Source organism: Allostella sp. (genome assembly GCF_041913585.1).
GTDB lineage: Bacteria > Pseudomonadota > Alphaproteobacteria > ATCC43930 > Allostellaceae > Allostella.
Map to the genome: position 1 here is coordinate 9,882 of NZ_JAYSFE010000011.1, position 46,377 is coordinate 56,258.

Genomic DNA, 46,377 nt, shown 5'->3' on the forward strand with positions numbered 1-46,377 from the left:
CTGGGGATCGGCGACGTCGGCCGGCGCCGCCACGACGTCGAGCCCGTCCGCCTGCAGCCGCGCCACCGCGTCGGACCCGCGCGGGTCCGACGGCAGGTGGTTGACGGCGACCCTGGCACCCATGCGGGCGAAGAGGGTGACGGCGGCCAGCCCGATGCCCGAGGCACCGCCGGTGACCAGCGCCGTCCGCCCCTTCAGGTCGGCCTGGATCATGCGTGGTTCCTCAGCTTCAGCATCTGGCGCGCCTCCTGGGGCGTCGCGATCTCGTGCCCGAGGAGCTGGATGATCCGGATCGCCTTCTCGACGAGCTGCGCGTTCGAGCCGAAGACCCCCTTGTCGAGATAGAGATTGTCCTCGAGCCCGACCCGGACATGGCCGCCCAGCAGCACCGCCTGGGCCACCATCGGGAACTGCATGCGGGAGATGCCGAAGCCCGCCCACTCCGCCCCCGCCGGCAGCAGGTCGCGCATGTAGGCCATGGCGGCCGGGGTCGCCGGCTGGCCCCAGGAGATGCCGAGGCAGAGCTGGTAGAGCGGCGTGCCCTCGATGATCCCGCTCTCGACGAAATGGTTGGCGAGGCGGACATGGCCGCTGTCGAACACCTCGAGTTCCGGCTTCACGCCGGCCGCCTGGACCGCCTTCGCCATCGCCGCCAGGTGGGCGGGGGTGTTCATGAAGACGTGCGGGCCGAAATTCATCGTGCCCATGTCGAGGCTGCAGATCTCCGGCCGCAGTTCCTCGACATGCTGGACGCGCTCGGCCGGGGTGGCGAGGTTGGTGCCCTTGCCCGCCTCGGCCGGCTTGACGTCGCCCGGCACGAAGCGCCCGCCCGCTCCCGTCGTCAGGTTGATGACGAGGTCGGTGCCGCTGTCGCGGATGCGCGCCACGACCTCCCGGTAGAGCGCCGGGTCCATGCTCGGCTTGCCGGTCTCGGGGTTGCGGACATGGATGTGGCAGACGGTGGCGCCGGCCTTGGCGGCCTCGACGCAGGCGGTGGCGATCTCCGCCGGCGTGACCGGGACGGCGGGATGCTTGCCGACCGTGTCGCCCCCGCCGGTGACGGCGCAGGTGACGATGACCTTTCTGTCCATGGGGCTTCCTCGGGCGATCTTGGCAGGTTGGAGCGTCGCTCCGGAGGGAGCCTACGGGCGGACAGGGTCGACGGGAAGCCCCGGCGTGCCGCGGTGCGGGGACGGGACGGCGGGACCGATGGCCGCAGCCTCAGGCGGGCGCCGCCAGCACCCTCTCCGCCGCCACCCGGCCGCTGACGAGCGCGCCGTGGGCGGTCGAGAAATGATCGGGCGAGGTCGCCTCGCCGGCGAAGACGATCCGCCCGTCGCCCGCATCGGCCAGCCGGGCCCGGGCGTCGGCGAAGCCGGGCAGCGCCGCGGAATAGGAGCCCATGGCCCAGGGATCGAGCGCCCAGGCGGTCGAGACCAGGGGCCGCAGCCGGGCCCGGACGTCGTTGCCGAAGATGCCGGCCAGTTCGTCGGCGGCATGGGCGAAGAAGGCCGCGGTGCCGCCGCGCTCCAGCTCGCGGGCGACGATGCCGCCGAAATAACCCTCGACGATCGGCCGTCCGAGCGGGCGCAGGTGATAGGCGCCGATCGCCGTGCGGTCGGTGCCGCCGTAGACCTGCCCCTCGACGGGGAAGATCTCGGGCCGGTCGAGGGCGATGTAGAGCTTGTCGGCGAGGCCGAGCGGCAGGCCGGCGGCGGCCGCCAGCCGGTCCGGCAGCGCCGGGTGGAAGACCACGCCGCCCGCCAGCAGGACCGGCGGCGGCACGGTGACGACGACGCGGCGGGCGCGGAGCGTGCCGCGGGCGGTCTCGAGCCGGATCATCGGGCCGGAATGGTCGATCCGGGCGACCGGACAGTCGAGGGTGACCGGCAGCCCGACGGCGTGGGCGGCGACCAGCGCCCCGTAGCCGGCCGGCAGGCGCCAGTTGAGCGGCGTCTCGTCGTACCGCCAGTGGTCGAGGGTCGAGACGCGGTCGGGCTCGACCCCGTTGGCCCAGGTGCTGCCGGCCGCGATCAGCGGATTCCAGGGCGAGTGCGGGTCGGCGGAGTCGGACGCCGGCCGGTCCTGGCCCGCCTCGGCCGCGGCGTGGACGCGCTCCCAGAAGGCGTCCCGCTCGGCCCGGAATGCGGCCTGCTCGCCGGCTGCCCGGAAGGCGGCGTTGCCGGTCGTCCGGCCCCAGGGCGCCGGCGTGCGGTCGATGGCGAACCCCAGTTCGCCCGCCACCGCGACGAACGGATTGCGGTCGGCCGAATGCAGCCAGTGGCAGCCGAGGTCGAGCGGGACCGGCCCGAGCCCGCCCACCGTCCAGGCGCGGCCGCCGGGCCGGTCGCGCGCCTCCAGGATGCGGAAAGACACGCCCGCCGCGGCGAGGCGCCGGCCCGCCCCGATGCCGGCCGCGCCCGCCCCGACGACCGCCACCTCGACCTCGTCTCGCAACTCCACCCGGCACCGTCCCGCTTCGCTGTCCGCCGGCACTGGATGGCCGCGGCCGGGCCGGGCGGTCAAGGGGTGGCGGGGCGGTGCCGGCCGGGAAGGCGGATCAGGAGGATCGCGGGCACGAGGCAGGCCGCGGCGACGAGGAGCAGGGTGCCGTGTCCGACCCCGGTCAGCGGCCCGCCCGGCAGCGCCAGGGCGAAGCCGCCCGCCCCGAGCAGCAGCCGCGCCGCCGCCCCGCCCGGCCCGCGCATCGTGCCGACGCCCGCCAGGTATCCTTGCAGCGCAGAGGCGATGAGCGCGATCCCGGCCGCCGCGGTGACGACGACCAGCGCGATCTCGCCGGGCGAGCCCTTGAGGATCAGCGCCGGGTTGAGCACGAAGAAGAAGGGCAGGAAGTAGATGACGCTGCCGAGCCGCATCGCCTCGAACCCGACCGCGAAGGAACTGGTGCGGGCGATCGAGGCGGCGGCGAAGGCGCCGAGCGCCACCGGCGGCGTGATGAACGACACCATGCCCCAGTACATGATGAAGAGATGCACGGCGAGCGGGTCGAGGCCGGCCCGCACCAGGGCCGGCGCCAGGGTGATGGCGAGGAAGATGTAGCAGGCGGTGACCGTCATCCCCATGCCGAAGACGAAGCTGGTGAGCGCCCCCATCAGCAGCAGCATCGCGACCGAGCCGCCGGCCAGGAAGACGAGGTCGTTGACCAGCGTCCCGGCGAGCCCGGTGACGGCGAAGGCGCCGACGATGAGCCCGACCCCGAGCAGCACCGCCACCAGTTCCGCCAGCGCGCGGCCCGTCGCGGCCGCGAACGCCAGCCAGCGGCCGCGGTCGAGACGGTGCCGCGGATGGAGCTGGTTCAGCACCAGCAGCACGCCCGTCGCGATGAAGGGGCCGAGCGCCTCCTGGTTGTCGCGCACCATGACGACGACGAGGACGACGAAGACCAGGATGTAGATCCAGCCCTCGCGCAGCACCGCGCCGATGCGCGGCAGCTCGTGGCGGGGCAGCCCCTTCAGGCCGTTGCGCACGGCGTAGGCATCGACCTGCACCATCAGCCCGAAATAGTAGAGCAGCGCCGGAATCGCCGCGGCGACGGCGATGTCGACATAGGGAAGGTTGAGGAAGGAGGCCATGACGAAGGCGGTCGAGCCCATGACCGGCGGCATCAGGACGCCGCCCGTCGAGGCCACCGCCTCGACGCCGCCGGCATAGCGGGCCGAGAAGCCGGTGCGGCGCATCGCCGGGATGGTGACCACGCCGGACGAGATCACGTTGGAGATGACGCTGCCCGAGATCGAGCCCTGCAGGGCGCTGGAGATCACCCCGACCTGGGCCGCGCCGCCGCGCCAGCCGCCGACCAGCGCGAAGGCGAGATCGTTGAAGAAGCGGCCGCCGCCGGTGTGGTTGAGGGCGACGCCGAAGACGATGAAGCCGACCACGAGTTCGCCGAAGGCCCGCATCGGGATGCCGAACGAGCTCTCGCCGGACAGGACGTGGTAGGCGAGCGTGTCCGGCAGGCTCTGCGGCAGGCCGGCGATCGGCCCCGGCATGACGTCGGCAACCACCGGATAGAGCGAGAACAGACCGACGATGACGGCGATCACGAGGCCGCCCGTCCGCCGCGTCGCCTCGACGATCACCAGCCACAGGAGGGCGCTCGCCCAGACCGCCCAGGCCGGCGCCGCGAACTCCCAGCCCTCGCCGATGATGCGCTCGGCGTTCCACGCCATCACCCCGCCGAGCGCCAGCGCGATCGCGGCCAGCATCCAGTCCCACCAGTCGACCTCCGCCCGGTTGGCGCGGGCGCGCCAGGGATAGGCGAGGAAGACAAGGGCCAGGAACAGTCCTCCCAGCAGGTAGAGGTAGCGGTTGTCGAGGAGGACGAAGCCGGCGAAGAAGCCGAAATTGAAGACCTGGTTGATCGCCAGCAGCACACCCGCGAACGAGAGGACGGCATAGACCAGCAGCACCGGCCCCCGCAGGGGCCGGTACGCCAGTTCCTCGACCATCATGTCGCCGGGCCTGGCCGTCGCGGTCTCGCCCGGCCTCACCATCCGCCGGCTCCGCCGCCGGCCGCGTCCGCCCGGCTCACTGCCAGTACGGGTCGAATCCACCCTTGGTCAGCGCCGCCGCACGCGCCGCGCGCCACTCGGCCTTGAACGCGTCGTCGGCCAGCCCCTTCTTCGGCTCCATCGCCTTCCAGGCCGCGACCAGCACGCCCTGGCGGGCGACGAGCCGGTCGTTGTGCGCCTGGTGCTCCGGCTTCCACACGCCCTTCTCCTGGAAGACGCGGATCGTCGCCGCGTGGTAGGGCACCACCCAGTCGAGGATCTGCCGCTCCAGCGCCCAGCCGTCGGCACCGGGCGCGCCGTCCTTGTAGTCCGGGTAGAGGTCGACCATGGCCTTCGTCATCCCGTAGACGAGCCCGGCATCCTGGCCGACATAGGTGGTGAGGATCGGATAGGGGTAGGTGGCGCCCTCGTGCGGGTTGTCCTTCGACACGCCCGCGCCCAGCGTGGCGACGTGCGGCGCGAAGAAGGGGCCGATCTTCTTCAGGCGCGCCCAGCCCTCCTTGTCGCCATGCGGGACCGGCGGCCAGAAGATGCCGCGGTTGGACGATTCGAGCTGGTAGGCCGGCCCCGACGTCGTCTGCGACCAGGCCGCGTCCGCCTGACCGTTGACCAGCCCCTGCCAGGACTGGCCGAAGCCGGGGAACTCGACCTTCACGACGTCGTTCCAGGTCAGCCCGGCGAAGGCCAGCATCGCCGTCAGGTTCTCGTTGAGGGCGGGCGCCCCCAGGACCCAGGCCAGCCGCTTGCCCTTGAGGTCCTTCAGCGTGCGGATGCCGGCATCCTTGGCGGTGCCGAGCGCGAGATTCGAGTCGGCGTTGGCGGTGAGCAGAATGCGCGTCTCCTGCGGGCCCCACTCCTTGGCGCCGAATTCGTAGACCCCCTCCATCGCGAAGAAGGCGGCGAGCCCGGTGGCCGAGAACTGCACCTTGGATTCGCGCAGGGGCACCATCCGCGAGATGTCGTTCTTGCCGGGCACGACGCGCAGGTTGACGCCGAGCTTGCCCTTCAGGGCGTTGCCGATGGCGACGGCGTTGTTGTAGCCGGACGAGCCGACGTCGTAGGCGGTCCAGGACAGGGTCGACGGCAGCTTGTCGGCGCGGGCCGGCACGGCGGCCAGCAGCAGCGACCCGACGGTCGCGGCCAGAATGCGTTTCACGGATGCTCCTCCCCGATCTTGTGGCCGCCCCCGCAGGTGCGGCCGATTGACGCCAAGTCTAGGAGCGCCTAGCCGCCGCTGTAAACCGCGGGCCGGACTCTCCTGGAATTGTGGCAAAACCTGGTACGGTCGCTGCTTGAGGACGGTCCAGGATTTCGCTACTGTGGCGTTCTTCCGTGATCTTGGCTCCAAGGCCGCGCGGAAGGTTCTGGGGAGCAGCAAATGACAGCTTGGCGGGCGTCACTGGGCGCTTGCGGCGTGGCGCTGGCCATGGCCGCCGCGCCGGCCGCAGCATCACCGATCGCCGAACTGGAGGCCCTGCTGCGTGCCCGGGCTGCCGGCAGCGACGGCTCGCCCGCGCGCGCCGCGGCCGAGCCGGCGGCGACGGCGCTGCGCGATGGACTCCCCTGGCACTATGCCGTGCTCGAGCGGGACCGGAACATCCGTCCCGCCGCCATCGACCCCCAGGCGCCGGCTGCGGCTGCCCCCGCACCCGATGGCGGGTCGGACCTCAGCAACAGCGTCGGCTGCATCGTCGGCGGTACGCTGGGCGCCACGGTGGCGTCGCTCTCCGGCGGCATGAACACGATCAACCTGATCGGCGGCGGGGTGGTGACGGCCATCAACCCGATGACCTTCTATGTCAGCCTGATCGGGGTGGTCTTCGTCTCGTTCTGCCAGCTCGGCCAGGCGCTGACGCCGCTCTACACCTATCTCACGACCCCGACCCCGCCGCCCGAGCCGGTGATCGGCCCGCCGCGCGCGGTGCCGCCGCTCGACAATCTGCCGGACTTCCGGCGCACGCCGCCGGCCGAGTCGCGCCCGGGCGTGCCCATGGTCCGCGCCGCCGAGCAGCCGGGCGCCTGGGCCCCGGCGGTTCCTGCCGTCGACCGGCGCGACTGCGTCCCGGAACGGCGGTCGATCCGCCTCGCCATGTCGGCGATCACCCACGGCGCGGCGATCCCGCCGCGCTGCAGCGGCTCCCTGATCTGACGGCGAGCGGCCCCGCCCGGGGCCGCCCCCCGTCTCCTTCCGCTCAGGCCGGCGTCGCCGCCGGCAGGCCGAGCAGCGCGCGCCGCCGCAGCCACTGGCTCGGCCGGTAGCGATCGTCGCCGGTCGCGTCCTGGAGCTGGCGCAGGATGGCGTGGACCGCCGCCACGCCCATGGCGTCGGCCATGGCCAGCGGCCCTTGCGGATAGTTGAGGCCGAGCTGCATCGCGGTGTCGATGTCGGCGGGCTGGGCGATGCCGATCTGCGCCATCTCGCAGCCGAGGTTGGCGATCATCGCGCGCAGCCGCTGCTGGATGAAGCCGGGCGAATCCTTGATCGCGGTCACCGCCCGGCCGTTGCCGGCGATGCGGGCGGCGACCGCGCCGAGGATCGCCGGGTCGGCGCCCGGCGCCGTCATCAGCGTGACGCGCCTGGACGTGTCGCAGGCGAGGTCGACCGCGACCAGCCGGCGATGATCGACGCCGAGACGGACCGCGACCGCCGTGCAGTCCTCGCCGACCGGGGCGACCAGCAGCGGGCTCAGGCCGTCGTCGTGGGCGATGATTTCGGCGCCCGCCACGAGGTCGGCCAGCGCCGCCGAGACGTCGAGGAGGACGACGCGGCCCGCGGGGTCGGCGGCCGGCAGCGGCGGCACCGCGCCCGGCGTGCGCACGCCCTTGGCGTCGTAGGCGAAATGCCCCTGGCCGGTCTTCCGCCCGAGCCGCCCGGCCTCGCGCAGCGAGCGGTGATAGGGGGTCGTGCGCAGGCGCGGGTCGCAATAGTAGCCCTGCCAGACGATCTCGGAGACCGGGTGGTTCACGTCGATGCCGGTCAGGTCCATGAGCTCGAACGGCCCCATGCGGAAGTGGCAGCAGTCGCGCATCACCTGGTCGACCTGCTCGGGCGTCGCCACCCCTTCCTGGACGATCGCCAGCCCTTCGGTGGTGAAGGAGCGGCCGCCGAGATTGACGAGGAAGCCCGGCGCGTCCTTGACCTTGACCGGCACCCGTCCGAAGCGCTCCCCCAGCACCGACAGGCGGTCGGCGACCGCGGCCGCGGTGTCGGGGCCGCTGATGATCTCGACCAGCCGCATCACCGGCACCGGGTTGAAGAAATGCATGCCGGCGACCCGGTCGCGCCGCTGGAGCGCCTGGGCGATGCGGGCGATCGGGATCGAGGAGGTGTTGCTGGCGAGGATGGCGTCCGGCGCGCAATGCTGCTCCAGCGTCGTGAACACCTGGTGCTTGACGGCGAGATCCTCGACCACCGCCTCGACCACCAGCCCGCAGGGCGCCATGTCGGCGAGGCCGTCGACCACCGTGATCCGCGCCTTGGCCGCCGCCGCCGCCTCGGGGGACAGCGTGCCCTTCTCGGCCAGCCGGTCGATGCGGCCGGCGATGGCCGCCGCCGACTTGGCGGCGAAGCCAGGGGCGGCGTCGTAGAGCCGGACCGGATGGCCGCCCGTCGCCGCCACCTGGGCGATCCCCGCCCCCATCGTGCCGGCGCCGACCACGCCCACCGTCTCGACTTCCGCCATGCCGCTCGTTCCTTCCTTGCTGGGCCGGGCAATCTGGCACGGGCCGGCCGGCGGCGAAAGCCGGAGGGGCGACGCATGGTGGCACGGCGATTGCTGCCGCTTGCGTCCGTACCCCGCCGTCTCGCGGCCCCGTCGCCCGCCACCTTGCTTGCGGCCCTGTCGATCGAACGATAGGGTTTTCAGGCCACTCCCTCGAAGAGGAGCCGGACCGCCATGAACGTGCCTGCCACCGCCCGCTACCGGCTCGGCTTCGACATCGGCGGCACCTTCACCGACTTCGTGCTGCTGGACCAGGCGACAGGCGCCATCCGCCTGCACAAGTGCCTGACGACGCCGGACGACCCGGCCGAGGGTGCGCTCGCCGGCATCCGCGCGATCGCCGCCGAGGCGGGCCTCGGCACCGCCGAGCTGGGCGAGTTGCTGCACGGCACGACGCTCGTCACCAACGCCCTCATCGAGCGGCGCGGCGCCATGCTGGGCCTCCTCACCACGCGCGGCTTCCGGGACACGCTCGAGTTCGGCGTCGAGCAGCGCTACGACATCTACGACCTCTTCCTGCGCTTCCCCGATCCGCTGGTGCCGCGCCGCCGCCGGCTCGAGATCGCCGAGCGCATCGCCCATGACGGCCGCGTGGTCGAGCCGCTCGACGCCGCGGCGGTGCGCGCCGAGGGCGCCCGCCTCGTCGCCGAGGGCTGCACGGCGATCGCCGTCTGCTTCCTCCACTCCTACGCCAACCCGGCGCACGAGCAGGCGGCCGGCCGCATCCTGCGCGAGGCCTTCCCCGGCGTCGCCGTCAGCCTGTCCTGCGAGGTGGCGCCGGAGATCCGCGAGTACGACCGCTGCTCGACGACCTGCGCCAACGCCTTCGTGCAGCCGTTGATGGACCGCTACATCGGCCGCCTGCTGCGCGAGCTGGAGGCGGAGGGGTTCCGCGGCACCCTGCGCCTGATGCAGTCGGACGGGGCACTCTGCACGCCCGAGGTGGCGCGCGCCTTCCCGATCCGCCTGCTCGAATCCGGCCCCGCCGGCGGGGCACTGGCGACCGTGCTCTTCGCCCGCGAGGCCGGCCTGCCCGACGCCATCGCCTTCGACATGGGCGGCACCACCGCCAAGTCCTGCCTCATCGAGGGCGGGCGGGCCGAGATCGCGCCGATGATGGAGACGGCCCGCGTCCATCGCTTCAAGCGCGGCTCCGGCCTGCCGATCAAGGCGCCGGTCGTCGACATGATCGAGATCGGCGCCGGCGGCGGCTCGCTGGCGGGCATCGACGAGACCGGCCTCATCAAGGTCGGCCCGCGCTCGGCCGGCGCCGAGCCGGGCCCCGCCTGCTACGGGCGCGGCGGCACCGAGGCCACGGTGACCGACGCCAACCTGCTGCTCGGCTACTACGACCCGGGCTTCTTCCTCGGCGGCACGATGACCCTCGACCGCGCCGCATCGGAGGCGGCGCTGGCCCGCCTCGGCGAGGCGCTCGGCCTGTCGGCGATCGAGGCCGCCTGGGGCGTCCATGCGGTCGTCTGCGAGGCGATGGCGTCCGCCGCCCGCGTCCACCTGATCGAGAAGGGCCGCGATCCCCGGCGCTATGCGATGGTCGGGTTCGGCGGCGCCGGGCCGGCGCATGCCGCCCGCGTCGCCCGCATCCTCGGCATCGCCGAGGTGCTGATCCCGCCGGCCTCCGGCGCGGCCTCGGCGCTCGGCTTCCTCACCGCGCCGCTCGCCTTCGAGCTGTCGCGCTCGGCCCTCACCCCGCTCGGCCCGACCGCCGACTGGGCCGCCGTCGGCCGCATCCTGGCCGAGCTCGAGGAGGCGGCGCGCGGGCGGCTGCGCGCCGCCGGCATCGCCGACGCCGACATGGCGGTCGAGCGTTCGGCCGAGATGCGGATGGCGGGCCAGCTTCACCAGATCCTGGTCCGCCTGCCGGACGGCGAGGTCGACGGCCGCCGCCTCGACGACATCCGGTCCCGCTTCGGCGAGACCTACCGGCGCCTCTACGCCCGCAACGTCGAGGGGCCGGAGATCGAGATCCTGTCCTACCGGGTGCGGGTGTCGGCGCCCGAGCCCGCGGTCGCGCTGTCGGGCGCGATCGCCGGCGGCAACGCGACGGGCGAGGCGCGCAAGGGCAGCCGGACGGCCTGGTTCGACGGCACCGCCCACGAGACGCCGGTCTACGACCGCTACCGGCTGCGCCCCGGCGACACGGTCGAGGGCCCGGCCATCGTCGAGGAGCGCGAGGCGACGACGGTGATCGGCCCCGGCGACCGGCTCGCCATCGACGCCGCCTGGAACCTGCGCATCGCCGTCGGCGCCGTGGTCCGGCCGGCGGCACTCGTCACCGCCGGCATGGCGCCGGAGGACGCCCGGGCGCGCATCGAGGCCGACCCGATCGGGCTCGAGATCATGTGGTCGCGCCTCATCTCGATCGTCGAGGAGATGTGGCAGACGGTCCGCCGCACGGCCTACTCGCTCATCATCTCGGAGAGCCAGGACTTCGCCAACGAGATCCTGGACGCGAAGGGCAACCCGCTGGCGCATTCGCCGCGCTCGATGCCGCTCTTCAATCTGACGCTGACCCGCTGCGTACAGGCGCTGCTGGAGCATTTCCCGCCCGAGACGCTGCACGAGGGCGACGTGCTGGTCACCAACGACCCGTGGCTCTGCGCCGGCCACCTGTTCGACATCGCGCTGGTGACCCCGGTCTTCCGCGCGGGCCGGCTGGTCGCGCTGATGGCGACGGTCGGCCATGTCAGCGACATCGGCGGGGTCAAGGACCCCTTGGCCGCCCGGGAGATCTACGACGAGGGCGTGCTGGTCCCGCCGATGAAGCTCTACGATGCCGGCCGGCCCGACCGCTCGCTGCTCGCCATGCTGGCGTCGAACATCCGCAACTCGGACCAGGTGCTGGGCGACATCCAGTCGCTCATCACCGCCAACGCGCTCGGCGCCCAGCGCCTGCTGGCCTTCATGGACGAGTACGGGCTGGGCGACGTGGCGCCGCTCGCCGCCGTCGTCCAGGGGCGCAGCGAGGCGGCGACCAGGGCCGCCATCCGCGCCGTGCCGGACGGCGTCTACGAAAGCACGATCGAGAACCGCCCCCTGGGCGAGGTGCTGCGCTACCGGGTGCGCGTCCACAAGACCGGCGACCGCATCCATGTCGAGCATGTCGACGCGCCGCGGCAGCTGCCGCGCGGCGGCCTCAACTGCACCATGAACGTCACCATGGGCCATTCCAGCTACCCGCTGAAATGCATGCTGACGCCGAACGTCCGCGGCAATGCCGGCTGCTACCTGCCGATCACCATTACGGCGTCCGCCGGGACCGCCCTCAATTGCGACCGTCCGGCCGCCGTCGCCCACCGCACCCGCGTCTCCTGGTACCTCGGACCCAACCTCTACAAGGCGCTGGCGCCGGCCATGCCGGACCGGGTGCAGGCCTTCACCGGCCTGCCCAAGGCCTTCGGCTTCTATGGCCGCAACGCCCAGGGCCGGGTCGCGTCCGACCATTTCTTCATGGGCGGCGGCCAGGGCGCCTCGCTGCGCCAGGACGGCAAGTCGGGCCTGCTCTACCCGACCTCGGCCGCCAACACCCCGGTCGAGCTTCTGGAAAGCCGGATGCCGGTGCTGGTGCTGGAAAAGACCCTGGTCGCCGATTCCGGCGGTCCGGGCCGGCAGCGCGGCGGCCTCGGCCAGCGCATGCGCGCCCGCCGGCTCGACGGCGGCACCGAGCCGATCTCGGTCGGGCTCTTCGTCGAGGGCTGGGGCGTCACCCAGGAGGGGCTGTTCGGCGGCCAGCCCGCCGCCCCCGCCCATGCCGGCGTCCGCGGCCCCGAGGGCTGGCGCGACACCGGTGCGGGCGAGACCGTCAGCCTCTTCGACGACACGACCGAGATCGAGGCGCAGATCGCCGGCGGCGCCGGCTACGGGCTCGCCGCCGAGCGGCCGCTGGAAGCGGTCGCCGCCGATATCGAGGACGGCTACGTCACCGCCGAGGGCGCCCGCCGCGACTATGGCTGCGTGCTCGACGCCGATGGCCGCATCGACCCGGCCGCCACCGCGCGCCGGCGCGCCGGCCTGGTGGCCGGCACGGACAGGGACGCAACGATGACAACGGGGAACGAACGATGACGAACCGGGTCAACCGCCGCCACTTCCTCCAGGGCGCGGCCGCGCTCAGCGCCCTCGCCCCCTTCTCCTCGGTCGCCTTCGAGCGCGACGGCGCCCGCAAGATCCTGGTCTTCACCGGCAACCAGGCGGTGCCGGTGCTCGACCCGCACTGGCGCTACGATTGGTCGACCCGGATGATCCAGCAGTCGGTCTATGACGGGCTGCTCAAGTATGTCGGCACGCCGCCGAAGATCGTCCCGTGGCTGGCCGAGAAGTACGAGATGTCGGCCGACGGCAAGACCTACACCTTCTCGCTCGTCGGCAACGCCAAGTTCCACAACGGCGACCCGGTCGACGCCGAGGCGGTGCGCTATTCCTTCGAGCGCGCGCTGAAGATGAACGCCGGCGTCGCCTGGATGCTGAAGGACTTCCTGAAGCCCGAGAACATCGTCGCGGTCGACGCCCGGACGGTGAAGTTCACCCTCGACCGGCCCTACGCGCCGTTCATCACCTACGTGCCCTGGTGGTACATCGTGAACCCCAAGCAGGTGAAGGCGAACGAGGTCGACGGCGACCTCGGCCGGAAGTGGATGACGGAGAACGAGGCCGGTTCCGGCCCGTTCAAGCTCCGCCGCTTCGACGCGACCTCGCTCATCCACATGGACACGGTCGCCGACTACTGGAAGGGCTGGCCGATGGGCGAGAAGAACCGCCTGTCGGGCTTCATCTACCGCATCATCCGCGAGAGCGCGCCGCGCAAGGCGGCGCTGCAGCGCCGCGAGGTCGACATCATGGCCGGCGTGACGCCGGACGATTTCGGCCAGATGGAGAAGATGCCGGGCGTGAAGATGGTGAACTTCCCGGGCTTCACCAGCTTCGGCATCAAGTTCAACTGCCAGGTCGGGCCGACGGCCGACGTCAACGTCCGCAAGGCGATCGCCCACGCCTTCGACTACGACGCCGTGCTCGCCATCCACAACGGCATGGCCGAGCTGATGACGAGCCCCTTCCCGACCCCGATCACCGGCCACGTCGCGGTGCCCGAGATGCCGCGCCGGGACATGGCGAAGGCGATGGAGTACCTGAAGAAGAGCAAGCACCCGGACGGCGGCTTCGAGCTCGAGTATGTCCACGTCCAGGGCCTGGAGGATCCGCGGCGCATCGGCCTGTCGCTGCTCGACGCGCTGCGTCCGCTCAACATCAAGGTCAACATCGTCGCCCAGCCCTGGCCGACGATGACGGCGCGCGCCGGCAAGGCCGAGACGGCGCCGGCGATGATGTCGGTCTACGTCACCCCCGTCGGGACGGACCCGGACACGGTCGCCTACCAGTACCACCGCAATTCCTGGGGCCTCTACTACGGCGTCAGCCACTACGAGAACCCGGCGGTCTGGAAGATGATCGGCGACGCCCGCGGCGAGACCGACACCGCCAAGCGCATGGCCATGTATGCCGAGATCCAGAAGGCGCTCGTCGCCGACCAGCCGGAGATCTTCTGCATGATGGCCAACCGCATCTGGGGCATGCGCGACTACGTCCGCGACTTCGAGTACTGCCCGGTGCGCTCGACCAGCGAGATCGACCCCTATCCGCTGTGGATCGAGGCATAGGCGAGGCGGAAGCCCGGTGCTGACCTACATCCTCCGGCGCATCGGCCTCGCCGGGCTGATGCTGTTCGGGCTGGTCTGTCTCACCTTCGTCATCGCCAACATCGCCCCCTCCGACCCCGCGGCGCTCGCCGCGGGGCCGGACGCGGGGCGCTCGCAGATCGAGCAGCTCCGCCGCGAGTACGGCCTCGACCGGCCGCTCCACGAGCAGTTCGTGCGCTATGTCTCGGACCTCGCGCGGTTCGAGTTCGGGCGCTCGATCGCCACCGGCCGGCCGGTCGGGACCGACCTCGCGCGCTACTTCCCGGCGACGCTGGAGCTCTGCCTCGTCGCGATGGCGGTCGGGCTGCTGCTGGGCGTGCCGCTCGGCGTCGTGTCGGCGCTCCACAAGGACGGGCCGATCGACCACGTCACCCGCATCTTCGCGGTCTCGGGCGTGGCGCTGCCGCCGTTCTGGTTCGGCCTGCTGCTCCAGCTCGCCTTCGCCGCCTGGCTCGGCTGGCTGCCGACGAGCGGCCGCCTCTCCGTCTTCACCGAGCCGATGGAGCCGATCACCGGCCTGCTGCTGGTCGATTCGCTGCTCGCCGGCAACGGCCGCATGTTCGCCGAGGCCGCCTCCTACATCGTGCTGCCGGCGCTCGTCCTCTCCTTCCCGTGCCTCGCCCAGATCCTGCGCGTCAACCGCAGCGAGATGGTCGAGGCGCTGCGGGCCGACTACATCGTGTCGGCCCGCGCCCACGGCGTCCGCCCGCGCCGGATCGTCGTCGTCCACGCGCTGAAGAACGCCATGCTGCCGACGCTCGCCATCATCGGCCTGCGCTGGGGCTGGATGATGAGCTCGACGGTGCTGGTCGAGACCGTCTTCGACTGGCCGGGCACCGGCCTCTACGCCGTCTCCTCGGCGATCGCCGGCGACTTCAAGCCGGTCATGGGGGTGACCCTGATCGTCGGCCTCAACTTCATGATCGCCAACCTCGTGGTCGACCTGCTCTACGGCGTGCTCGACCCGCGCCTCCGGACCGCCTGATGACGGACATCCCGGCCTCCGCCGGCGCGGGACCGGCCGCCGCCGAGGCGCCCGTCCGCCGCGGCGGACGGGCGCGGCGCTGGCGCCTCGCGGCCTGGCTGATCGGGCGGTCCTTCGCCTCGGTGCTGGGGCTCGTGCTGGTCGCCGGCATCGTCGGGCTGGCGCTGCTCGGCCCCTGGATCGTCCCCTATCCCGAGCATGTCGTCGGCCAGGTCAACCTCGCCGACAAGCTGAAGCCGCCGTCCGCCGCCAACTGGTTCGGCACCGACGAGGTCGGCAACGACATCCTGACCCGGATCATCGTCGGCGCCCGCCTGTCGCTCTTGGTCGGCGTCGGCATCACCTTCGCCGCAGCTGCGATCGGCGTGCCGCTCGGCATCCTCGCCGGCACCGCCGGCGGACGCCTGCGCGAGACCATCATGCGCTTCACCGACCTCTTCCTGTCGGTGCCGGGGCTGGTCCTGGCGATCGCGCTGGTGGCGGCCCTCGGTCCCGGCATCGGCAACGCGATGATCGCCCTCGTCCTCGTCTGGTGGCCGGGCTACGTCCGGCTGGCGGAGTCGAAGGCGCTGGCGATCCGCGAGGAGCCCTATATCGAGGCCGCCCGGGTCTGCGGCGCGAGCCGGTTCCGCATCCTCTGGCGCCACGTCCTGCCCAACGCCATCTCGCCGTTGATCGTCAAGATGAGCATGGATATCGGCCAGGCGATCCTGGCCGTCGCCTCGCTCGGCTTCATCGGCCTCGGCGCCAAGCCGCCGACGCCGGAATGGGGGGCGATGATCTCGATCGCCCGCGGCTACCTGCCGGACTACTGGTGGTACGCCGTGTTCCCGGGCCTCTTCATCTATCTGTCGGTGCTGGGCTTCAACCTGCTCGGCGACGGGCTGCGCGACATCCTCGACCCGCGGAGCCACCGGACGTGACGGAGCCGCTGCTGGAGATCCGCGACTACCGGCTGGCCTTCGACACGTTCGACGGGACGCTCCACGTCCTCGACGGCATCGACATGGCGGTCGCGGCCGGCGAGACGCTGGGCATCGTCGGCGAGACCGGCTGCGGCAAGTCGGTGCTGGCGCGCTCGATCCTGCGCCTCAACCCGGCGCCGCCGGCGCGCGTCGTCTCGGGCGAAATCCGCTTCCGCGGCGAGGACGTGCTGGCGCTGCCGGAGGCCGGCGTGCGGCGCCTGCGCGGGTCGGCCGTCGCCATGGTCTTCCAGGACCCCGCCACCTACCTCAATCCGCTGCTCACGGTCGCGACCCAGATGGAGGACGCGATCCGCGGCCAGGACGAGGCCAATGGCGCGCGCGTCCGCCGCCGCTCCGCGGCCCGCGTGGCTGCGGCCGAACTGCTCGCCGCCGTCGGCCTGCCCGAGCCGAAGCGGCTGCTCGCCAGCTACCCGCACCACCTGTCGGGCGGGATGCGCCAGCGCGTGCTGATCGCCATGGCGCTCCTCGGCAACCCGTCGCTGCTGGTCGCGGACGAGCCGACGACGGCGCTCGACGTCACCGTGCAGGCGCAGGTGCTGGCCCTCATCGCCGGGCTGGTGCGCGAGCGCGGACTGGCGCTGATGCTCATCAGCCACGATCTCGGCGTCGTCTCGGCGAGCTGCGCCCGGGTCGCCGTCATGTATGCCGGCACCGTCGTCGAGGAGGCCCCGACCGCCCCGCTGCTCGAACGGCCGCTCCACCCCTATTCCCAGGGGCTCGTCGCCGCGGTGCCGGACCTCGACCACCCGGAGGTGCGTCCGAAGGGCATCCCGGGCACCATTCCGAGCCTGCTCGACCCGCCCCCCGGCTGCCGCTTCCACCCGCGCTGCGAGCGCGCGACCGAGCGCTGCCGTAGCGAAAAGCCGATGCTGCGCGAACTCCTGCCCGGCCGGCGGGTCGCCTGCCACCACGCCGCGCTGCCATGACCGCCCCGCTGCTCGAGGCCTCCGGCCTCGCCAAGACCTACGATGTCGGCGGCACCGCCTTCCGCCGTGCCCACAAGGTCGCCGCCGTCGCCGGCGTCGATATCCAGCTCGCCCGCGGCGCGGCGCTCGGCATCGTCGGCGAGAGCGGCTGCGGCAAGTCGACGCTCGCCCGCCTGGTGCTGCGCCTGATCCCGGCCAGCGCCGGGCGCCTCGCCTTCGACGGCCAGGACATCACCGCCCTGCCCGAGCGCACCCTGCGCCCGGTCCGGCGGCGGATGCAGCTCATCCACCAGAACCCGTCCGCCGCCCTCGATCCGCGCCTGTCGGTCGAGGCCACCGTCGCCGAGCCGCTGAAGATCCACGGCGTCGCGCGGGGCCGGGAACTGCGTGACCGGGTCGCCCAGCTGCTCGCCGACGTCGGCCTGCCGGGCGATTTCCTGACCCGCCACCCGCACGAACTGTCGGGCGGGCAGAAGCAGCGCGTCTGCATCGCCCGGGCGCTGGCGCTCGGTCCGGAACTGCTGGTGCTGGACGAGCCGACCTCGGCGCTCGACGTCTCGGTGCAGGCGCAGATCCTCGACTTCCTGGCCGAACTGCGCGCCAGGCACCGCTTCTCCTACCTCTTCATCAGCCACAACCTCGCGGTCGTGCGGCAGGTCTGCGAGCGCGTCGCCGTCATGTATCTCGGCCGCATCGTCGAGGAGGGGCCGACCGCAGCGGTCTTCGGCGACCCCCGCCATCCCTACACCCGGGCCCTGCTCGGCTCGGTGCCGCGCCTCGGCCGTGCCGGCGTCGAGGTCGCGGCGGCGGGCGAGCCGCCGAACCCGGCCGCGCCGCCGGCGGGCTGCCCGTTCCATCCGCGCTGCGCGCTGGTCGAGGAGCGCTGCCGCAGCGGCACCCCGCCCGCGCCGACGGTGCTCGGCCCCGACCAGCACATGGCCGCCTGCTTCGTCGCCGCCCGCGAGCGCGAGGCGGCGTAGCCGGAGGAACCGGGGGAGGCAGGGCCGCCCGGATCGGCCGGCGCCCGGACACCCGGGCCGGCGCCGCGCCCGTCGACTGCCCGCTCCTCTGCCTGCCTACGCCGCGCCGAGGACCGCCAGGAACGGCGCCAGGCCGGCGCCGCGCAGCGGTCGGAAGGGCTTGCCCATCTGGCGGCAATGGCGCTTCACCGCCTCGACGGAGGCGTGGCTGACGCAGTCGACCGGGAACAGCACGAGGTCGGCCCTGGCGACGAGGCCGGCGAGCAGCCCGCCGCGGTCCTCGACGCCGCCGTCATGGTGCAGCAGTTCCGCCCCGGCCCGGCCGGCCAGCGCCCTGAGGCGCGGCACCTGCTCGGGCCGGCCGCCGACATAGAGGAAGATGCGGGCGTCGGCGACCGCCGATGCCGGATCGGCCGGATCGGTCGCGGGCGCCAGCCGCGCCTCGACCGCGTCGAGTTCGGCCTGCATCGCGCGCTCGCGCGTCGCGGCGGCGCGCAGCGCGCCGGCCGCGACGGCCTGGGCCCGGCGCGCCTCCGCGGACGCGGCCTCCGCCTGCTCGCGCCGTGCCGCCTCCAGCCCGAGACGCCGCCCGAGATCGCCCACCAGCCGGCGCAGGGTCGCCAGCTCCGAAGCCGGGTCGATCGCCGGCGCGGCGTCGGCCACGGCGCGCGCCGCCAGCGCCTGAAGCTCCCGGATGCGGGCGTCGCGGCCGACCGTTGCCTCGCGCAACCGGTCCTGCTGGCGCACCAGCTTGTCCCTGGCCTGCGCCAGTTCCGCCTCGAGCTCGGCCAGCCGCCGGACATCGGCGCGATTGGCCGCCCCCACGAGATGGGACAGCATGTGGACCTCGCCGAAGATCTGGCGGATGAGACCGTCGCCGGTGTCGGGATGGGTCAGCGCCGCCCAGTAGGCACCCGGAATCTCGCCGCGCTGCACGAACTCGGACCACAGCCGCCGCACCTCGGCCTCGCCCGAGACGCGGCCGAACTGCTGGACGGCGAGATGATGGCGCCGGTCGAGCGCCTTGTTGATGAGCCTGGCGACGCCGTCGTGGCGGCCGGCCGCCCCCACCCCTTCGCGATGCAGGTCGTGCTCGCCGAGCCCGCCGGTGGCGTGGCCGGCCTTGCCGAGCAGCTGCCGCAGCTCCGCCGTCGACAGGCAGGTGCCGATGATCGAGCAATGCAGCATCGCCGAGAGCTGCCAGATGCGGCGGCGTCCGGCCGGTTGCGCCTCCGCCCTGCCGACGACCAGCGGCGGCGCCGCCGCCCGCAGGCGCAGGGCGCCGCCCAGTCCGGCGAGCCCGCCCGGGGCCGGGCTGCGCAGGGTCGGGAAGTCGATCACGGATTGCGGCTTCATCGCGTCACTCGACGTATCTTCATGGATATATCGCTTGGCGGGCGCCACACCCGGGTGCGCGCCGCCCCTAGGCCGGGTCGCCGACCTGGAAGTCGCCGGGCTGGGGCGGGGCGAGCGGCGTGAAGCCGGTCCGCTCCGGCTTGATGTCGAGAAGCGGCGTGCCGTCGAGGCAGTCGAGGCCGCGGACGAGCAGCGTCGCACCTTCGACCGCGAGCAGCCGGACGATCTGAGTGCCGATCGGGTTGGGGCGGACGGGCGTCCGCAGCGCGAAGACGCCGCGCGTCTCGCCGTCGCTGCGCGGACTCTGCCGCACGAGGTCACGGCGCGACTCGTGCAGCCAGTAGAGCACCTCCAGCCGCTCGTAGGCGGCGATGCCGTCCAGCCCCGCCACCCAGGGCTCGAAGATCTCGATGCGGCAGGTCGGTCCGTCCTCGCGGCCCTGGCGCGGGCATTCGAGACGAGACGCCCAGGGCGTGCGGATGCGGCCGATGAAGGTGAGGCCGGCGTCGTCGGCCGCCGGCGCCGCGACCGCGACCTCGCCCGGACGAACCTCGTTCAGGCGAACCATGATCCGTCCCCCACCGCGGTTCCGCGGACCCAGGCCACGTCGATCATCCTGCTCCCCCCGCTCCGGATCAGGCGGTCTTGATCCACACCGCCTTGACGTTGAGGTACTCGTCGAGGTGCTGCTTGCCCGACTCCCGTCCGTATCCGCTCATCTTGTAGCCGCCGAACGGCACCGCCGGGTCCATCGCCTGGTAGCAGTTGACCCAGACCGAACCGGCGCGGATGGCGCGCGCCAGACGATGCGCCTTCGAGACGTCCCTGGTCCACACCCCGCTGCCGAGCCCGAAGCTCGTGGCGTTGCCGCGGCGCACCACCTCCTCGATGTCGTCGAACGGGATCGCCGAGATGACCGGCCCGAAGATCTCCTCCCGGGCGATCCGCATCTCGTCCTTGACGTCGGCGAAGACGGTCGGCGGCACGAAATAGCCCTGGTCGAGCCCCTCCCCGGTCAGCCGGCTGCCGCCGGCGAGCGCGCGTGCCCCCTCCTTCTGGCCGATGTCGAGATATCCCGTCACCCGGTCGAGCTGCTCGCGCGAGACGAGCGGGCCGACCTGGGTCGCCGGGTCGAGGCCGTTGCCGACCTTGAGGCTGCGGCCGAACTCCGCGACCCCGCCGACGAATTCGTCATAGACGCGGCGCTCGACGAAGAGCCGCGTGCCGGCGCTGCAGATCTGACCGGAATTGGCGAAGACGGCCATCGCCGCCCCCGGCACCGCCGCCGCGAGGTCGGCATCGGCGAAGACGATGTCGGGCGACTTGCCGCCCAGTTCCAGCGACACCCGCTTCAGGTTGCCGGCCGACGCCTGGATGATCTTCTGCCCGGTCAGGTGCGAGCCGGTGAAGGCGACCTTGTCGACGTCCCAGTGGCCGGCGAGCGCCGCGCCGGCGGTCTCGCCATAGCCCGGCACGATGTTGACGACGCCGTCCGGCACCCCCGCCTCGAGCAGCAGTTCGCCGAGGCGCAGCGCGGTCAGGGGCGCCTCCTCCGCCGGTTTCAGGACGACGGTGCAGCCGGTCGCGATCGCCGGTCCGATCTTCCAGATCGTCGCCGTCAGCGGCCCGTTCCACGGGATGATCGCGCCGACGACGCCGACCGGCTCCTTCAGCGTGTAGGAGAAGATCTCGCCCGGCAGCGAGTTGTCGATCGTCTCCCCGTGCAGCGCCGTCGCCATGCCAGCGTAGTAGCGCAGCATGCCGAGCGCCCGCTGGCGGTTGTTGGTGGTGCGGCTGAGCGGCGCGCCCATGTCGAGCGTGTCGAGGGTCGCCAGTTCTTCGAAATGCCTCTCGACGAGGTCGGCGATGCGCAGCAGCAGCCGCTGCCGCTCGGCCGGCTTCACCCTGCTCCACGGCCCCTCGAAGGCGCGCCGGGCGGCGGCGACGGCGCGGTCGATGTCCTCCTTATCGCCCTCGGCCACCGTCGCCAGACGCTCGCCGGTGGCCGGGTTGAAGGTGTCGAAGGTGCGGCCCGACGCGGCCTCGACCCATTGGCCGTCGATCAGCAGGCGCTTGGGACGGCCGTCCAGGAACGGGATGTGCGGCAACTTCAGCTTCTCGATCACGGTCATGGTCGGCGTCCTCTTCGGTCCGGGCCGTGGCGACCCGTTATATCTCATGGAATACAACGATAGGCCGACCAAGGCCGCGCCGTCAAACCCCCGCGGAAGCAGCCGGAGGGCTGCCCCCGCGACCCGAATTCAGGCGACGTCCCCCACGACGCGGGCGCGCACCCGCAGCGAGTTGCCGGGCAGGTAGGCGAGCGGGATGTCCTCCATCTCGACCAGCTTCAGCGAGCCCGCCGCGGCGCCGGCGCGGACGGCGCGCGCCTCGGCCAGCTCGCGGGCGCGCGCCATCGCCTGCTCGCGCGGCAGGTCGCGGAAGATCTGGTCGACCTCGCCGCTGACCTGGGCGATGGCGGCGCCCAGCGCGTTGGCGACACCCTGGTGCGGCACCCGGACGACCTCCGAGATGCCGGGCAGCGTGTCCGGCACGAGGAAGGCGCCGCCGCCGACCGCCACCAGCGGCACCGGCTCGGCATCGCTCTTCATGCGGTCGACGGCATCGGCGATCATCGCGTGCATCCGCGCGACCGCGGCCCGGACATAGGCGGGGTCGAGGCCGGCGACCCGGCCGCGGTCGCCGAGCTCGACCAGCCCCGCCGCCACCGCGACGTCGGTCGCCGTCAGGTCCGGGCCGCCGAAGACGCGCGCCCGCTCGGTCAGGCGGAAGCCGACGCTGACCGGGCCGATGCGATTCGGGTCGTCCGGATCGCACAGCGTGCCGCCGCCGAGCCCGATCGACAGCAGGTCCGGCATCCGGAAGAGGGTGCGCACGCCACCGACCTCGACGACGTTGTTGGCCTCGCGCGGGAAGCCGGCGACGAGGCTGCCGACATCGGAGGTGGTGCCGCCGACATCGACGACCAGCGCCCGGTCGAGGCCGGAAAGGAAGGCCGCCCCGCGCAGGCTGTTGGTCGGGCCGGAGGCGAAGGAGCGGACGGGATAGGCCGCCGCCTCGTCGGCCGTCACCACCGTCCCGTCGTTCTGGGTGATGAAGAGTGGCGCGGCGACCCCGGCACCGGCGAGCGCGTCGCGGAAGGCGGCGACCGTGTGCGCCGCCATCGGCCCGAGTGCCGCGTTGAGCAGCGAGACGTTCTCGCGGGCGAGCAGCCCGATGCGGCCGAGCTCGTGCGAGCGCGTCACCTGCGCCTCGGGCCATTCCTCGGCCAGGATCGCGGCCGCCTTCTCCTCCTGGTCGGGGTTGAGCGGCGAGAAGGCGCCGGTGACGGCGACGGCGCGCGTGCCGTCGGCACGGATCGCCCGTGCCGCGGCGCGCACCGCCTCGGCGTCGAACGGCGCGATCGGCTGGCCGTCGACCTCGTAGCCGCCGCGGACGAGGAAGGTCGGCCCGGCGACGACCGCCCGCAAGTCGGCCGGCCAGTCGACGAAGGGCGGGAGCGTGCGCGCCGCCGGCAGCGCGATGCGGATGCCGGCCGTGCGCGCGAGCCCGCGACGCTGGACCACGGCGTTGGTGAAGTGGGTGGTGCCGATCATCACCGCGCCGACCGCACCGCCGCCGACCTGGCCCTCGGCCAGGAGACGGCCGAGGGCGGCGACGATGCCGCCCATGACGTCGGCGGTGGTCGCCGTCTTCACGGCATGGCGGACGGCGCCGGCCGCGATCAGGACGGCGTCGGTGTTGGTGCCGCCGACATCGATGCCGATGCGGATCATGCCGACCTCGCGGGAAAGACGGAGTGGAAGTCGAGGTCGAAGCCGAAGGCCCGCGGGCCGACATGCTGCAGGCCCTTGGGCGAGGTCAGGATCGCCGGCGCCGGCAGGGCGATCACCGTCACCCGCTGGCCGTAGCGCACCGTCTCGGTGCCGATCGCCTCGCCGGACGCAGTGTCGAGGAGGCAGATGAGGTCGGGCACGGTGGCCGCCGGCCGGTCGCCGCGCCAGGCGACCGAGAATTCGTTCTGGAAGTCGATCGCCATCGTCTCCCCCTGGTCGCCGTCGAGCCCCTCGATCGCGACCCGGCCGCGCAGCCAGCCGTCGGTCGCCCGCCGCATGACGTCGGTCACCTTGCCGCGGAACAGCACCAGCCCGCCCTCGGCCGCGACCACGGCGGCGATCGGGTCGGCGTGGGCGGCGCGCGCCGCCCGCACCGTGCGGCCGATCGAGAGCGCCCAGGAGAGCGTGTGCAGGCAGGTCGCGCGCTTCACCTCCGCCCCCGTCCGCGGCGCCTTGCAGGTCGCGGCCGAGGCGCCGAAGACCGTGCAGACGCGCCGCGTCATCTTCTCCATCCAGGTCCAGTTCTCGGCCTCGGCGAAGATCAGGCGGTTGCGGCGGATGTCGACCATCGTCCACGGATGGGCCGGCAGGTCGCAGATGGCGAAGGTCGTCATGTCGGCCTGCGGGAAGGCGCGGCCCATGGCGTCGCAATCGACGACCGGCAGCCCCAGGATCAGGCCGGACAGGATCGCCTGGAAGCCGTTGTTGCCGCCGACCTCCCACAGCATGACGGCATCGAACTTCCGGCCGAGATGCGCTTCCATCATCGGGATGGTGCTGGCGATGACCTCGCCGTCGCAGAGCTTCTCCTGCTTGGCGAGCGGCGCCCCCATCTGGCCGACGCAGGCGACGAACGCGTCGTCGGGCAGCGCCAGCGGGTCGACGACGGTGACGGTGCGGCCGGCCGCGAGGTGCAGCTTCGCCTCGAGCAGCGAGAAGTAGGGGTCGCCGCCGCCGCCGGTCCCGAGGATCCAGGCACCGGTCGCGAAATCCTCCAGATCCCGCTCGGTCAGTTGGAAGGCCGCACCGGGCATCGCTTATCCCTCGATCAATGGAGCGGCCCACTCTAGGGGTGCCGGCGGCGCCGAGGGAAGCCTGCCGGTCGTGCCGGCGCCCTGGCCCGCTTCTTGCTGACCTGCCGCTCCAAGTCCCGAAGCCAGAAGCGGACGACCGAAGCCCCCTTTGTTCCCAGATCGCGATGGAGGGCGCCACGGTTCACAGGGCAGTTTCCGCCGCTCCCGCCGGAGACGACGTCCCGCGCCTGCGGGTCGAGGGCCTGGCGGTGCATTTCCCGGTCCTGCGCGGCCAGTTCTTCCGGCGCGAGGTCGGCCGCGTGCGTGCGGTCGACGGCGTCAGCTTCGAGATCCGCCGCGGCGAGACCTTCGGGCTGGTCGGCGAATCGGGCTGCGGCAAGACCACCATCGCGCGAACGCTGCTGAAGCTCGTGGAGCCGACGGCCGGGACGATCCACGTCGACGGCGAGGACGTGACCCGGCTCGCCGGACGGCCCCTCCGGCGCTTCCGTCGCCGGGTCCAGGCGATCTTCCAGGACCCCTACTCGTCGCTCAATCCGCGCATGACGGTGGGCGACATCCTGGCCGAGCCGTTCATCGTCCACGACATCGCGATCGACCGCGCCGCCCGCGAACGCGAGATCCACCATCTGCTCGATGTCTGCGGCCTGCCGCGGCGGATCGCCCGGCGCTACCCGCACGAGATGTCGGGCGGTCAGCGCCAGCGCGTCGGCATCGCCCGCGCGCTCGCCCTCAAGCCGGACCTCATCGTCTGTGACGAGGCGGTGTCGGCGCTCGACGTCTCGGTCCAGGCGCAGATCGTCAACCTGCTGGAGGAGCTCCAGAAGGCGTTCGGGCTGACCTACCTCTTCATCGCCCACGATCTCGGCGTCGTCCGCCATCTCTGCCGGCGGGTCGGCGTCATGTACCTGGGCCGTCTCGTCGAGCAGGGCGACGCCGATGCGCTCTTCGATCGGCCGGCCCATCCCTACACGCGGGCGCTGCTCTCGGCGGTGCCGGTGCCGGACCCCGCGATCGAGTCCGGGCGTGCGCCGGAGCCGCTGAAAGGCGAGGTCCCGAGCCCCGTCGATCCGCCCGCCGGCTGTGTCTTCCACCCGCGCTGCCCGATCGCCGTCGCCGCCTGCAGCACGGCGCCGCCGCCGCCGCGCGCGCTCGCCCGCGACCACTTCGCCGCCTGCATCCGGGCCGGCGCCGACCATCCGAGCCATCCCGCCATCGAAGGAGCAGCGCCATGACGGACCACGCCGACCGTTCCGCCTCCCCCGAGGCCGCCATGCTGGCTGCCTGGGACGACGCCCACGACTTCGACCCGAAGGACCCGCTCGCCGGCCTCGCGCGCCACGAGCTGTCCGGGCCGCAGATGAGCCGGCGCACGGTCCTCCGGCTGATGGCGGCGGCCGGGACGCTGACCGCCGCCCACCTCCTGCCGCGCGGACCGGCCCTGGCCCAGGGCAAGGCCGGCGGGACGCTGAAATGCGGCTGGGCCGGGGTCGGCCAGATCACCACGCTCGACCCGGCGAAGATGAATCAGGTGCTGCAGTTCCAGATCACGTCGAACGTGCTCTCGGGACTGACCCACATCTCCGCCGAACTGATTGCGGAGGCCGATCTCGCCCGCGACTGGCAGGTCTCGGAGGACGGCACCGAATACACCTTCAACCTGCGCGAGGGCGTGACCTTCCACAACGGCGAGCCCTTCACCGCCGACGACGTGCTCTTCACCTACGCGCGATCCAAGAACCCGGCGGTCTCGATCCACTCCCGCGCGCTCGGCAACGTCGCCGGCGTCGAGAAGCTCGGCGCCCACAAGGTCAAGTTCAAGCTCAACGGCCCGCAGGCCTCGTTCCTGGTCAAGACCACCGAGCGCTCGAGCGGGCGCGTGCTCACCATCCTCAACAAGACGGCGATCGAGAAGATGGGCGAGGCGGCGCACGGGCTGGCGCCGGTCGGCACCGGTCCCTTCCGCATCGCCCAGCACACGTTGGCGCAGAGCCTGACGATGGAGAGGTTCGACCGCTACTACGATCCCGAGCGGCCGAAGCTCGACCGCGTCGTCATCCAGCCGATCCTCGACGCCGAGCCGCTGGCCGCCGCCATCGAGGCGGGCGACATCCAGCTCATCGGCGGCGGCCAGATCGCGCCCGAGCTGGTCGACCGGCTGGTCGCCAACAAGGATCTCGTCGTCAACATCCAGCCGTCGCCCGGCTTCGAGTCGATCTGGATGAATCCACACCGCGAGCCCTTCAGGGTCGCCAGCTTCGACAAGCCGGTCGAGGAGCTGATGAAGGAGAAGGGCTTCATGGTCCGGCTCGCCATCGCCAAGGCCCTCGACCGCACGCTCTTCATCCGCCAGGCCGAGTTCGGGCGCGGGACGCCGGCGCACGGCTCCGTCAACCCCGCGATGGCCTACTATTTCGACAAGGAGCTCGCCGGCACGAGCCTGCAGCGCTTCGACCTCGCCGAGGCCAAGCGGCTGATGGCGGCGGCCGGATATCCCGACGGCAAGGGCTTCCCGCGCCTCAAGGTGCTGCTGACCCCGCCGATGCGCCGCCAGGTCGAGGTCATCCGCGCCATCCTCAAGCGCAACCTCGGCATCGAGCTGGAGCCGGTGGTCAAGGACGTGCCGGTGGCGCTCGACGAGTTCGCGACGATGGAATGGGACATGGTGCGCATCGGCTCGGGCGGCGACTACGACCCCGACGACGCCATCGTCGACTGGATGCAGACGAGTTCGCTCTTCAACGGCCAGAAGCGCGACAAGGCGAAATATCCCTTCGGCTACTTCTCCGAGAAGGAGGCCGACGCCCTCATCGAGCAGCAGCGCATCGAGGGCAACCTGGAGAAGCGCCGGGCGCTGGTGCGCAAGGCGGACAAGGTGACCTCCGACAAGGTCGCGTCCGCCTTCCTCTACCACCCGGCGACGATCCTCATCCATCGCAAGTCGGTGAACTTCCCGGCAGCCAGCAAGATCCCGGCACTGGTCGACCTCGACCGCACGACCCTGGCCTGACCTCGAACCCCGGGCCGGCGGGAACGCTCCCGCCGGCCCGGCCGGAGACCCGCCCATGGCCGGCTATCTCGCGCGACGCATCCTCGGCGCCCTCCTCGTCATGTGGGCGGTGGCGACCCTCGTCTTCTTCATGATGCGGGCCGTCCCCGGCGACCCGCTGGCGGCGATGCTGTTCGATTCCGGCGATCCCGCCGCGGCCGAGGACCTGCGCAAGGCGCTGGGCATGGACGTGCCGCTGGTCGAACAATATGCGCGCTGGCTGTTCCAACTCGTCCAGGGGAACTTCGGCACCTCGATCTACGGCAGCCAGGTGCCGGTGCGCCAGCTCCTGGCCGAGGCCCTGCCGCGCACGCTCTCGATCGCCGGCCTGTCCTTCGTCGTCGCCTGCGCGCTGGCGATCCCGGCCGGCATCGTCGCCGCCATGCGCAAGAACAGCCCCGCCGACAACGCGCTGACGCTGGTCGCCTTCCTCGGCCTCTCCATGCCCGACTTCTGGTTCGCGATCCTGCTCATCATCGTCTTCGCCGCCAACCTGCAATGGCTGCCGGCGATCGGCTACACGCCATTGTCCGAGGGCTTCTGGCCCTGGCTCTCGCACCTCCTGATGCCGGCGCTGGCGGCGGGCACCACCTTCTCCGCCATCATCGCGCGCATGATCCGCTCCTCGATGATCGAGGTGCTGAAGACCGACTACATGCGCACCGCCCGCTCCAAGGGACTGCTGACCTGGCGCATCCTCGTCGTCCACGCCCTGCCCAACGCCCTCATCCCGGTCGTCACCGTCATGGGGATCGCGCTGGCGCTGATGCTGGCCGGCACCGTCGTCGTCGAGAACGTCTTTGCCATCAAGGGCCTCGGCCGGACGCTGATCGAGGGCATCCTCAACCGCGACTACCCCGTCGTGCAGGGCGCGATCCTCGCCGTCTCGGCCATCTTCATCGGCTCGAACCTGGTCGTCGACGTCCTCTACACCGTGATCGACCCCCGCATCCGGTACGCCTGATGGACCTCAGCCTGAACCCGCCCGCCCAGGACGCGGCGGCCGACGACCTGCCGCCGCCCGCCCGCCGCCGCTGGCTGCGGCCCTTCCGGACCGACCGCAAGGCGCAGTTCGGCCTCGTCGTGCTGGCCCTGCTGGTGCTCTGCGCGCTTTTCGGGCCGCTCCTTTCGCCCTACGACCCGACCGAGACGTCGTTCGACCTCACCCTGTCGCCGCCGAGCCTCGCCCATCCGCTGGGCGTCGACGACCTCGGCCGCGACGTGCTGTCCCGGCTCATCGTCGGCGCCCAGGTCTCGCTCGTGGTCGGGCTCTCGACGGTGGCGCTGGCGCTCGTCGTCGGCGTCACGCTCGGGCTGCTCGCCGGCTATTTCGGTGGCTGGATCGACTTCCTGGTGATGCGCCACATCGACCTGCAGTGGGCGTTCCCGAACTTCATCATCGCCGTCTACATGGTGGCGGTGTTCGGCACCGGACTGTGGAACGTCGTCATCGCCGTCAGCCTCGCCTACCTCGACGATTTCGCGCGCATCGCCCGCGGCATGGTGCTGACGATCAAGCAGGAGCAGTACATCGATGCCGCCCGCACGGTCGGCTGCTCGCACGCCCGCATCCTGCTGCGCCACGTCCTGCCAAATGCCGGCGCGCCGCTCATCGTCCAGGCGACGGTCAGCGTCTCCTACGCTATCCTGGCCGAGGCGGGCCTGAGCTTCCTCGGCCTCGGCGTCGACGCCGACACCCCGACCTGGGGCCTGATCCTGGCCGAGGGCCGGACCTTCATCTCGCGTGCCTGGTGGCTCGGCGTCTTCCCCGGCCTCTTCATCATGCTGACCGTGCTCAGCATCAACTTCGTCGGCGACGCGCTGCGCGACGCCCTCGACGTGCGCGAGACGGGGTAGGCCGCGCTCACGCCGCCGCGGCGACGTCCCCCGGCCGGAAGCAGGCGGCGGCATGGCCGCCGCCGGCGGGCTCCAGCTCGGGCCGCTCGCGGCCGCAGGCGTCGACCGCCAGCCCGCAGCGCGGCCGGTAGCTGCAACCGTCGTCGAGGCGCGAGAGATCGGGCGGCTGGCCCTCGATCGGGATCAGGCGCTCGGCCCGCGGCCGGTCGAGCCGCGGCACCGAGGCGAGCAGCCCCCGCGTGTAGGGATGCTGCGGCCGGGCGAAGATGTCGGCCGCCGTCCCCCGCTCGACGATGCGGCCCGCGTACATGACGTTGACCCGGTCGGCATAGCGGGCGACGAGGCCGAGATTGTGGGTGATGACGACGAGCGCCACCCCGAGCTCGCGGGTCAGATCCTTCATGAGCTTCAGGATCTGCGCCTGGATGGTGACGTCGAGCGCCGTCGTCGGCTCGTCGGCGACGATCAGGCGCGGCCGGCAGGCGAGGGCCATGGCGATCATCACGCGCTGCCGCATGCCGCCCGAGAAATGGTGCGGATACTGGGCGAGCCGCGCCCCGGGCTCGCCGATGCCGACGAGCCCGAGCAGTTCCACCGCGCGATCGGTCGCCTGCCGGCGCGACAGGCCGAGATGGGTGCGCATGTGCTCGGTGAGCTGGCGGCCGATCGTCATCAGCGGGTTCAGCGACGTCATCGGCTCCTGGAAGACCATGCCGATCCCGGGTCCGCGGATCCGCCGCAGCTCCGATTCCGGCAGCTCCGCGAGATCCCGGCCGGCGAAGCGGATATGCCCCGCGATCACGGCCGGCGGCCGCGGCACGAGGCCGGTGATCGCCAGCGCATGGACCGACTTGCCGCAGCCGCTCTCGCCGACGACGGCCACCGTCTCGCCTTCGTCGACGGCGTAGGAGATGCCGTCGACGGCGCGGACGACGGCACCGTCCGACGGGAAGCGCACCTGGAGCGCCTCGATCTCGAGCAGACTGGCCATCCCCGCCCTCCTTCGCCTCGACGGGAAGGGTGACGCAAACATCCTGCCAGTCGGCGCGGCGCGGAGGCCTCAGAGCATGTGTTCGTACTGGCAGTTGACGAGAAGCTCGGCGACCGAGCCGGTGTTCGACAGGCCGACGACCGTCGCGATCAGCCCGGCCAGCTCGTCCGGGTCGGTCATCTGGTCGCGCGGCGGCGCCGTCGGACCGCCCGCCATGTCGGTGCGGACGTAGCCGGGGCACACGGCGACGGCGCGGATGCCGCTCTCCCAGCCGATCCGGCGGACGGCGTGCGACAGCATCACCATCGCCGCCTTGCTCATCTGGTAGCCGACGGCGAGGTTGCGGGCCCGCTTGCCCGACATCGAGGCGACGTTGACGACGCGGCCCGATCCCGACGCCTTGAGGTGTGGCAGGGCGGCGCGGATCAGCCGGAACGGCGCCTTGACGTTGATCGCCAGCAGTTCGTCGAGATCGTCCTCGCTGCCGCTCTCCAGCGTCACGTTGCGGTGGATGCCCGCATTGTTGACGAGCACGTCGATGCGCCCGAAGCGCGACAGGGTCTGGTCGACCCAGCGCTGGGCGTCGGCGGGCTCGGCCGCCTCGTAGGCGAAGAGCTCGACCTCGGCCCCGCCGTCCAGCCCCGACCGGTCGGTGAAGGCGGCCGGCCGGCGCACGCCCAGCGAGAGGCGATAGCCGTCGGCGTGGAGGCGCCGTGCCACGGCATTGCCGATGCCGCGGTTGGCACCCGAAATCATCGCCACCCGCCCCATATCCTGAGATGCCATGTCGTCTCACTCCATCATCTTGTGTCCGAGGTTCCACCGGACCGGGTCGACGTGCAAGACTTGGGCGAGAGGCGCCCGGATTCGCCGGCGCCGCGGCACGGACGGCGGACAATGACGGGCTGGACACGGGTGGGCGTTGTCGGAGTGCTGCTGGCGGCCGGGCCGGCCGCCGCCGATGGGAACGTCAAGGCCGGCGCCGAATTCGCGCGACGCCACTGCGCCGGCTGCCACGCCATCGCCGGCAGCGGACCGAGCCCGAATCCGAGCGCCCCGCCGTTCCGCGGCATCACCCGGAACTGGCCGGCCGAGGCGGTGGCGGAGGCGCTGGCCGAAGGCATCCGCATCGGCCACAACGCGAAGCCGATGATCGACCTCGAGCTCTCGATCGAGGAGATCGCCGACCTCGTCGCCTATATCGGCCAGGTCCAGCGCTGACCTGCGGGTCGGCCCAGCAACGGAAGCGAGCATGGCGGAACTGACGATCGGCGGCACCCACGACATGGCGCTCAACACGGGCCTCGCCGCGCTGACGGGCCCGCACGTCTCGACCCGTTCGGCCACCCTGATCCAGCTCGTCGACAAGGCGGGCCAGGTGCAGTACGTCACCGGCACCTTCCTCTACGACGCGAACGGGACGCTGACCGGCGGCACCGTCGCGGGCATCGACGCCGGCACCACCTTCGCCATCACCGGCATCGGGGTGCCGGTGGCGGAGTATGCCGCGGCCCTGGCCGTCGGCAACGTCTTCGGCCTGCGGTCGCTGCTGTTCGCCGGCGACGACACGCTGGAGGGCAGCACCGGCGGCGACCGGCTGCTCGGCTTCGACGGCGACGACCTCGTCCTCGGCGGCTTCGGCAACGACGACCTCAACGGCAACAAGGGCGACGATACCGTCGACGGCGGCGACGGCGCCGACACCATCCATGGCGGGCAGGGCGACGACAGCGTCCTCGGCGGCGCCGGCAACGACTTCGCGACCGGCAGCCTCGGCCGCGACACCGTCATGGCCGGCGCCGGCAACGACCTCGCCTATGGCGGCCAGGGCGATGACGTGGTCCGCGGCGGCGACGGCGCCGACCGCATCTGGGGCGATGTCGGGCAGGACGCCCTCTATGGCGACCTCGGCGCCGACACGTTCTTCTTCGCCTCCGGGTCGGGCGGCGACACGCTCGACGATTTCGACCCCGCCGAGGGCGACCGCATCGCCATCGCCCGCTTCGTCAACGGCACCGACATCGACGATCCGGCCGACCTCCTCACCCGCACCCGGCTGCATCCGGACGGCCAGCTCGTCGATCTCGGCCAGGGCAACGGCATCCTCATCCGCAACCTTCCGGGCGGCGAGCTCTCCGCCGATCTCTTCCTGATCGTGTAGCCGCCGCACGCCACGGGTGATTGACCCGGCCGCGGCGGCGCCGGATCATCCCTCCCCGCGTGGGCCGTGCGATCACGCCCGGCCCGATCAACCGGGGGGCACCATGGGACAGCTCGTCGTCAACGGCTCGATCGACATGACGGTGAACGTGGGTTTCTACCCGCTGACACCGCCCTACGTCTTCACCGCCTCCGCCGTCTCGATCCAGCTCCAGACGCCGGTCGGCACGATCCAGACCTTCACCGGCTCCTTCACCAGCCAGAACCAGACCGTCACCTCGGGCTACATCGCCTCGATCAAGGAGACCTTCCAGAACTCCAATGCCATCAACTATGAGGGCACGGGCTTCACCATCGACCTCGCGGTCTACAACCAGAAGGTCGCCGAGCTCGACAGCTTCGGCCTCCGGATGGCGATCTATTCCGGCAACGACACGATCTCGGGCGGGTCGGGCGACGACAAGCTGCTGGGCTTCGACGGCAACGACCTGCTGACGGGAAGCCACGGCAACGACGAGATCAACGGCAACCAGGGCAGCGACACCGTCTATGGCGGCAACGGCGACGACAGCCTGCATGGCGGCCAGGGCGACGACACCGTGTCGGGCGACAAGGGCAACGACTTCGCCACCGGCAGCCTCGGGAACGACGATGTGCTGGGCGGCATCGGCGACGACTTCGTCTATGGCGGCAAGGGCGACGACTATGTCGACGGCGGCGCCGGCAACGACTACCTGCGCGGCGATATCGGCGACGACGTGCTGTTCGGCGGCGACGGCCGCGACCTCTTCGCCTTCGCCGACGGCAGCGGCCGCGATTCGATCGAGGACTTCTTCCGCGCCGAGGGCGACCAGATCGGCATCCAGATCAACGTCAACGGCTCGGGCATCGCCAGCTTCGCCGACCTCCAGGGCCGGTTCGTGCCGCAGGCGGACGGCACCAACCTCGACCTCGGCGGCGGCAATTTCGTCCTCATCAAGAACGTGACCACCAGCCAGCTGGCGGCGCAGGACTTCTTCTTCTTCTGACGCCGGCTCAGGCGGCGCGGCGGCGGATCGGCGGCGGCGCGGGCACCACGGGCGCCCGCCGCTCGACCCGCTCGACCGAGACGAGGCAGGTGTGGGCGGAGCAGCCCTGGGCCAGCGCCGAGGTGCCCTTGTCGAGGGTGAGGATGTTGGGATTGCCGGCGAGGTCGAGCGCGCCGTCGCCGGCATCGGCCGGCGTGTACCACGCCCCCGTCGGCAGGATGACGACGCCCGCGGCCACCCCCGCGCTCAGCCGGGCGCCCGCCAGACACTGGCCGCGGTCGTTGAACAGCCGGATCGTGTCGCCGTCGGCGATGCCGAGGCGGGCGGCGTCGCCGGGATTGAGCGAGGCGATCTCCCGCCCGTCCTGCTTGCCCGCCTGGCTGCGGGCGGAATAGTCGAGCTGGCTGTGGAGCTTGTCGACCGGCTGCCGCGAGACGAGGTGGAGGCGCCCGTCGCCCGCCCCGCCCAGCCACTCCGCGGGCTCGACCCAGGCCGGATGCGGCGGGCAGTCGGCATGCGCCATGGCGGCGATGCGCGGGCTGTGCAGGACGATGCGGCCGCTGTCGGAAGCGAGCGGATGGGCCTCCGGATCGCGGCGGAAGTCCGCGAGATAGGTGTGCCGCGCCCGCACCGGCAGGGTGGCATGGCCCTCCGCCCAGAAGGCGTCGAAGTCCGGCATCGCGTGGCCGAGCCGCTGGGCGGCGTCGGCGCGGGTCGCCTCGTAGAGATGGCGCAGCCACTCCATCTCGCCGCGGCCCTCGGTGAAGGCGTCGGCGACGCCGAGCCGGGCCGACAGGTCGGCGAAGATCCGGAAATCGTCCCGCGAACCGCCGACCGGGTCGATCGCCTTCTTCATGGCGACGACATGGTCCGACCGGCGGTTGCCGGAGAGGTCGTTGCGCTCGATCGAGGTGGTCGCCGGCAGCACGATGTCGGCGAGCCGGGCCGTCGCCGTCCAGAACGGCTCCTGCACGACAACGACCTCCGGCCGCTCCCAGGCGCGGCGCAGGCGGTTCAGGTCCTGGTGGTGGTGGAACGGGTTGCCGCCCGCCCAGTAGAGCATCCGCGTGTCGGGATAGGTGAAGCGGCGGCCGTTGTAGTCGAAGGGCTCGCCCGGCCGCGTCAGCAGGTCGGCGATGCGGGCGACCGGGATGAAGCTGCCGGTGGGGTTGACGCCGGCCGACATGGCCGGGGGCTGCGCCTGCACCTGCGGCGCCCCTACCCCGCCGAGCGAGCCGTAGCCGTAGCCGACGCCGCCGCCCGGCAGGCCGATCTGGCCGATGACGGCGGCCAGGCCCGCCGCCGCCCAGAAGGGCTGCTCGCCATGGTCGGCGCGCTGCAGCGCCCAGCTCACCGTCAGCATGGTGCGCCGCGCCGGCAGGTCGCGGGCGAGTGCCTGGATATGGCCGGCCGCGATGCCGGTGATGGGGGCGGCCCAGGCGGCGTCCTTGGCGACGCCGTCCGCGGCGCCGGAAAGGTAGGCCCGGAACTCGGCGCTGCCGGAGCAGCAGCGGTCGAGGAAGTCGAGGTCGTTGCGGCCGCCGGCGACGATCTCCTGCGCCAGCGCCAGCATCAGCGCGGTGTCGGTGTTGGGTCGGATCGGCAGCCATTCCGCCGGGACCCAGTCCGGCAGGTCGTCGCGGGCCGGCGAGACGAGGACGATGCGCGCGCCGCGCTCGACGAGCCGCTTCAGGTGGACTTCCAGCGTGTGGCGGGCGATGCCGCCCGCCTCGGTCTGGGCGGTGCGGGGCGAGAGCGCGCCGAAGACGACGACGGTCTCGGAATGCTCGGCGACCGTGTCGAGGGTCGAGCCGCCGCCGTTGCAGGCATCCTCGGCGCCGAAGACGTGCCGCAGGATCACCGGGCCGGCGGCGATGCTGTAGGTGTTGACGTGGCCGGTGTAGCCGCCGAAGAGGCCGAGCATCCGCTTCAGGCCGGTGGCGGCATGGTGGAAGCGGCCGGCGCTGGTCCAGCCGTAGGAGCCGGCGAAGATCGAGGCCGGGCCGAACCCGTCCCGCACCCGGCGGACCTGTCCGGCCACCAGGTCGAGCGCCTCGTCCCAGCCGACCGGGACGAAGGGCTCGCGGCCGCGGCCGGCGCCGTCGGCCTGCTCGCGGCCGCGCAGCCAGCCCTCGCGCACCATCGGCTGGGCGATGCGCAGGCGCGGGTCGGCCCATTCCGGCACGCTGTGGATGATGTCGGACGGCGCCGGGTCGAACTCCATCGGCTCGACCCCGACGATCCGCCCCTCCCGCACCAGCAGCCAGAAGGCTCCCCAGTGGCTGCAATGGGCGATCCGCTGCGTCCCGACGCTCATCGACAAGGCTCCCCGGCGCTCGTTCCGTTCCGAACGCGCCACTATGCCGCCGGGGCGCCCCCGGCGCTACGCCGCCTTCACGTCGGCCCCGCCCCGCTCGTAGAGGTCGCGGCCCGCCACCAGGGCGGCGATCTTGCCGTCGGCGATCGAGCGCTTCAGCATCCAGAAGCCGCAGTCGGGATGGATGTAGCGGACGCGGCCGGGGCCGAGCAGCTTCTCCGCCCGGTCGATGCGGCGGGCGATCTCGTCGGCCGTCTCGATCTCGGTGCGCTTGATGTCGACGACGCCGAGGCCGAAGCCGATGCGGGTGTCGAGGCCGCGGAAGACGGCCAGCTCCTCCGCCGGACGGGCCGCGATCTCCATGACGATGTGGTCGGCATGGAGCGCGTTCAGGTACTGCATCAGCTTGTCCCAGGCGCCCTTCTGGATCGACTGGCCGCCGTAGTTGCCGAAGCAGAGATGGACGGCCGCCTTGCCGGGCACCGCGTCGAGCACGCGGTTGATCGATCGCGCCGCCCACTCCCACTCCTCGGGATGGCCCGGCAGGTTGGCCTCGTCGACCTGGATGACCGCCGCCCCGTGGCAGTGGCGGACCTGCTCGGCGAGGACCGCCGCCAGCCCGTCGGCGACCCCGTCGACGCTGCCGTAGTGCTTGTCGATCAGCGTCTTGGCCAGCATGTGCGGGCCGGTCAGGGTGAATTTCAGCGGCTTCTGGGCGAGCCGGGCGGCGCGCGCGCAGGCGGACGGCAGGTCGAGGGTGCCGGCGCCGATCGGCCCGTCGACGACGCCCGGCGGCCGGGTCCGGAACGCCATGCCGCGCTGGGCGCGGTAGCCCATCATCTCGTCGAAGCCGATGGCGGTCCGGATGCCCGACATCGGCCGCACGAAATATTCGATCATCCCATTGGTCTCGGGATGGTTGACGTCGAAGCGGTAGAGCTCGCCGTCGCAGACGAGATCGATCCCGGCCCGCTCCTGGGTGTGCAGGACGACGCGGGTGGCATCGACCAGCGCCTGCTCGGTCGGCAGCGCCGCCAGCCAGTCGGGAATGGGATAGGAACCGACGACGGTGGTCTGGATGCGCGGCATGGCGTCCTCCGGTAACAAGTATCCAGTTGGTTACTTCGGAAGCTAGCATCGCCGCCGGACGGGCAGCAACCGCCCTTTCCATGGGCGGGTCGCCGCTGCTTTAATCGCCGGGACACCGTCCCGCCCCTGCCCCCGAAAGACCGACCGGCCATGGCGCTCATCAACTACCTGACCCGCATCCAGTTCGATTTCGGCGCCCTGGCGCTGCTGCCGGACGAACTGAAGCTGATCGGCATCCGGCGGCCGCTGCTGGTGACCGACAAGGGCGTCGTCGCCGCCGGGCTGCTGGAGCGGGTGGCGGCCACTCTGCCGGCCGACGTCGCCACCGCCCTCTTCGACGGTACGCCCGCCAACCCGACGGAGCGGGCGGCGCTGGCCGCGCTTGACGCCTACCGGGCGCACGGTGCCGACGGCATCATCGCCATCGGCGGCGGCTCCTCCATGGACCTCGCCAAGGCGGTCGCCGTGCTGGCGACGCACGAGCCGCCGCTGGTGCAGTACGCCGCCGCCGAGGGCGGCGTCGCCCGCATCACGCCGCGCGTGGCGCCGATCGTCGCCATCCCGACCACCGCCGGCACCGGCAGCGAGGTCGGCCGCGGCGCCATCATCATCTTCAACGACGGCCGCAAGATCGGCCTGATCAGCCCGTTCCTGCTGCCGAAGCTGGCGCTCTGCGACCCCGAACTGACGCTCGGCCTGCCGCGCGGGATGACCGCCGGCACCGGCATGGATGCCCTCACGCACTGCGTCGAGACGTTCCTGTCGCCCAACGTCAACCCGCCGGCCGACGCCATCGCGCTCGACGGCGCCCGGCGCGCCGCCCGCTTCCTGGTCCGCGCGGTCGAGGACGGCCAGGACCGCGAGGCGCGCTGGAACATGATGATGGCGGCGATGGAGGGCGCGATGGCCTTCCAGAAGGGCCTCGGCGCCGTCCACGCGATGTCGCACCCGCTGGGCAGCCTGGAGGAGCTGAAGCTCCACCACGGCACGCTCAATGCCGTGATCCTGCCGACCATCCTGCGGTGGAACGACGGCCATGTCGGCGACAAGTACCAGCGTCTCTGCGAGGCGATGGACCTGCCGTCGGGCACCGACCTCGCGCGCCATGTCGAGCAGTTGAATGCCCGCATCGGCCTGCCGCCGGGCCTGGCCGCCATGGGCGTGCCGAGCCAGGTGCTGCCGCGCATGTCCGAGGCGGCGATCAAGGATCATTGCCACCTGACGACGCCGCGCCAGCCGACGGTCGAGGAGTACCACGCCCTCTTCCTGCAGGCGATGTGAGGGAGCACGCCAATGGACCTGCGCAAGCTGCATCCGCTGTTCGGCGTCGAGATCCTCGGCGTCGACGTCGCGCGGCCGATGACGGAAGCGGAATTCCGGCCGATCCGCGCCGCCTTCGAGGAGCACGGGCTGCTGCTCTTCCGCGACCAGGACCTGGACGACGAGACGCAGGTCGCCTTCAGCGAGCATTTCGGCCCGCTCGAGAAGACGATCAGCGCCAACCCGGCGGGCGGCACGCTCTTCGCCCGCCAGTCGAACCTCGACATCCGGACCGGGGAGACCATCCCGCCCGAGGACCGGCGGATGATCTACCAGAAGGCCAACTACCTCTGGCATTCCGACAGTTCCTACAAGGCGGTGCCGTCGCTGTGCTCGCTGCTGTCCGGCCGCATCTGCCCGCCCGAGGGCGGCAACACCGAGTTCGCCGACATGGCCGCCGCCTACGACGCCCTGCCGGCGGCGACCAAGCGGCAGCTCGAAGGGCTGGTCGCCGAGCACTCGATGATCCATTCGCGCGCCCAGGTCGATCCCACCGTCCTGACCGAGGCGGAGAAGGCCGAGCTGCCGGCGGTGCGGCAGACCATGGTCCGTGTCAATCCGGTGACCGGGCGCAAGGCGCTCTTCATCGGCGCCCACTGCTCGCACGTCGTCGGCTGGCCGCTCGAGGAGGGCCGGGCCTTCGTCCGCCACCTGACCGAGACCGCCATCCGCCCGGAATTCTGCCATTCGCACGCGTGGCGCGCCGGCGACATCCTGGTCTGGGACAATCGCCGGCTGCTGCACCGCGCCACCGCCTACGACGCGGTCCGCTACAAGCGCCTGATGCAGCGCACGACGGTCGCCGGCGACGCGCCGACGGTGCCGCAGTGACGGTGCGGCGGCGGCCGTTTCATCACGGCTGAAAATAGAGAGGACGGTTTGCAATCTCCCGATCGGTTGATAGGCTGGAGCCAACTGCCGGCTCGACCGCGCGAACATCGGGAGTGACGTTCATGGAGTTTCGGAAGCTCCACCCGACCTTCGGGGTGGAGGTGCTGGGTGTCGATGTCGGGCGTCCGCTGGACGCCGAGCGCTTCGCACGCATTCGCGGCGCGTTCGAGGAGCACGGCCTGCTGCTGTTCCGGGGCCAGGACCTGGACGACGAGACGCAGGTGCGGTTCAGCGAGCGCTTCGGCCCGCTGGAGAAGACCTTCAGCCAGAATCCCGCCGGCGGCACCCTCTTCGCCCGGCAGTCGAACCTCGACATCCGGACCGGCGAGACCATCCCGCTCGAAGACCCGCGGATGATCTACCAGCGCGCCAACATGCTCTGGCACTCCGACAGTTCCTTCAAGCGCGTCCCGTCCCTGTGCTCGCTGCTGTCGGCCCGGATCGTCCCGCCCGAGGGCGGCAATACCGACTTCGCCGACATGCGCGCCGCCTACGACGCGCTGCCGCAGGCGACGAAGGACCGGCTCGAGGGGCTGGTGGCGGAACATTCCATTGCCCATTCGCGCGCCCTGGTGTGCCCGGAACTGCTCACCGAACACCAGAAGACGGTGGAGGCCCCGCCGATGCCGCAGCTCATGGTGCGGACCAACCCGGTCACCGGCCGCAAGGCGCTCTTTATCGGCGCCCACTGCGCGCGCGTCGTCGGCTGGCCCGAGGACGAGGGCCGGGCCTTCGTCCGCCACCTCATGGAGACGGCGATCCGGCCGGAGTTCTGCTACTCGCACCAGTGGCGCGAGGGCGACCTCATCGTCTGGGACAACCGCAGCCTCCTGCACAAGGCGACGCCCTACGACAGCGTCCGCTACAAGCGCCTGATGCAGCGCACGACCGTGGCCGGCGACGGGCCGACCGTGATGCAGTAGCCCGACCGACCGACGACCCCGGACCGCCCCCGCCAGAGGGACGGCCGGACCCGTGCCGGACAGAGGTCCGGCACCCCGGGAAGAACGCCTGACCAGACAGGGAGACCGAACATGCGCCTCATCGTGACCGCCGCCCTCGCCGTGGCCCTGACGCCGTTCGCCGCCTCGGCGCAGATGCCGGCCCCCAAGCAGCAGTTCATGTCGATGGCGACGTCGAGCGTCGGCGGCAGCTGGTTCCCGCTCGGCGGCGCGATGGCCAAGGTCATCGGCGACGCCTATCCCCAGCTCAAGATCACCGCCGAGGTGACCGGCGGCACCGCCGACAACCTCAAGCTGCTGAAGAACGGCCAGGTCGAGCTCGCGCTCTCGACCAACGACATGGCCTACCTCGCGGCGAAGGGCGAAGGACCGTTCAAGGGCGCCGCGATCTCGAACTTCAAGGGCCTGCTCGGCGGCCACGCCATCATCTGGCAGGTCTACACCCTGAAATCGAGCGGCATCCGCAGCCTCAAGGACTTCAAGGGCAAGCGCCTGTCGCTCGGCGCCGCCGGCTCGATCGGCGGGCCGACCGGCCAGATCGTCATGGAGGCCTACGGCCTCAAGATGAACACCGACTGGAAGCCGGAATATCTCGGCCACGGCGACGGACCGGGCGCCCTGCTCGACGGCCGCGTCGACGGCGTCCTCATCATCAGTTCGGCGCCGACGGCCGCCGTCACCGACATCACCAGCCGGCGCGGCGAGGAGGTCGTCTTCCTCAATCCCGAGAAGGAGATCCTCGACAAGCTGATCGAGAAGCATCCCTACTGGTTCCCGGCCGTCATTCCGGGTGGGGCCTACAAGGGCCATCCCAACGACATCCCGAACTCGTTCGGCAGCGCCACCATCCTGGTCGCCCACGAGAAGGTGTCGGACGAGGCCGCCTACGCCACCGTCAAGGCCCTGATCGAGAACCACGGCAAGCTCGTCGCCGCCAACGCGCTGGCCAAGGAATGGTCGCGCGAGAACGCGACCCGCGGCATCGCCGGCGTCATGCCGTTCCATCCCGGCGCCGAGAAGTACCTGAAGGAAGCGGGCGTCCTGAAGTAGGGCGGCGAGCCGGACCGGCATCGCATCGAGGCGGGGGCGACGCATGAGCGAGCGGCGGGACGTGATCGCAACGCTGGCCGCGGTGATCGCCGCCGCCTTCAGCCTCTTCCATCTCTGGTCGAGCTGGGGCGGAACCCTGGCGACGCTGCAGCAGAACTATGTCCATCTCGGCTTCGCCCTCGTCCTCGTCTTCCTCACCCGGCCGGCCACCGCGCACGGCCGGGTGCGCCCGGCGCTGGACCTGCCGCTGGCGGCGCTCTCGGTCGTCGTCTGCGTCTATCCCGTCCTCCACTTCCTCGACATCGCCATGCGCGGCGCCGGCGACCCGACCCGGTTCGAGGTCTGGGCCGGCGTCGTCGCCACCCTCGTCATCATCGAGGCGACGCGGCGGATGCTGGGCTGGGCCCTGCCGATCATGGCGCTGCTGGCGCTCGCCTACGCCTTCCTCGGGCCGGACCTGCCGGGCATCTTCGCGCACCGGGGATTCAGCCTGGAGCGGGTGTCGGCCACCCTCTACCTGACGACCTCCGGCATCGCCGGCACGCCCTTGCAGGTGTCGGCCACCTACGTCGCGATCTTCGTCATCTTCGCCGCCTTCCTCGACGTGTCGGGGGCCGGCAAGTTCTTCATCGACTGGAGCCACGCCGCGCTCGGCTGGATGCGCGGCGGGCCGGCCAAGGTCGCGGTCGCCGCCAGCGCGCTGATGGGGACCGTCTCCGGCAGCGCCGTCGCGAACACGGTGGCCACCGGCACCTTCACCATCCCGATCATGAAGCGGTCGGGGATGAGCCCGGCCTTCGCCGGCGCCGTCGAGGCGACCGCCTCCTCGGGCGGCCAGATCATGCCCCCCGTCATGGGCGCGGCCGCCTTCATCATGGTCGAGATCCTCGGCATCTCCTACACCCAGGTCATGGTCGCGGCGGCGATCCCGGCGGTCCTCTACTTCCTCGCCGTCTTCGCCATGGTCGACTTCGAGGTCGCCAAGCAGGGCATCCGCGGCATTCCGCGCGCGGAACTGCCGGACGCCTGGGCGATCTTCCGCCAGGGCTGGTACCTGCTGGCGCCGCTGGCCGTGCTCGTCTACCTGCTGGTCGGCATCGAGTACACGCCGACCAAGTCGGCCTTCTTCGGCGTCGTCACCGTCGTCGCCGCCAGCATGATCGGGGCGGCCACCCGCATGGGGCCGGCCCGCATCTGGGAGGCGCTGCGCCAGGGCGGCATGGCGATCCTCGAGACCGCCTGCGTGTGCGCCTGCGCCGGCATCGTCATCGGCGTCCTCATGCTGACCGGCCTCGCGCTCCGGCTCTCCGGCATCATGATCGACCTCGCCGGCGGCAACCTGCTGGTCCTGCTCCTCATCACCATGGTCGTGTCGGTCATCCTGGGCATGGGCCTGCCGACCTCGGCCGTCTATGTCATCCTGGCGATCCTGGTCGCGCCGGCGATGATCGAATCCGGCGTCAACCCGCTCGCCGCCCACATGTTCATCTTCTATTTCGGCGTCCTGGCGAACGTGACGCCGCCGGTCGCGATCGCCGCCTATGCCGGCGCGGGCATCGCCGGCGCCGACCCGACCCGCACCGGGCTGATCGCCTTCCGGCTGGCGCTGGCCGGCTTCATCCTGCCCTTCATGTGGGTCTACGAGCCGGCCCTGCTGATGCAGGGCGAGCCGATGCGCATCGTGCTCGCCTGCATCAGCGGCGTCGTTGGGATCCTCGCCCTGTCGGCGGCGCTGCAGAGCTATCTTCTCGGCCGCCGCGCGACCTGGTGGGAGCGGCTGCTGCTCGGCGCCGGCGCCCTCTGCCTCATCAAGCCCGGCTGGGTCACCGACCTCGTCGGCGTCGGGCTGCTGGCGGCGGCGCTCGCCAGCCGCTACTGGCTGCCGGCGCCGCGGCCGGTCGCAAGCTCGGCCGAATGAGCCTCCCGGAGCCCGAGCGCGCCTCGGCCGACATCCTCGTCCTCGGCGGCGGCCTCGCCGGCTTTCAGGCGGCGATCGCCGCTGCCGCCGCCGGCCGGCGGACGATCCTCGCCCATCATGCGCGCGGCGCCTCGCCGCACGTCATCGGCGCCAACGTGCCGCTCGGCCATGTCGACCCGGCCGACGGGCCGGAGGCCTATGCCGAGGACATGATCGCCGGCGGCTACGGCCTGAACGACCGCCGGCTGGTGCGAGCCCTGGCCGAGCGCTCGGTCGCCGTCTTCGCCGACCTCGCCGCGCAGGGCATTCCCTTCGCCGGTGCCGGCGGCCGCTTCGCCCAGCGCCACCTCTCCGGCAACCGCTACCCGCGCTCGGTCTTCGTGCCCGAGGGGACGGGCCGCACCATCCTCGACCATCTCGCCCGCCGGGCCGCGGCCCTCGGCGTCGAGATCCTGCCCGGCTGGCAGGCGATCGACCTGCTGCGGGACGGCGCGGCCGTCGCCGGCGCCCTCCTCTATCGCAAGGCCGGTGGCCGGCTGCTGGCGGTCGCGGCGGCGGAGACGGTGCTGGCGGCGGGCGGCATCGGCCGGCTCTACGAGGACAGCACCTATCCGGCCGACGTCGCCGCGGCGTCGTACGGGCTGGCGCTCGACGCCGGGGCGACGTTGATCGACATGGAGTTCGTGCAGTTCGAGCCGACCGTCACCGTCCATCCGGCCGGCGCCCGCGGCATGGAAATGCCGACCGCGATGCTGGGCGACGGCGCGACGTTGCGCAACGCCGCCGGGGAGCGCTTCATGTTCCGCCACAACCCCGAGCATGGCGAGAAGCGGATCGAGAAGGCGCGCATGGCGCTGGCGATCCAGGCGGAGATCGACGCCGGCCGCGGCTTTCCGGACGGCACCGTCGCCATGGACACGACCGTCCTCCCCGTCGCGGCGCGCGAGAGCTACGTCAGCCACTGCCGCCGCCTGCGCCAGGCGGGGCTCGATCCCGCGGCCGAGATGCCGCGGGTGCGACCGGCCGCCCACAGCCAGATGGGCGGCATCCGCATCGCGGCCGACGGCGCCACCGGGGTTCCCGGCCTCTTCGCCGCCGGCGAGGCGACGGGCGGGGTCCATGGCGCGAGCCGCCTCGCCGGCAACGGCGGCGGCGAGACGATCGTCTTCGGCGTCATCGCCGGCGAGGCCGCCGCGCGCGCCGCCGGCTCGCCGCCGGCGGCCGACGTCGCGGCGGCGCTCGACCGCCTCCGGCAGGTGCCGCGCGGCGCCGCCGATGCCGGCCGGCTCAAGGACCGGCTGCGGGCGACGATGAGCCGCCATGTCGGCCTCTACCGCACCGGCGACGGGCTGCGCAGCGCCCTGGAGGAGATCGCGGAGATGGAAGGCGAACTGGCGGGCGGCACCGCGGCCGACGGCCTCGACGGCATCGTCGACGCCATCGAGGCCCGTCACATGGCGGTCACCGCGCGCATGATCGCTACCGCCGCCCTGCGCCGGACCGAGAGCCGCGGCGCCCACCAGCGCCGCGACCACCCGGAGCGGGACGATGCCCGCTGGCTCGTCCATGTCGCCTTCCGAGCCGACGGCGGCCGGCTGGAGACGTTCGAGATCGGGATCGACTGAATGGCGGGCGCCGACGGCCGTGCCGTCCGCGCCCGCCGCTTCTGGGTCAGGCCGCTTCCGCGCGCTCCGCGCCGCCGATCGCGAGCTTGCCGCCCGCGACCGTGACCGGCACCCGGTCGCCGTCCTTGATGCGGCCTTCCAGCAGCATCTGGGCGAGCGGGTTCTGCAACTCGCGCTGGATCACCCGCTTCAGCGGCCGCGCCCCGTAGACCGGGTCGTAGCCGGCGTTGCCGATCCAGGTGCGCGCCGCCTCGTCGAGGTCGAGCGTGATCTTGCGGTCGGCCAGCAGCTTCTGCAGCCGGCCCATCTGGATGTCGACGATGGCGGCCATCTGCCGCCGCTCCAGCCGGTGGAAGAGCAGGATCTCGTCGAGCCGGTTCAGGAACTCGGGCCGGAAGGCGCCGCGGACGACCGCCATCACCTGCTCGCGCACCGCGCTCGAATCCTGGCCGTCGGGCTGGCGCGCCAGCACGTCCGAGCCGAGATTCGAGGTCAGCACGATGAGGGTGTTGCGGAAGTCGACCGTCCGCCCCTGCCCGTCCGTCAGCCGGCCGTCGTCCAGCACCTGCAGCAGCACGTTGAAGACGTCGGGATGCGCCTTCTCGACCTCGTCGAAGAGGATCACCTGGTAGGGCCGGCGCCGCACCGCCTCGGTCAGCACGCCGCCCTCCTCGTAGCCGACATAGCCGGGAGGGGCGCCGATCAGCCGCGCGACCGAGTGCTTCTCCATGAACTCCGACATGTCGACCCGGACCATCGCCTGGTCGTCGTCGAAGAGAAACGCGGCCAGGGCCTTGGTCAGCTCGGTCTTGCCGACGCCGGTCGGCCCGAGGAAGAGGAACGAGCCGATCGGCCGGTTCGGGTCCTGGAGGCCGGCGCGGGCGCGGCGGACGGCATTGGAGACGGCGACGATCGCCTCCTCCTGGCCGACGACGCGCCGCTTCAGCGCCTCCTCCATGGCGAGCAGCTTCTCGCGCTCGCCCTCCAGCATCTTGTCGACCGGGATGCCGGTCCAGCGCGAGACGACGCCGGCGACGTCCTGCGCCTCCACCTGCTCCTTGACCATACGGTCGGCCCCGGCACCCTCGGCCTCGGCGATCTTGCGCTCGAGCTCGGGGACGACGCCGTAGGTGATCTCGCCGGCGCGCGCCCAGTTGCCCTCGCGCTGCGCCGTCTCCAGCGCGACCCGCGCCTGGTCGAGCTCGACCTTGAGCTTCTGCACGCTGGAGAGCTTGTCCTTCTCCGCCTGCCACTTCGCGGTCAGCTCGGCCGAGCGCTGCTCGAGGTCGGCCAGTTCCTTCGACAGCCGCTCCAGCCGGTCGCGGGAACCGCTGTCGGTCTCCTTCTTCAGGGCGGCCTGCTCGATCTTGAGCTGGATGATCCGCCGGTCGAGCTCGTCGATCGCCTCGGGCTTGCTGTCGACCGCCATGCGCAGCCGGCTCGCCGCCTCGTCGATCAGGTCGATCGCCTTGTCGGGTAGGAAACGGTCGGTGATGTAGCGGTTGGAGAGCGTCGCCGCCGCCACGATCGCGGCGTCGGTGATGCGCACGCCGTGATGCTGCTCGTACTTCTCGTTGAGGCCGCGCAGGATCGAGATCGTGTCCTCGACCGTCGGCTCGCCGACGAAGACGGGCTGGAAGCGCCGCGCCAGCGCGGCGTCCTTCTCGATGTGCTTGCGGTACTCGTCGAGCGTGGTCGCGCCGACGCAGTGCAGCTCGCCGCGGGCAAGCGCCGGCTTCAGCATGTTGGAGGCGTCCATCGCCCCCTCGGCCTTGCCGGCGCCGACCAGCGTGTGCAGTTCGTCGATGAAGAGGACGATCTCGCCCTCGGCCGCCGTCAGTTCCGACATGACGGCCTTGAGGCGCTCCTCGAACTCGCCGCGGAACTTGGCGCCGGCGATGAGCGCGCCGAGATCGAGCGCCAGCAGGCGCTTGTCCTTCAGGCTCTCCGGCACGTCGCCCTTGACGATGCGCAGCGCCAGGCCCTCGACGATGGCGGTCTTGCCGACGCCGGGCTCGCCGATCAGCACCG

At 72.0% G+C, this 46,377-nt stretch carries 36 protein-coding genes; 20 read left to right on the forward strand and 16 right to left on the reverse strand.

The window, feature by feature from the left end:
* The 5 genes from ACE3Q3_RS03670 to ACE3Q3_RS03690 form a co-directional block, all read right to left on the reverse strand.
* A partial coding sequence (locus ACE3Q3_RS03670; RefSeq protein WP_374441954.1) for an SDR family NAD(P)-dependent oxidoreductase occupies positions 1 to 213 on the reverse strand: 213 nt, incomplete at its 3' end.
* Entirely contained in the window at positions 210 to 1,091 is an 882-nt protein-coding gene (locus tag ACE3Q3_RS03675; RefSeq protein ID WP_374441957.1) for a 3-keto-5-aminohexanoate cleavage protein, read from the reverse strand. The genes ACE3Q3_RS03670 and ACE3Q3_RS03675, both read right to left, overlap by 4 nt.
* A 130-nt stretch (positions 1,092 to 1,221) precedes the next feature.
* Positions 1,222 to 2,463 (reverse strand): flavin monoamine oxidase family protein, encoded by a 1,242-nt coding sequence (locus ACE3Q3_RS03680; protein ID WP_374441960.1) that lies wholly within the window; start codon positions 2,461 to 2,463, stop codon positions 1,222 to 1,224.
* Positions 2,464 to 2,522: 59 nt separating this feature from the next.
* A complete protein-coding gene (locus ACE3Q3_RS03685) occupies positions 2,523 to 4,514 on the reverse strand; it encodes a TRAP transporter permease (protein WP_374441962.1) in 1,992 nt (663 codons plus the stop codon).
* Between the two features lie 34 nt (positions 4,515 to 4,548).
* Positions 4,549 to 5,688 carry a TAXI family TRAP transporter solute-binding subunit gene (locus tag ACE3Q3_RS03690; RefSeq protein WP_374441965.1) on the reverse strand — a complete coding sequence of 380 codons (1,140 nt, stop codon included), beginning with the start codon at positions 5,686 to 5,688 and terminating at the stop codon, positions 4,549 to 4,551.
* 222 nt (positions 5,689 to 5,910) lie between these two features.
* Between ACE3Q3_RS03690 and ACE3Q3_RS03695 the strand changes: the two genes are divergently transcribed.
* Positions 5,911 to 6,681 (forward strand): hypothetical protein, encoded by a 771-nt coding sequence (locus ACE3Q3_RS03695; protein WP_374441968.1) that lies wholly within the window; start codon positions 5,911 to 5,913, stop codon positions 6,679 to 6,681.
* A gap of 43 nt (positions 6,682 to 6,724) precedes the next feature.
* Here the strand turns inward: ACE3Q3_RS03695 and ACE3Q3_RS03700 are convergent, their stop codons facing one another.
* A complete protein-coding gene (locus ACE3Q3_RS03700) occupies positions 6,725 to 8,215 on the reverse strand; it encodes a 3-hydroxyacyl-CoA dehydrogenase (RefSeq protein WP_374441971.1) in 1,491 nt (496 codons plus the stop codon).
* Positions 8,216 to 8,428: 213 nt separating this feature from the next.
* On the opposite strand from ACE3Q3_RS03700, the gene ACE3Q3_RS03705 reads away from it, so the two are divergent.
* Genes ACE3Q3_RS03705 through ACE3Q3_RS03730 form a run of 6 tightly spaced genes read left to right on the forward strand, consistent with a single transcriptional unit; the run spans position 8,429 to position 17,842 of the window.
* A complete protein-coding gene (locus ACE3Q3_RS03705; RefSeq protein ID WP_374441974.1) occupies positions 8,429 to 12,337 on the forward strand; it encodes a hydantoinase B/oxoprolinase family protein in 3,909 nt (1,302 codons plus the stop codon).
* On the forward strand, positions 12,334 to 13,926 hold the full coding sequence (locus tag ACE3Q3_RS03710; RefSeq protein ID WP_374441977.1) for an ABC transporter substrate-binding protein: 1,593 nt from the start codon (positions 12,334 to 12,336) through the stop codon (positions 13,924 to 13,926). The genes ACE3Q3_RS03705 and ACE3Q3_RS03710 overlap by 4 nt, the downstream gene beginning before the upstream one ends.
* 16 nt (positions 13,927 to 13,942) lie before the next feature.
* A complete protein-coding gene (locus ACE3Q3_RS03715; RefSeq protein ID WP_374441979.1) occupies positions 13,943 to 14,950 on the forward strand; it encodes an ABC transporter permease in 1,008 nt (335 codons plus the stop codon).
* The gene (locus tag ACE3Q3_RS03720) at positions 14,950 to 15,873 is read left to right on the forward strand and encodes an ABC transporter permease (RefSeq protein WP_374441982.1); all 924 of its coding nucleotides are present in this window, start codon (positions 14,950 to 14,952) and stop codon (positions 15,871 to 15,873) included. Before ACE3Q3_RS03715 ends, ACE3Q3_RS03720 begins: the two co-directional genes overlap by 1 nt.
* Positions 15,870 to 16,862 carry an ABC transporter ATP-binding protein gene (locus ACE3Q3_RS03725; RefSeq protein WP_374441984.1) on the forward strand — a complete coding sequence of 331 codons (993 nt, stop codon included), beginning with the start codon at positions 15,870 to 15,872 and terminating at the stop codon, positions 16,860 to 16,862. Before ACE3Q3_RS03720 ends, ACE3Q3_RS03725 begins: the two co-directional genes overlap by 4 nt.
* Positions 16,859 to 17,842, forward strand: coding sequence for an oligopeptide/dipeptide ABC transporter ATP-binding protein (locus ACE3Q3_RS03730; protein WP_374441987.1), 984 nt, complete (start codon positions 16,859 to 16,861; stop codon positions 17,840 to 17,842). The genes ACE3Q3_RS03725 and ACE3Q3_RS03730 overlap by 4 nt, the downstream gene beginning before the upstream one ends.
* 96 nt (positions 17,843 to 17,938) lie before the next feature.
* Here ACE3Q3_RS03730 and ACE3Q3_RS03735 read toward each other — a convergent pair whose 3' ends face one another.
* The 5 genes from ACE3Q3_RS03735 to ACE3Q3_RS03755 all read right to left on the reverse strand — a co-directional run bounded on the left by ACE3Q3_RS03735 (position 17,939) and on the right by ACE3Q3_RS03755 (position 24,089).
* Positions 17,939 to 19,198, reverse strand: coding sequence for a DUF2325 domain-containing protein (locus ACE3Q3_RS03735; protein WP_374441989.1), 1,260 nt, complete (start codon positions 19,196 to 19,198; stop codon positions 17,939 to 17,941).
* A 67-nt stretch (positions 19,199 to 19,265) separates the two neighbouring features.
* Positions 19,266 to 19,766 (reverse strand): tRNA (N6-threonylcarbamoyladenosine(37)-N6)-methyltransferase TrmO, encoded by a 501-nt coding sequence (tsaA, locus tag ACE3Q3_RS03740; RefSeq protein WP_374441992.1) that lies wholly within the window; start codon positions 19,764 to 19,766, stop codon positions 19,266 to 19,268.
* A gap of 67 nt (positions 19,767 to 19,833) precedes the next feature.
* On the reverse strand, positions 19,834 to 21,330 hold the full coding sequence (locus ACE3Q3_RS03745; RefSeq protein WP_374441994.1) for an aldehyde dehydrogenase family protein: 1,497 nt from the start codon (positions 21,328 to 21,330) through the stop codon (positions 19,834 to 19,836).
* Positions 21,331 to 21,459: 129 nt separating this feature from the next.
* The gene (locus ACE3Q3_RS03750) at positions 21,460 to 22,995 is read right to left on the reverse strand and encodes a hydantoinase/oxoprolinase N-terminal domain-containing protein (protein WP_374441997.1); all 1,536 of its coding nucleotides are present in this window, start codon (positions 22,993 to 22,995) and stop codon (positions 21,460 to 21,462) included.
* Entirely contained in the window at positions 22,992 to 24,089 is a 1,098-nt protein-coding gene (locus ACE3Q3_RS03755) for a DUF917 domain-containing protein (protein ID WP_374441999.1), read from the reverse strand. The genes ACE3Q3_RS03750 and ACE3Q3_RS03755 overlap by 4 nt, the downstream gene beginning before the upstream one ends.
* Positions 24,090 to 24,337: 248 nt before the next feature.
* Between ACE3Q3_RS03755 and ACE3Q3_RS03760 the strand changes: the two genes are divergently transcribed.
* From ACE3Q3_RS03760 to ACE3Q3_RS03775, 4 genes are read left to right on the forward strand one after another with little or no spacing between them, the layout of a single operon-like run.
* Positions 24,338 to 25,324, forward strand: a complete 987-nt coding sequence (locus tag ACE3Q3_RS03760; protein WP_374442002.1) for an ABC transporter ATP-binding protein — start codon at positions 24,338 to 24,340, stop codon at positions 25,322 to 25,324.
* Positions 25,321 to 27,099 carry an ABC transporter substrate-binding protein gene (locus ACE3Q3_RS03765; protein WP_374442005.1) on the forward strand — a complete coding sequence of 593 codons (1,779 nt, stop codon included), beginning with the start codon at positions 25,321 to 25,323 and terminating at the stop codon, positions 27,097 to 27,099. The genes ACE3Q3_RS03760 and ACE3Q3_RS03765 overlap by 4 nt, the downstream gene beginning before the upstream one ends.
* A 55-nt stretch (positions 27,100 to 27,154) precedes the next feature.
* Positions 27,155 to 28,102, forward strand: a complete 948-nt coding sequence (locus ACE3Q3_RS03770) for an ABC transporter permease (RefSeq protein WP_374442009.1) — start codon at positions 27,155 to 27,157, stop codon at positions 28,100 to 28,102.
* Positions 28,102 to 28,995 (forward strand): ABC transporter permease, encoded by an 894-nt coding sequence (locus ACE3Q3_RS03775; protein ID WP_374442012.1) that lies wholly within the window; start codon positions 28,102 to 28,104, stop codon positions 28,993 to 28,995. The genes ACE3Q3_RS03770 and ACE3Q3_RS03775 overlap by 1 nt, the downstream gene beginning before the upstream one ends.
* Positions 28,996 to 29,002: 7 nt before the next feature.
* On the opposite strand, the gene ACE3Q3_RS03780 is transcribed toward ACE3Q3_RS03775, so the two are convergent.
* Positions 29,003 to 29,986, reverse strand: coding sequence for an ABC transporter ATP-binding protein (locus ACE3Q3_RS03780; protein ID WP_374442015.1), 984 nt, complete (start codon positions 29,984 to 29,986; stop codon positions 29,003 to 29,005).
* A gap of 69 nt (positions 29,987 to 30,055) precedes the next feature.
* Entirely contained in the window at positions 30,056 to 30,772 is a 717-nt protein-coding gene (locus ACE3Q3_RS03785; protein WP_374442018.1) for an SDR family NAD(P)-dependent oxidoreductase, read from the reverse strand.
* A gap of 111 nt (positions 30,773 to 30,883) precedes the next feature.
* Between ACE3Q3_RS03785 and ACE3Q3_RS03790 the strand changes: the two genes are divergently transcribed.
* The 3 genes from ACE3Q3_RS03790 to ACE3Q3_RS03800 all read left to right on the forward strand — a co-directional run bounded on the left by ACE3Q3_RS03790 (position 30,884) and on the right by ACE3Q3_RS03800 (position 33,174).
* Entirely contained in the window at positions 30,884 to 31,207 is a 324-nt protein-coding gene (locus tag ACE3Q3_RS03790) for a cytochrome c (protein ID WP_374442021.1), read from the forward strand.
* Positions 31,208 to 31,238: 31 nt separating this feature from the next.
* Positions 31,239 to 32,147, forward strand: coding sequence for a calcium-binding protein (locus ACE3Q3_RS03795; protein ID WP_374442023.1), 909 nt, complete (start codon positions 31,239 to 31,241; stop codon positions 32,145 to 32,147).
* A gap of 103 nt (positions 32,148 to 32,250) precedes the next feature.
* Positions 32,251 to 33,174 (forward strand): calcium-binding protein, encoded by a 924-nt coding sequence (locus ACE3Q3_RS03800; protein WP_374442026.1) that lies wholly within the window; start codon positions 32,251 to 32,253, stop codon positions 33,172 to 33,174.
* Between the two features lie 7 nt (positions 33,175 to 33,181).
* Here the strand turns inward: ACE3Q3_RS03800 and ACE3Q3_RS03805 are convergent, their stop codons facing one another.
* Positions 33,182 to 35,491, reverse strand: a complete 2,310-nt coding sequence (locus ACE3Q3_RS03805; protein ID WP_374442029.1) for a molybdopterin-dependent oxidoreductase — start codon at positions 35,489 to 35,491, stop codon at positions 33,182 to 33,184.
* Positions 35,492 to 35,557: 66 nt separating this feature from the next.
* The gene (locus tag ACE3Q3_RS03810) at positions 35,558 to 36,580 is read right to left on the reverse strand and encodes a cobalamin-independent methionine synthase II family protein (protein WP_374442032.1); all 1,023 of its coding nucleotides are present in this window, start codon (positions 36,578 to 36,580) and stop codon (positions 35,558 to 35,560) included.
* Between the two features lie 150 nt (positions 36,581 to 36,730).
* On the opposite strand from ACE3Q3_RS03810, the gene ACE3Q3_RS03815 reads away from it, so the two are divergent.
* From ACE3Q3_RS03815 to ACE3Q3_RS03840, 6 genes are all read left to right on the forward strand, one after another.
* Positions 36,731 to 37,861 (forward strand): iron-containing alcohol dehydrogenase, encoded by a 1,131-nt coding sequence (locus ACE3Q3_RS03815; RefSeq protein WP_374442036.1) that lies wholly within the window; start codon positions 36,731 to 36,733, stop codon positions 37,859 to 37,861.
* Positions 37,862 to 37,873: 12 nt separating this feature from the next.
* Entirely contained in the window at positions 37,874 to 38,731 is an 858-nt protein-coding gene (locus tag ACE3Q3_RS03820; RefSeq protein WP_374442039.1) for a TauD/TfdA dioxygenase family protein, read from the forward strand.
* A gap of 122 nt (positions 38,732 to 38,853) precedes the next feature.
* Positions 38,854 to 39,714, forward strand: coding sequence for a TauD/TfdA dioxygenase family protein (locus ACE3Q3_RS03825; RefSeq protein ID WP_374442042.1), 861 nt, complete (start codon positions 38,854 to 38,856; stop codon positions 39,712 to 39,714).
* 111 nt (positions 39,715 to 39,825) lie between these two features.
* Positions 39,826 to 40,803, forward strand: coding sequence for a TAXI family TRAP transporter solute-binding subunit (locus ACE3Q3_RS03830; RefSeq protein ID WP_374442045.1), 978 nt, complete (start codon positions 39,826 to 39,828; stop codon positions 40,801 to 40,803).
* A gap of 43 nt (positions 40,804 to 40,846) precedes the next feature.
* Complete coding sequence (locus tag ACE3Q3_RS03835) at positions 40,847 to 42,721, forward strand: TRAP transporter permease (RefSeq protein ID WP_374442047.1); 1,875 nt, start codon at positions 40,847 to 40,849, stop codon at positions 42,719 to 42,721.
* Positions 42,718 to 44,346 (forward strand): FAD-binding protein, encoded by a 1,629-nt coding sequence (locus ACE3Q3_RS03840; RefSeq protein ID WP_374442050.1) that lies wholly within the window; start codon positions 42,718 to 42,720, stop codon positions 44,344 to 44,346. The genes ACE3Q3_RS03835 and ACE3Q3_RS03840 overlap by 4 nt, the downstream gene beginning before the upstream one ends.
* Before the next feature lie 46 nt (positions 44,347 to 44,392).
* Here ACE3Q3_RS03840 and ACE3Q3_RS03845 read toward each other — a convergent pair.
* Positions 44,393 to 46,377: AAA family ATPase (locus ACE3Q3_RS03845; RefSeq protein ID WP_374442054.1), on the reverse strand; the 1,985-nt coding region annotated here is incomplete at its 5' end.

What these genes read in the sequence shown, in the direction of transcription:
- ACE3Q3_RS03815 (WP_374442036.1), top strand. Translation starts at nt 36,731, where the DNA reads ATGGCGCTCATCAACTACCTGACCCGCATCCAGTTCGATTTCGGCGCC.
- ACE3Q3_RS03785 (WP_374442018.1), bottom strand. Translation starts at nt 30,772, where the DNA reads ATGGCATCTCAGGATATGGGGCGGGTGGCGATGATTTCGGGTGCCAAC.
- ACE3Q3_RS03775 (WP_374442012.1), top strand. Translation starts at nt 28,102, where the DNA reads ATGGACCTCAGCCTGAACCCGCCCGCCCAGGACGCGGCGGCCGACGAC.
- ACE3Q3_RS03820 (WP_374442039.1), top strand. Translation starts at nt 37,874, where the DNA reads ATGGACCTGCGCAAGCTGCATCCGCTGTTCGGCGTCGAGATCCTCGGC.
- ACE3Q3_RS03755 (WP_374441999.1), bottom strand. Translation starts at nt 24,089, where the DNA reads ATGCCCGGTGCGGCCTTCCAACTGACCGAGCGGGATCTGGAGGATTTC.
- ACE3Q3_RS03790 (WP_374442021.1), top strand. Translation starts at nt 30,884, where the DNA reads ATGACGGGCTGGACACGGGTGGGCGTTGTCGGAGTGCTGCTGGCGGCC.
- ACE3Q3_RS03800 (WP_374442026.1), top strand. Translation starts at nt 32,251, where the DNA reads ATGGGACAGCTCGTCGTCAACGGCTCGATCGACATGACGGTGAACGTG.
- ACE3Q3_RS03825 (WP_374442042.1), top strand. Translation starts at nt 38,854, where the DNA reads ATGGAGTTTCGGAAGCTCCACCCGACCTTCGGGGTGGAGGTGCTGGGT.
- ACE3Q3_RS03745 (WP_374441994.1), bottom strand. Translation starts at nt 21,330, where the DNA reads ATGACCGTGATCGAGAAGCTGAAGTTGCCGCACATCCCGTTCCTGGAC.
- ACE3Q3_RS03750 (WP_374441997.1), bottom strand. Translation starts at nt 22,995, where the DNA reads ATGATCCGCATCGGCATCGATGTCGGCGGCACCAACACCGACGCCGTC.
- ACE3Q3_RS03780 (WP_374442015.1), bottom strand. Translation starts at nt 29,986, where the DNA reads ATGGCCAGTCTGCTCGAGATCGAGGCGCTCCAGGTGCGCTTCCCGTCG.
- ACE3Q3_RS03830 (WP_374442045.1), top strand. Translation starts at nt 39,826, where the DNA reads ATGCGCCTCATCGTGACCGCCGCCCTCGCCGTGGCCCTGACGCCGTTC.
- ACE3Q3_RS03675 (WP_374441957.1), bottom strand. Translation starts at nt 1,091, where the DNA reads ATGGACAGAAAGGTCATCGTCACCTGCGCCGTCACCGGCGGGGGCGAC.
- ACE3Q3_RS03770 (WP_374442009.1), top strand. Translation starts at nt 27,155, where the DNA reads ATGGCCGGCTATCTCGCGCGACGCATCCTCGGCGCCCTCCTCGTCATG.
- ACE3Q3_RS03695 (WP_374441968.1), top strand. Translation starts at nt 5,911, where the DNA reads ATGACAGCTTGGCGGGCGTCACTGGGCGCTTGCGGCGTGGCGCTGGCC.
- ACE3Q3_RS03810 (WP_374442032.1), bottom strand. Translation starts at nt 36,580, where the DNA reads ATGCCGCGCATCCAGACCACCGTCGTCGGTTCCTATCCCATTCCCGAC.
- ACE3Q3_RS03720 (WP_374441982.1), top strand. Translation starts at nt 14,950, where the DNA reads ATGACGGACATCCCGGCCTCCGCCGGCGCGGGACCGGCCGCCGCCGAG.
- tsaA (WP_374441992.1), bottom strand. Translation starts at nt 19,766, where the DNA reads ATGGTTCGCCTGAACGAGGTTCGTCCGGGCGAGGTCGCGGTCGCGGCG.
- ACE3Q3_RS03710 (WP_374441977.1), top strand. Translation starts at nt 12,334, where the DNA reads ATGACGAACCGGGTCAACCGCCGCCACTTCCTCCAGGGCGCGGCCGCG.
- ACE3Q3_RS03765 (WP_374442005.1), top strand. Translation starts at nt 25,321, where the DNA reads ATGACGGACCACGCCGACCGTTCCGCCTCCCCCGAGGCCGCCATGCTG.
- ACE3Q3_RS03705 (WP_374441974.1), top strand. Translation starts at nt 8,429, where the DNA reads ATGAACGTGCCTGCCACCGCCCGCTACCGGCTCGGCTTCGACATCGGC.
- ACE3Q3_RS03795 (WP_374442023.1), top strand. Translation starts at nt 31,239, where the DNA reads ATGGCGGAACTGACGATCGGCGGCACCCACGACATGGCGCTCAACACG.
- ACE3Q3_RS03730 (WP_374441987.1), top strand. Translation starts at nt 16,859, where the DNA reads ATGACCGCCCCGCTGCTCGAGGCCTCCGGCCTCGCCAAGACCTACGAT.
- ACE3Q3_RS03735 (WP_374441989.1), bottom strand. Translation starts at nt 19,198, where the DNA reads ATGAAGCCGCAATCCGTGATCGACTTCCCGACCCTGCGCAGCCCGGCC.
- ACE3Q3_RS03700 (WP_374441971.1), bottom strand. Translation starts at nt 8,215, where the DNA reads ATGGCGGAAGTCGAGACGGTGGGCGTGGTCGGCGCCGGCACGATGGGG.
- ACE3Q3_RS03805 (WP_374442029.1), bottom strand. Translation starts at nt 35,491, where the DNA reads ATGAGCGTCGGGACGCAGCGGATCGCCCATTGCAGCCACTGGGGAGCC.
- ACE3Q3_RS03835 (WP_374442047.1), top strand. Translation starts at nt 40,847, where the DNA reads ATGAGCGAGCGGCGGGACGTGATCGCAACGCTGGCCGCGGTGATCGCC.
- ACE3Q3_RS03840 (WP_374442050.1), top strand. Translation starts at nt 42,718, where the DNA reads ATGAGCCTCCCGGAGCCCGAGCGCGCCTCGGCCGACATCCTCGTCCTC.
- ACE3Q3_RS03685 (WP_374441962.1), bottom strand. Translation starts at nt 4,514, where the DNA reads ATGGTGAGGCCGGGCGAGACCGCGACGGCCAGGCCCGGCGACATGATG.